The sequence below is a fragment of the Bradyrhizobium sp. 33ap4 genome (assembly GCF_032654765.1).
GTDB lineage: Bacteria > Pseudomonadota > Alphaproteobacteria > Rhizobiales > Xanthobacteraceae > Bradyrhizobium > Bradyrhizobium australafricanum.
This window is the reverse complement of record NZ_JAUMTJ010000041.1, coordinates 1-55,120: the sequence shown is the minus strand read 5'-3', so window position 1 is coordinate 55,120 and position 55,120 is coordinate 1. Positions and strand designations below refer to the sequence as shown.

Sequence of the window (55,120 nt, the reverse complement as noted above, 5' to 3'; positions counted from 1 at the left end):
ACATAGAGGATCGTGGCGAGCGCCTGCTTGAGCTGCGAGTCCCGGTCGGTGGTTCGCCGCCGGTTCGCGATATTTCCAGCCAGAGGCTCATAGCGATGGCTGCGTCGCCGCGCGATTGCGGCCTTGGTGTAGTCCTGGGCGCGCTGCACCGTGCGGCAGCGAATGGCTTTTTCCTGCGGTGGAAACGTCCAGTGGACCTTTCGCCTGTCGCCCGCGCCATCAACCTGCACGGCGCCCCATTTCAGGAAAACCGTCGAGCCGGCCCGTCGAATGCACCATGCCTTCGACGTGTATCCGGAAACGTTCGACTGATGGACTCCGATGCGAAGGAATTTTGGCATGAGCGTCCGGCCGATCGAAGGAACGTTTGGCAGCCTACCCAGGGTAAAGCGTAGCCATACATTCCCGCGTTGGCAACGTTGCAGGTTTGCGTTGCAGGTTTGCGGTGCAGGTTTGCGGACTATCGAGAATGCCGGACCGCGATGTCCGCGTCGGGTCCCGCACGCGGACGAAGGATCGTGTGAGGCAGCACCAAGGCTTCGTCAGCTCCGGAGGTCGCGGCCCTGCCCATTCGATGCAGCGTCGGCATCGACCGACAGAATTGCCGCGTCTTGCACGTCCGCTATCGGCTGCTCTGGATCGCGGAATCGAGCCGGGGTCAACCGGCTGCGGTCGACCGTCACGCCGAAGATGTCGAAGCGGTTGTAGTAACCGACCACGTCGTGAAACTGTTTCGGCTCGACGCAGCGATTGAGATCGATCTCCGCGTAGGCGATCCCCTCCTCGTCCTGCAATCCATCGCCGAAGACGCTGCCGGTCGGATCGACGAAGAAGCTCGCCGCACGTGGTGTCTGGTCGATCACGTCGGCGATCGTTCGATCGCGTTCAATGAGGAAGGCGCGCAACGCCTGGTCCATGTAGCCGGCGGTGACGATCCCGAATACCTTGGCTTCGAAGCAATGGGCGCTGGCCCGGATGCGGTTGGCGGCCACGTTGTCGAAATTGCCGCCGCCTGCCGGGCGCCGGGTGGGCCACATCGGCGGCCAGCTCGAAATGTGCACCTGCTCGCCCTGCGCCATCAGCGCGAAGCGGGCCAATGGATTGGTATTCTCGCCGCAAATTAACCCGCCGATCCGGCCCTGCCGCGTCTCCGCGACTTTAAGGCCCGCACCATCCCCGGACGACCACACCAGCTTCTCATAGAAGGTCGGAACCAGCTTGCGGTGATGGATGAGAATTTCTCCGGTCTCGCCGATCAGCAGGTTCGAGTTCCACAGCCCCCCGACGCTGACGGCCGAGCGCTCGCTGATGCCGATCGAGACCGTGACGCCGAGGGCGCGTGCCTCGGCGCAGAGCCGCGCCACTTCCGGTCCGTCCGCCAGCACGGATTGCTCCGCCATGCGCACGAACAGATCGTGGTTGTCGATTGGAGGCCACAGCGCAGCCCAGACCGGAAAGGCGGGAATATAGGTTTCGGGAAACGCGATCAGCTCGGCGCCGGCCCCGGCCGCCTCGCGAATGATGGCGATCGCCTTTTCGGTGGTCGCCCAGCTGTCGAGGAAGACGGGCGCGGCGTGGACGGCAGCAGCCTTGAAACGAGGAAGCATGTCGAAAATCCCGGCTAGGACTAGGGGAGCGAAGCGGTATCATCCCTGGCTTGCCGGCGTGCATGGGAATTGTCGCAAGGTCGGTTGCGAAGGATCGGAACCGCCACGCGCTGGAACGGGAATTGCTTTGCTGACAAGGGCCGCAATTTCAACGGCCGCAACCTGGAGGCCGGTGATGTTCGACACGATCAACTGGGACGATCTGCGGGTGTTTCTCTGCGCCGCCCGCGCCGGGAATTTGAGCCAAACGGCAAAGCGGCTGCGGCTCGACCATTCCACCGTCAGCCGGCGCATCGCCCAGATGGAAGCTTCGCTCGGGGTTGCGGTGTTCGAACGCCACCGCGCCGGGCTCAAGCTCAACGAAGTCGGCGAGCGACTGTTGCGCCATGCCGAGCGGGTCGAGAGCGCGGTGATCGCGATCCGCGAGGAGGCCAGCGCCAGCGACACCCAGGAGCTCGTCGGGACCGTGCGGCTCGCCACCATGGAGGGGATCGCCTCGCTTTATCTGGCGCAACGCTTTGCCAAGCTGCGACGCACCGCGCCACAGCTCACCGTCGAACTCGTCACGTCCGCCCAGACGGTCTACGTTCATAAGCGCGAGGCCGATCTGTTCGTGTCCTTCTTCCGGCCGCCCGGTCCGGGCCTGATCTCGGAGCGCATCGGCAAGTTTCGGCTCGGGCTATTCGCGAGCCAGGACTATCTCGACCACCACGGGATGCCCGCAAGCCTGCGCGACCTGCAGGATCATTGGTTCGTGTCCTATATCGAGGACCTGATCCAGGTCGACTCGGTGCGCTGGCTCGCCGATGTCATCGAAGAGCCGAAAATCGCCTTCCACTCCAACAGCATGATCGCGCAGATGAACGCCGCGGCGGGCGGCCTCGGCATCGTGATGCTGCCGAGCTTTGCCACAAGGGACCGGCCCGACCTGATACCGGTGCTGCCCGCTCTCGCCGGCACCGTTCGCGAGGTCTGGCTCAACGTCCACAGCGACCTGCAATTCGCCCCGCGCATCCGCGCCGTCCGCGCCTTCCTGAAAAATACCCTGAAGCAGGATCCCGACGTGCAGGTCACGCTGGCCGATGTCGTGCCGCAGCCGCGCACAGCAGATTGCAAAAATCCATAATTCCCTTCCGTCAGCCCCCGGCTGAAGCTCGTCCGATTGGCGCAAGCAGAGCGCGCTGAAGTTTTGAGGGGCCGAAATGAACGTGGTTATTCCCGGCAATGCCGATCCGGCGCCGAACGGCGGCGCATTGGCCAAGAAGCAGGCCGAGAAGCTGGCCAAGAAGCGGCTGACAGTCGCGCTCGTTCTGAGCGTTGCGATGATCGTGATCTATTTCGGCTTCATGGGGCTTTTCGCGTTCGACAAGCCGCTGCTCGGCACCATTCTGATGCCCGGCCTGTCGCTTTGCATTGTGCTCGGCCCGCTCGTCATCATCTCTTCCTTCGTGCTCTGCCTGGTCTACGTGCTGTGGGCGAACCGGGTGTTCGACGCAGGCGTTCGCGAGCTTCGCTAAGGGGACAGGCAAATGGGCAGCAGCACGCTTTCGATCGGGTTCTTCTTCGCCTTCATGGCGTTGACGCTGGCGATCACCTATTGGGCTGCGCGGCGCACGCGCACCACCGAGCACTTCTTTGCCGCCGGCGGCCAGGTCACGCCGTGGCAGAACGGCTGGGCACTCGCGGGAGACTTCCTGAGCGCCGCGGCCCTGCTCGGGATTGCCGGCATCGTCACCTCGAACGGCTTCGACGGCATGATCTATTCGATCGGGTGGCTGGTCGGCTGGCCGATCATTCTGTTCCTGATCGTCGAACCATTGCGCAATGTCGGCCGTTTCACCTTCGCCGACGTCGTGGCTTATCGCCTGCGCCAGCGCCCGGTGCGCCTCGCCGGCGCCATCGGTACACTTGCCGTGATCCTGTTCTACCTGATCGCCCAGATGGTCGCGACGGGATCGCTGATCAAGCTGCTGTTCGGCCTGCCCTACACCTGGTCGGTCGTCGTCGTCGGCAGCGTCATGCTGGTCTATGTGCTGTTCGGCGGCATGTTGGCGACGACCTGGGTGCAGGTGGTCAAGGCTGTGCTGCTGATGGGCGGCGGCATCCTGCTCGCCCTCCTCGTGTTGACCCATTTCGACATGAACCCGCTGAAGCTGTTCGCCGCGGCGTCCGAGAAATACGGCACCAAGGTGCTGCAGCCGGGATCGAAGGTGGTCTCGGGTCAATGGGATGCCATCTCGCTCGGGCTCGGACTGATGTTCGGAACCGCCGCGATGCCGCATGTGCTGATGCGGGCCTACACGGTGAAGGATTCCAAAGCCGCACGGCTGTCGATCCTCTATGCCACCGGCCTGATCGGCGTCTTTCATCTCATGGTCTTCATCATCGGCTTCGGCGCCATGGTGCTGGTCGGCGCCGAGGCGGTGGCCAAGGCCGGCGGCGGCGGCAACATGGCAGCGCCCCTGCTCGCACTCACCGTCGGCGGCAACGCGTTCTTCGGCTTCATCTGCGCGGTCGCGTTCGCGACCATGCTTGCCGTCGTCGCGGGGCTGACGCTGTCGGGCGTCGCCACGCTCTGCCACGACGTCTGGACCAATGTGATCAGGAGCGGCACCGCTTCGGAAGCCGAGCAGCTCAAGGTCGCGCGGGTCGCGACGGTTCTGATTTCCATCCTCGCCATCGGCCTGGGCATCGCGTTCGAAGGCCAGAACGTCGCGTTCATGGCGGGACTTGCGTTCTCGATCGCCTGCGCCGCCAACTTCCCTTCGCTCGTGCTCGCCATCACCTGGCGCCGCTTCACGACGCCTGCTGCTGTGGCGAGCATCCTCGTCGGCACACTGAGCTCGCTGGTGCTGATCTATCTGTCCCCGACCATCCAGGTCGACATTCTCGGCAAGCCGCTCGCCGCGGTCGAGCATCAATGGTGGTTCGTGTCGCTGCGCAATCCCGCGATCATCAGCATGCCGCTATCCTTTGCGGTCGCGATCCTGCTGTCGCTGATGACACGGGAGAAGAACGCAAACCTCGCCTTCGACGAGATGCAGCGGCGCATCCTGCTCGGACCGGTAGAGCCGAACACCAGCGAGCCGCGCCAGGCGAAGAATGCGGCATGAACCGGGTCAACCGATCGACGTTGCGATCAGCCCGTTGCGAACCCCGTCACCCGATGCGCATATGTGACTCACAGATCGCGCAACACATTCAGTGTCGTCCCGGCGAAAGGGGACCCATAACCACCGACGGTCATTGCTTCACGATGCTGGAACGACGAGTCCTGTCCCCAACTTCCGCCGCGGAGTATGGGTCCCGGCTTTCGCCGGGACGACATTTTATGGTCGAGACAGGCTCGCAAATATGTCGCGAGAAGATCACTTCCCCTTCGCAGCCTTCTCCTTCAGCTTCGCCGTGCGGTAGCGCGCGGCGCCGCCTTCGCGGATGGACTGCTCGCTGCGCTCGAGCGCCATCGCATCGTCGGGAACATCCTTGGTGATCACGGAGCCCGAACCGATATAGGCGCCCTTGCCGATCGTGACCGGCGCGACCAGCGACGTATTGGTGCCGATGAAGGCGCCCTCGCCGATCAGCGTCTTGTGCTTGAGGAAGCCGTCATAGTTGCAGGTGATGGTGCCAGCGCCGAGGTTGGAATTGGCACCGACATGGGCGTCGCCGACATAGGAGAGATGGTTGACCTTGACGCCGGCCTCCAGCCTCGAACCCTTCGTCTCGACGAAATTGCCGATCTTCACGCCATCGCCGAGCGAGGTGCCGGGCCGCAGCCGCGCGTAGGGTCCGAGTTCCACCTTCTTGCCGATCGTAGCTTGCGTGATGTGCGAGAAGGAATGGATCACGGCGCCGTCGTCGATCGAAACGCCGGGTCCGATCACCACGAACGGCTCGATCGTGACGTCCTTGCCGAATTTGGTGTCAGCGGCGAGATAGACCGTCTCCGGCGCGATCAGGGTCACGCCGGCCTCGAGCGCCTGGTTGCGCAGCCGCGCCTGCATCACGGCCTCGGCCTCGGCGAGCTGCGCCTTGGTGTTGATGCCGCGCACTTCGTCTTCGCTGGTCTCGATCACGACGGCCTCCAGTCCGAGTTCCCTGACAATGCCGACGGCATCGGTCAGATAATATTCGCCCTTGGCATTGGCATTGCCGATCTTCTCGATGATCGCGAGCGCCTTCCTGCCGTCGAACGCCATCACGCCGGCATTGCACAGCGTGATCTTGCGCTCTTCGGCACTTGCATCGGCCTGCTCGCGGATCGCGACCAGCTTGCCGTTCTCGACCACCAGGCGGCCGTAGCCGGTCGGGTCGGCGGCATGGAAGCCGAGCACCGCAAGGGCCGCGCCGTCGCGCAGCGGTGCGCGCATACGGGCGAAGGTCTCGGCCGAGATCAGCGGCGTGTCGCCGAATGCGATCAACAGGTCGTCGGCGCTGCGGGCGATCGCCTCGCGCGCCGCCAGCACCGCATGCGCGGTGCCGAGCCGCTCGCGCTGCACGAAGGTCTGTGCGTCGGGCCGCACCCGACGCACCTCGTTGGCGACCGCCTCGTGGTGCGGGCCGATCACGACCGCCAGCTGCGACCCCTCGCCGGAGGCCGCGACGTTGAGCACATGCGCCAGCAGCGGCTGCCCGGCCACGGGGTGCAGCACCTTCGGCAGCGACGAGCGCATCCGCGTGCCCTCACCGGCCGCAAGCACCACTGTCAGGCTCGTTCGCGCAGTCATTCGCAATCCTCGATGTCGCGCGCAGTTCGCTGCGCAAAGCTGTCTTCGAGGCCGTCTTTAATTGTTTTCCCCGGCAGAAGAAACCGATTCGCCTCCGTGGCGCTCCGGATTCAAGTTCCCGGTCCATTTCCTGTTAATCTTTACCTCGTGATTCGGCGGGCCTCGAGGAGGGCCAAGCGGGCTTTGGCCAAAGATCGCGACAATCTGGCGGCGGAATTCGACACCGAGAGCACCACCGGCTTTTTGGCCGAGGAGGATGCTCTGGATCGCCGCATGCTGTGGCGGCTCGGCTCGTGGGGCGTTGCCGCGGTCGGCGCCGTCACCGTCGCGGTGATGGCCAACCAGTCGGCGTTGACGCTGCGGCGCGACCAGGTTGCCGCAGCGGACCTCGCGCGACAGGCCCAGCAGTTGCAGACGCTGGCGAAGGAGAGCCACAACGAGACGCGCCGGCTGGCGTCTGCGATCGATACGCTCAACGGCGACCGCGACCGGCTGTATTCGCGCGTCACCACGCTGGAGCAGGGTCTCGACTCCGTGACCGGCGCGATCGCCAAGCAGCCGCCGGCACCATCGCCCTTGGCAGCGCCCGGTACCTCGCCCGCAACCGCCAGTTCGTCGCCCGCCGCCTCCGCGCCAACCGTTGCCGCCGTCGCAACGATGCCGACGGTCGCATTGGACAAGCCGGCGGCGATCGACAAGCTGCCCACAGCCGGCGACAGCAAGGCGACTGGGCCGATCGAGAAGCCGGTTGCGGCGGCCGAAAAGCCGGCAACGGCCGACAAGAAACCGGCGTCCGCGCCCGCCAAGCCGCAGGCCGCCGCGGAGAAGCCGCCAGCCCCCGACAATTCGCCGCCGAATTCCGCCACGGCCGCATCGATCGCAAGTCCAATGAGCGCCGCCGCGGCCGGCGCCGAGGATGCACCCGCTGCGCCGGCGCCGGTCGCAGACAAGTCGCTTGCCGACAAGCCGGTCCTGGCATCGCTCGATCCCGCAGCGAACAAGGCAACCGAAACGGTCAGGCCGCCGACCGCCAGCGATGTCACCGCCGCACCGATCCCTCCGCTGGTGATCACAGCGGATCCGGACGCCGAGGACGATGCGCCGCAGGCACAGATCCACCGCACCGAGTTCGGCGTCGATCTCGGCACGGCCAATTCGGTCAATGGACTGCGCGCGCTGTGGCGCGGCCTGTTGAAGTCGAAGGCCAACGCGCCGCTGGCGGCGCTGCGGCCGATCATCGTGATCAAGGAGAACAGCAACGGGCTCGGCATGCAGTTGCGCCTGGTGGCCGGACCGCTGAACGACGCCGGCACCGCAGCCAGGATCTGCGCGGGCCTCAACCTGGTGCAGCGGACCTGCGAGACGGCGATCTATGACGGCCAGCGACTGGCCCTCATCGAGCCGGCCGCCGGAGCCAAGCCGGCGCCGTCGCATCGCCGGGCCGTGCCGAAGCGCGCCGTCGCGCCGCAGCAGCAGCAGCAGCAGCAGCAGCAGCCGGTCGCCGAGGACAAGAAGCCGGAGCCGACCACGATCTCCTCGATATTCCGGCGGAACAGCCAATAATCATGTGAGCCAAGGGATTGTGGCCGGATTTTCAACCGATTTCGATGCTCCGACCGAACTTGTCCCGCAACCCGATCCCGACCATAGTGCCGCGATGACAAAACCTCCGTTCCGCCTCTCCCCCTATCAGGTCCAGTTCCTGATGGTCGTGGGCTTCGTCACCGTCGGCTACGCGCTCTACGTGCGCTATCTGGCAATCGAGTTCTCTCCCGTTGCGCTGGCCTGCGACGCCGGCGCGCAGACCATGCTCTGCAAGGCTCGCGCGCTGTCGACCGTACTGTTCAAGAACTCGGTGTTCGGGATCACCGCGCTGGTAATCGCGGTGCTCAACCTGACGCGGCCGTCGATCGTGCTGCTCACCGTCGGCTTGATCGCTGCGGGGCTCGGGATCGTGCTCTACAATGTCGTGCTGTCGGGGCTCGCGATCGGGCTGTTCATCCTGGGTTTTGCGCGGCCCGCGCCCGCCACAGCGTAGCGGCGAGCAAGAGGTACATCACGCAGGTCCAGTCCGACTGCCAGTTGATCGTGCCCTCGTTGTAGATCGTGTAGCCGGCGGCGATCACCAGCAGGCCGGCGAATACGGATTCCGCGAGCGGCCGGATGCCTTCCTTCGGACGGTTCAGCATGGTCAGGAGCGCGAATGGCACCACCGCCATGGTCAGCGAGGCATACGGGAAATCGCGGTAGCGCGGATCGAAGGTAAAGCCGAGCGCGGTTTCGGCAGCAATCACCGTGGTGATGATCAGCACAATCGCCAGCGCCGCGCCGATCACGCCCTTGCCGCGATAGTCGCGCGGCCCGACCAGCTCCAGGAAGGTCGGCAGCGACCGCCCGGCGATCAGCGCGTGCGCCGTCAGCAGCGGCGCGGCAATGCCCGCTGCGAGCAGCACGCCCCAATGCAGCCAGCCGCCGACGCCGTAGCTCTCGTAATACATCTTATCGCCGGCAATCCCGAGCAGCGCCCCCGCCGTCGTCGCCGAAATGGCGACCGCGATCCAGGCCGACGGCCGCGGCGTCCAGGGCCGGCGGCGCAGCGTCAGCCAGGCCGCGAGGAATGTGGCGACGGACAGCGCCATGCCGCCCGCCATCTGCAGCTTCCAGTCCGGATAGTTCGTGATAGCAACGCCGGGCGGATATTTCACCTGCCGCTTGACCGAATCGAACAGGCCCCAATTGCCGCCGACGGTGCCCTCGAGCTTGCGCTTCCAGGGCTGGTCGTAGGCCTCGATCAGGTTGACCCGAAAGCCCTCGCGCTTGGCGAGGTCGAGGATCTCGGACACCACCCGCGCCTGGTTGGTGCGCGACGGCAATGCGCCCTCCCGCATCCGCCCCTGGCTCGGCCAGCCGGTCTCGCCGATCAGGATCTCCTTGCCCGGGAATGTCACCGCCATCCGCTTGCGGATATCGTCGACATGCGCCGCGGCGTACTTCGCCTTGACCGGGATGTCCTCCCAATACGGCAGGATGTGAATGGTGACGAAATCGACCGCGTCATAAATCTCGCGGTTCTTCACCCAGTATTCCCAGACGTCGGCATAGGTGACGGGAAGATTGCCCGCCGCCGCCTTCACTGCGCGGATGTTGCCGGCAAGATCGGTGGCGGTCATCTCGCCGCGCAGCAGCACCTCGTTGCCGACGATCAGCGAGGTGACGACGCCGGGATACTCCTTGGCGAGCCGCACCGCGATCGCGATCTGCTGCAAATTCTTGAAGCGGTTGCTGCTGAGCCAGATGCCTTGCATCACCTTCAGCCCGACCTTGGCCGCAACGCCGGGGACCTGGTCGAGGCCGTTCTCGATCGAATAGGTGCGCACGCAGTCGGTGACCTTGGCGAGATCGGTCAGATCCTGCTCGATCTGCTCGACTGGAATCTGCGTGGTGGGATCCAGCGGCGTCTGCGCGCCGCGGAACGGCGTATAGGACACGCATTGCAGCTTTGCAGCGGGATCGATCGGCGCGCGCACGAGCGTAATCGGCGTGGCGAGCCACCACCACACGGATGCAATCACGGCGAGCGAGATCAGGAGATGCGCCAGCGGCGTACGAAGCGAAATCGGTTCCATCCTCCGGGGGACCGTCGAATTAGCCGGTCACAGCCAATCTGCCAAGAGCGGGATTAGGTCAATACCATGGTTGTCCTGCGACAGTTTTGCGCTGGGTCGATAAAGTTGTGAGTTTGCTGGACAAAATACCAAATTCCAGTCATCAGATTTCGCCAGAGTCTCCGCCGCACTGGAGACCTATTTGGACGGCATCACGCGAGCCGTTAGGATGATCCCGCGGGGGCAGGAACATTATCGGGGAATACATGCGTCGACGGCTGCTTGAGTTGAAGAACACTACTTTGCGCCATCTTGCCGTAACGGGCCTTGTCACGGGCCTTGCGCTCCTCATTGGGGCCGGCGGCGCGTTCGCCCAGAGCGGCACGCCGAATCCGCCGGATCAGGCGAAACAGCAGCCTGGACAGCCCGACGCCAACGCAAATGCCGCACGGGAAGCCAACCAGCGCAAGGTCGAGGAGTTCGTCGAGGCCCAGCAGGCCATCAACGGCCCGGCCGGCAACCCGGAATGCGTCTGGCTCGGCCGCCGCGTCGTCCGCCTGATGTGGAACGACGACCTCGATACCGCGTTCCGCCATCTCGACCTCTACGACCGGTTCGGCTGCCCCGGCGGCCACGTCCAGGCGGCGTTCCGCTGCCTGACCCGGTTCGGCGCCCAGATCGACGACAAGGTCCGCGGCAGCCTCGACGGCCGCATCCACGCCTGCTGGATCAATCCGGGCGCGCAGCCCCAGGCCGCGGCCGCCGCCGCTGCTCCCACCCCGGCGCCGGCGACGGCCGGCACCGCCGCACCGGCACCGGCAGCCTCGCCCTCGCCTGCACCGACCCCGTCGGCGTCACCTGCGCCGGCGTCGAAATAGCCATATCCCGCGACCGGGGTCCGGCCGCGATTTTTTCGCGGCTGGAACGGCTTGCGCCCTTAAAACGCCATCGCGGCACACCAGTTGTTAAATCGGATGGCGGAGATATCTTTCCCTCCGCTGTCGTGTTGGTCGAACCCAGGGGACGGGTTCGCTTAGTCCTCAATCTCAGGCCCCGTATGGTTTAACCGCGATGCGCGCCGTCGTCGCCGTCCTGTTGCTTGTCACCGCCGCCCACGCCGCCCTGTGGGGTCTCTTCCAGGAGAAGCAGTCGGCGCCCGATTTCCGTGGCACGCTGCCGAGCCTGTCCTACGCTCCGTTCGAGTCAGGCCACACCGTCGCAGACGTTGCCGCCGACACCGAGAAGGTGCGCACCGACCTGCGAAAACTGTCCACGCTCACCAAAGCGGTCCGCCTCTATTCGTCGACGGAAGGCAACGAGCTGGTGCCGCCGGTCGCCGCCGAGTTCGGCATGAAGGTCACGGTTGGCGCGTGGATCGACAAGGACGCCAACCGCAACAACCGTGAGATCGAAGCCGCGATCAACCTGGCCAAGCGCAACAGCAACGTCATCGGCATTGTAGTCGGCAACGAAACCGTGTTCCGCGGCGAGCAGGTGCCGCTGGAAAACCTCGGCTCGGTTCCGGAGATCGGTGTGCCGCCCGAGGAGTCCGAGAGGATTCTTCGCGAGGAAGCGCAGCGTCTTCACGACGCGGAAATGCAGCCGGATGAAAACGGCAGCAGCGGCTTGAGCAAGCGCGCTGAAGCGATCAAGTGGGCAGTCGCCGAAAACAACGTGCACCGGCTGATCAAGGTGATCCAGCGGGTCAAGAAGTCGGTCAACGTCCCCGTCACGACCGGTGAAATCTGGAACATCTGGCGCGACCATCCGCAGCTCGCCAACTCGTCTGACTTCGTCGCCGCGCACGTGCTGCCCTACTGGGAAAACTTCACCGACAAGCAGGCGGTGGACCAGGCGGTCGACCGCTACAATTTGTTGCGCGACTCCTTCCCCGGCAAACGCATCCTGATTGCCGAATTCGGCTGGCCGAGCCAGGGCTACAATCTGCGCAGCGCCGTGCCCGGCCCGTTCCAGCAGGCCACCGTGCTGCGCAACTTCGTCACCCGCGCCGAAGCCATCGGCATGGACTACAACATCGTCGAGGCGATCGATCAGCCCTGGAAGTTCTTCGAAGGCGGCGTCGGACCCTACTGGGGCATCCTCAATGCCGACCGCGAGCCAAAGTTCGCCTGGACCGGTCCGGTCACCGATCCGAACTACTGGAAGATCGCGCTGGTCGCCGTCCTGGTCGGCCTGTTCATGTCGCTGCCGATCCTGCGGCTGGACCAGCCGACCGTGATGCAGGCGCTGCTCTTGTCGGCGGCCGCCAACGGCGTCGGCGCCTGGGTCGCGACCGTGTTCTCGTACTGGACGACGCACTATTTCGTCTGGGGCTCGGCCTTCGCGCTCAGCCTCGGCCTGGTGCTGCTGGTTCCGCTGGTCCTGATCGCGATGGCGCGGATCGAGGAGATCGCGGCGGTGGCGTTCGGCCGCGGCCCGCGCCGGCTGATCGGCAAGAGCGCGCCGCTCGCGCCCGCCACGATCGGCGAGAACGTCAAGTTTCCGAAGGTCTCGATCCACATCCCGGCCTATTTCGAGCCGGTCGAGATGCTGAAGCAGACGCTTGATGCGGTGTCGCGGCTCGACTATCCGAACTTCGAGTGCGTCTGCATCATCAACAACACGCCCGATCCCGACTTCTGGCGGCCGATCCAGGATCACTGCCGGCTGCTCGGCGAGCGCTTCAAGTTCATCAATGCCGAGAAGGTGCAGGGCTTCAAGGCCGGTGCGCTGCGCATCGCGATGGACCGCACCGCGGCGGATGCCGAGATCATCGGCATCATCGATGCCGACTACGTCGTGCATCCGGACTGGCTGAAGGATCTCGTGCCGGCATTCGCCGATCCGCGCGTCGGCCTCGTGCAGGCGCCGCAGGAGCATCGCGACGGCGATCGCTCGCTGATGCACTACATCATGAACGGCGAATATGCCGGGTTCTTCGACATCGGCATGGTCCAGCGCAACGAGTTCAACGCCATCATCGTGCACGGCACGATGTGCCTGATCCGCCGCGCTGCGATGGACAAGGCCGGCGGCTGGTCCTCTGACACGATCTGCGAGGACACCGATCTCGGCCTCTCGATCCAGCAGCAGGGCTGGCTCACGCACTACACCAATGTGCGTTACGGCGAAGGCCTGCTGCCCGACACCTACGAGGCCTTCAAGAAGCAGCGCCATCGCTGGGCCTATGGCGGCTTCCAGATCGTCAAGAAGCACTGGCGGCGCTTCCTGCCCGGCGCCAGCCGGCTGACGCCCGATCAGCGCCGCGAGTTCTCGCTGGGCTGGCTCAACTGGCTCGGCGCCGAAAGCCTCGGCGTCGTGGTTGCGATCCTCAACCTGATCTGGGTGCCGATCGTCGCCTTCGCCGACATCGCGATCCCCGACAAGATTCTGACGCTGCCGATCATCGCCTCCTTCATCGTCTCGCTGGTGCATTTCGTCGCGCTCTACCGGCTGCGCGTGAACATCAAGGCAGGCCAGATGTTAGGGGCCATGATCGCGGCGATGAGCGTGCAGTGGACGGTGTCGCGCGCGGTGGCGCAGGGCCTGATCACCGAGCATCTTGCGTTCGCCCGCACCTCCAAGGGCGGCCTGTCGCGGATGTCGATCGAGTTCCAGGCGTTCTGGGAAGCCGTGATCGGCGTGTTGCTGCTGATCGGCGCCGTCGTGCTTGTCGTCACCAACGGCTACAAGCAGGTGCGCGAGATCTACATCTTCGCCGGCGTCCTGGTGCTGCAGAGCCTGCCATTCCTGGCGGCGGTCTCCATCGCGATCCTGGAAAATTCGCGGATCAACGAGTTCGCATTCTGGCGCAACAGCGCGATCCGCACCGCGGAACTGATCGGGTTGCGCCCGGTCAGCCTGCCCTCGGTCGCCGCCCCGTCGCAGCCGGTCGGCTCGGAAATCCGCCGCGACAACTAGCGCCGGATTTGGCCTACTTCAAGAAACGGCCCTAACCGCAGGCGCCGGAACGGCAAATCCGGCGCGCCGGTGCACAATTGACCGCCCGTCGGCTATTGACCCGATGGGCCCTGCCCCCTACACAGCGCGGGCTGGAGCACGATCCGGAGCGGTTCACCGCTGGCGTCCGGATCTAATGTTCAGGTGAGTGAGCGCGTAGCTCAGGCGGTAGAGCACGTGACTTTTAATCATGGGGTCGAGGGTTCGAGTCCCTCCGCGCTCACCAAACAAATTCTGTCCAGCAAGGAGACATGGGTAACAGGTCGTACCTAAGACATGGATGACAGCCTCGTGCCGAACGGGTTGTCGAGGGGTTGCAGGGTTTTCTGCTCCAGGTCGAAGTATCCCAAATCATAGTGCATGAAGCTGACGAGCCAAATGCCGTCGTCGACCTCCTTGATGTGTTGGCCGGCCAGCACGGTGGCGATGTTGATCCGCTTTCGGTGCAGGCAAAGCCGCCCGACGCTTGATGGAGCACGCGAGAGCATTCGAGGCGATCCAGGCGGCCCACGCGAGCGGAACGTTCGCGCGGATGCTCCAGCCTGGGAAAGACCTGCTCGCCTGGGCGGTCCCATACATCCGGAGTACCTCATCTAGTGGGCTAAGGCCACGAGACCTTGGCGTTTCGCACGCGCCAATATCCATCGGGAATTTGCACTTCCTTCCTGGGGCTAGGCCGGCGCTACCCGCATGCATTTCAAGCGGACGGCGTCGGGTGTTCTCGCCATGCGGATGATTGACCAGGTGCCGAAAGAAGCTTGGGATAGCATCTGCCCGGCTCCTCCAAGGTCGGGCGCCCATTCCAAGGCGAAGCACCCGAGGACGATCTCAAATGGAAACGGCCACGCTTCTATCGGTTCTCCGCGACCGGAACGTCAGAGTATGGGTCGAAGGGGACCGCCTGAAGTGCAGCGCCCCCGCTGGCGCGCTTGACGCAGAGTTGCGCGCGACACTGGCCGACCGAAAGCAAGAACTGCTCGCCTGGTTTCGGCAGGCGGAGACGCTGAAGAGCGGTCCGGCCGACTCCCCGCCGATCGAGCGCGAGGACGGGACAAGAGCGCTCCTGCCGACAATTTCCAGGGAAGTTCCGTTGCCGATAATCCCGGCACGGCGTGAACGCATGAGCCGTTTCGTCAAGGAGCTCCGAAGTTGCGGTTACGACCTCGCAAGCTGTGCCGAACGTCTTGAGGTCCTTCCTCGCCTCGGCGTCAATTTCTGGCAAAGAATGCGAATGTCCTGGACTCCTCGGAAGAGCGATCCGATCGACAATCTCATTACGCTCTTCATCGATGGCCAGCAGGTGAGCGCAGACGTTATCGCGAAGCAGATTTCGTCGTTCTTTGTCGATGCGGCGCTCGAAATGAGATTGGCTGAAAAAAACGGCGACGTGTTGCAGTCGAACTTCTGTTTGTTTCCATGCTATGGGAAATACCTGATCACCGATCAGGCAGAGAAGAATACCGCAATCAACCAAGTCATGTGGTTGTGGGGAGAGAGCTTTATGCTCGGCGGCTTTGTGAAGAGGATTCCCCGCAGGCGCGCCATTGATCTCGGAACAGGCTCCGGAGTGCACGCTATTCTGGCAAGCGACCATTCTGCGACAGTAGTGGGCGCAGACGTCAGTCCACGCGCCATCGCATTCTCCAACTTCAATGCAGCGCTAAACGAAAAGAGCAACATCGATTTTGTTGCAAGCGATCTCTTCGATTCGATCGACGGGACATGTGATCTGCTGGTATGTAATCCTCCTTACGCACCGGACACGGCCGCCAAGGCGAGCGATAATTTTTGGAGCGGTGGAATAGAAGGCACTGAGCTTCTGCGGAGGGTCGTCGAGGCTCTTCCCACGAGGTTGGATGCGGACGGAACAGCCTACATCAATGCTCTGTTTCCGAATCCTCCAGGAACGAAAATCAGGGATCATTTCGATGCTTGGCTTGAAGGCAATCTCACGGAGTGGGATGTGCTGGATCACACCTGGCCTGTGCCGGGATATCAAGATTTGTTCTCCGAGCAGCCATTCCAAGGTGATATGAGCGCGTGGCGCTTTGGCGTGGTGAGTATGCGTCGATCGCGGATTGGCCGGGGTTGGTGGAAGGAAGTCGCAGGCAATGGCCTGTTTTTTCGAGAGGACGGAAGTTGCAGCGTAATCGCTGATCACGATGCCTACGGGCCACCTGCTGGAATATCGTAGGACACGCGGAACACAGCATCACTCCCGGCAGACGTCCGCCATGGCCTCCTCGTCCAGAAGACAGGCGACAAAGCGACGGCGCTCTTCCATCACCGAACTTGCTTTCCACGGCATCACACCTCCCGCAGAACGGAAGCGGAAAGTGTAACCCATGTGTCCGGTACGGACTGTCGCCCATGTCTCGGGCCGCTCATACATTTGAGCAAGCAGTCAGCCTGCCAAACATTCGCGAAATTTCCGTGCGGCAGTGACATCGCTCTCGTGGTGTTTGGAAGCCGGCCCGGGCCCTGGCGCCGGCTCTTCTTAGTTTTTGTGTGAACCAAGCCACAGTTGTTTGCTGCGATCTTTAGTAGGTTTTCGGTGCTGGGGATTTCAGGGCCCAGAGGCTGGAAGAACAGGGCGTCGCCGGGACAAACCATTTCGGGCCCGGCGGCGTAATTTTTCGGGACGGTCAGAACTGCAATCCCAATGCTCGGACCAGACGCATTCGGACGCCAACGGCTCGTTGCTCTCCCTGTCGCAGTCATCACGTTCGGCGTCGCTTGCGTCGAGCCTGCCTGCGGTTCTCCGGACCGGTCGGAGGCGCGTGTATTCCGGCATGAGCCTTGCTCTTTAGGTGGCGCAGGAAATTTCAGTGTCCCGGTTCAGGAACAAGCTGTCGCCGGATGTGTCTTTTGGAGACGAGCAGCTGGATTCATTGGGAGGTATCGTTGAGATACGCAGCGCCCCTACAGTCAAGGTTTGTCGTTCGGAGAGGAAGCACCGACTGGATGGTTTATGATCGAGAGCTCAAGGGACCAGCGCAGTTGAAGAAAGACGGCCACTTCGCCGAGAAGCTGACGAAGGAACAGGCCGAACACATAAAGCAGGCCTTGACGGACGCCCTTGAGCCCGAGCCGTAGGCAGAGCTGGATCGAATACCCCGATCGGTGGCGACACAAACCGCGAACAGATGACATCTGTGTTACCTCGTAAGGTATATGAACAGAGTTGGGCAAAGCGAACGAGGCGCGGCGAAATGGCGGCGCATCGGTGGAGCAATTAGGCCCTTGCGGAATTCGGCTTTGGCCACGGGACGTTCTGAGCGGGCCAGCGTCGCCGTTGGGAGGGAACGATCGGGGAACAGCTCAAGGCACAACGAAAACCGCCCCCCTCACAAAGTTTACCCCCGCGCCGAGGGAGAGCGCGACGCATGACGGCGCAAGCGCGCCGTTCAGCGCACAATTCGGAGCGAACATTCGGAACGCTGCTGGAGTTCGGCCGTCAAGATAACGGCAGTTCGCCCTGACCGCCTGTCCAGTCGATGATATCGAGCTGCATCCCTCGCTTCAGCATCTCGGCCTCGAGGCTGCCGGCATGCCGTTTCCACTCGGGCGTCGCGCGGACGCGGAATTTTGGCTCTTCGCCGGCTGCCTCGAATTCGTCGTCGGCTCTGAGCGCACCGCGGACGGCTTCGTACATCATCTTCAGGCTGGCGTCGGTGAAGGCGCCGTAGTCCATCGGTCGTCTCCCTTGGCACTGTGGGACGCAAAAAGCCGCCACGTAGTCACTCGTGGCGGCCTTCTGCTAGCGGCCCATCCAGACGGCCTGGGACGACGTTGCGTGAGTCGGGTTAATGAAACGTTGTTCGTGCGGCGCACACTCAGATAGCGATGCGGTCGAAGTCGATGGCTATCCTGCTGTTCGGGAAAGTCCTCGTCGCCTCCGCCAGAATGTCCTCGTCCGGATAGCGGCCGGAGATGTGCGTGAGGACGAGTTGCTTGACCCCGCTCCGCGCTGCGAGCGCGGCGGCTTCGCTGGCCGTCAAATGCCCGTAGTCGCGCGCGATGGCCGCGTCGCGCTCGAGAAACGTCGCTTCGATCACCAGCACGTCGGCGTCCCTGACGTGTTCAGCCAGCCCCTCGGTTGTTTCAGCATCACCGACAATGACGAGCTTCTTTCGCCCCTGGGCCGGGCCAAGCACCTGCTCCGGATCGATGGTGCGACCATCGTCCAGCTTCGCCTGCCGCCCCTCCGCCAGCTCCCGGCGAACCGGCCCATCAGGCACGCGCAGCGCCAGAAGCCGGTCCGGGAGGAGATGCCGGCGTATCGCGCTCTGAAACGAGAAAGCGAAGCTGTCCGTATCCCGGTGGCGGACCGGAAAGCAATCGATGGTGAATTCGCCGGCGTCGAGGACTTGCCCCTCGCTCAACGGCACCAGATCAAGCGGGATCGGCGCTCTGCCCTCGCCCCACAGGCCTGACAGCATCCGGACGACGACATCGAGCGTGCCTGGCCCGGCATGAATCGTCATCGCATCCGAACTTTGCCGCAACCGGAGGGTCGAAAACAGCCCGGGGATGCCGAGCACATGATCGAAATGCCCGTGGGTCAGCAGCAGGTGATCAAGCCGTCGAAAGCCGGCGCCGCTCCGCAGCAGCTGGCGCTGCGTCCCCTCGCCGCAATCGACCAGAATACGACTGCCGGCTGCCTCGACGAGAACGCCCGGGTGATTGCGCTCGGGAGACGGCACGCTTGCCGACGTTCCCAGAAAAGTCAGCGAGAACATCGCAGCACCTCGCCTTCCGACTGCCGACGGCGCCACGCCGCCGAGATCGCGCAATCTGATGGCAGCGTCGCCCGATGTGTTCAAGCATCTTGATGCCGACGACGGTGGACCGAAAGGTCCTGAAGCCGGCGGCTTTAGGCGCAGACCGCATCCGCGCCATCGGGATCGGTCGTCGTGACCGGCGCCCTCGTCACGCCCTCAACCGGTCACAGCCTCAAGCATCGAAACAGCTGCGCGAGTGCGGTGTTGGCGGATTGCGCGCGCCGTTCGACGATTTCAGCCGCAGCGGCGTAGTTGCGCGCCAGGATCTGGAGCGCGCGGCGAGCATCGGGCAGCGTGGATTGCTCCGCCATCTCCAGGCACTGATGCTCGAAATATCTGAGCTCCTCAAGTTCGGTCATTGGCGAATCGTCCGATCGGGTCCTTACATTTTCGAACTCAGTGCGCCAACGCCCTAGTGAAAGTTTGGCAAGTTTGTTGCGGGGGCCGGTCAATCTGATCGCAGTGTTTCTGGACGCATGATTTGATAATCACCGCTCCGTGACCGATGCGAGGGTGAGCAGCGCGGATCGACAAGCGCGTGCAATCGTCTCACAATGCGGCGGGCTCGCTTGGGCGAGCCTCGGAACACACGCGGTTGGTGCGGTATCGAACCGATGAGCAAACGCGATTGGGCTTTCGTGGCGGCCTGTGTGGCAGGCGCGCTGCTGTTTGGCGTCTGGAGTTTCCAGATGGGTATCGCGTTCCATCGATCCCAGCACGCCGCGACGGACCTCTCCAGTTCGCACCGGCGGAGCCAGGACGGCGCGTCCGCGCACAGCCCGGCCCGGCCGAAGGCGGATGATGGCGATCAGGCCGGGCAGCCGCGATAGACGCCACGATCGCGTTCGTCACCGCCACATCGCGTCGGACTAGGCCCAAGCCAAGCCTGCCATGCCGGCGGCGCCATCGTCATCTGTCTTCGCATGCATCAGCCGCGTGCGGCGCGGACCGTCCTTGGCGCGACGGTGACGAATGCCAAACCTGTGCAGTGCCATCGGCACATGCTGCATCACGCCGCGGACGAGACCGATAGCCTGTCTGACGACCGCCACAACCGTCGCAACCCGGGTAAAGAAGCCGATCAGGAAGATCATCGAGAAGATGTCGATATAGGCCAGCACATCGCCGACCAGCATCAGCTCGGGAGGAAGCGGAATCCGGTGCCAATAGGCGCCGATCACGATCGCAACCGGGATCAGCGCGATCAGCTTCCGCAACGTCAGCCGATCGAGCAAGGCGGCGAGCTCAACGACCAGGATCTGCCACAGCCAATCGCCAAGCGCGGCCGGCTTGTCGATCGTCCAAGTTTGCCACAAACGCTGCCACATCGCCGCTCCGCCTCCCCTTGCGCGCAATACCGGCGCGCTACGGCTTCGACGACGCCTCGCTGCCGCTGCCCTCGTCTGCGGCGCCCTGCGCATCAGCCGGGTCGGCCGATGGAAAGATGCGCTCATAATTCGCACGCGCCTCGCGGATCAGACGCGCACGCTCGCGTTCGGACTTCGAGATGAACCTGATGATCTCGCCCATATTCGCTCCAAGGCAGAAAAAATGATCCGACCGTCAGCTATGCAACCATCGTGCCCGACGGTCGCTTGGCCCGACCTCCTTGCACCGCTCAGCGGAACGCCCGCGGCGCCAACCGCTGCTGGCTGAAGGCAACGCGCGGATTGATGCCGCAATAGGCATCGCGGCCCGATGCGGATGCCTGGCACTGCTGATAGGTCTGGTAGCCGCAATAGCCGGGATATCCCTCCTGCCGGCCCTGGATGCACCAGGGATACTCATAGGGATCGGCCGCAGCAGGCGACGCGGAACCGACAATCCAGCTCGTTCCGAGCGCCGCGAACGCCAGAATTGCCCAATTCGTCCTGCGCATGATCGTGTTTCCTTGCTCCATCGGCTCCCAGCCGCTCATCTAGGTACGCCGGCAGGATCTGCGAGGTTTCCGGCCACCGCCTCAAGAAGCTGTGACGATGGTTCAAAACCCAGTCGCGGCATCGAGAGGACGGCCGACCGGTCATCGGCCCGCGCGGCCTCCAGACCCGCCGGCCCGCTGCCCGCTGCCCGCCGGCCATCCCAGCGCACGTAGTTAACCGGCGCCTAATCGCAGATGCCCGGTTGAAATGTACGACTTAAGCGCGCTGCAAGACGGCTGCCCTAGTCTCCCGCGCGGCTCAATGGACGACGACACCCGGAGAGGGCTCGTCGCACGGGGGATAATCATGCGCAGCACGCTCATTGCTTCAATGATCCTGTCACTTGCGGCCGGAGCGGCCGTTGCCGGACCACGAATGTCGGGGGCGTCCGAGGCGGCACCAAGCAGCGTCGAGAAATATCGCGGCTACGTCTTCGATCTCTCCGAGAACGCCGACCGCAAGGACGTCACCAGCATCGCCGACATGGTCCGCCGCCAGCTCGACGTCGTGGAAACCGCGGGCTTCAGCCCGAAGGTGTTGCAGTTCTTCCATCGCGTGCCGATCGTTGCGAGCGAGATGGCGTGTCTCGACGAAGGCGCGGCAGCGGCCTGCTATGGCTTGACGCCGCCGGAATGGGACCGCGGCACGACCCGCGACGTCACCATCTGGGATCACGACAAGCAGCAATGGACCAATTCGGATCCGCTCGCGCTTGCGCTCGATTCCGGCATCGGCATCATCAGGATGCGTCCGAACATGATGCGTTACGCGAAGGAGCCGGTGCTGCTGCACGAATTCCTTCACGCCTATCACGCGCGGCTGATGCCGAACGGCTTTGAGAACAAGGGCATCAAGGGCTTCCTCAGCCAGGCCAAATCGAAGGAGCTGTTCGCCAAGGAGGCCTATGCGCTGAAGAACCAGCAGGAGTTCTTCGCGGTGACGGCGAGCATCTTCCTGGCCGGCAAGGATTCCGAGCACGAACCCTATACGCGCGCCACGCTGAAGGAGAAGATGCCGGACTACTACAAGTTCCTCGTCGGCCTGTTCGGCGCCGATCCCGAGGAAACCGGCGTCACGCCGGTCGCATCGGCCAACTGAGCCCGGTATCCCACAAAAAAACGAGGCCCGGTGTGCCTAGGAGACCGGGCCTCGTTTCTGATGTCCCCCGCCTCGTGGCGGATCAGGTCTTGTCGTTACGCGACCTTGTCCGCGCGATCCATCCCGGATGATTACGGGGTCGGGCGCGCGCCGGCCTCACTTGCTGTAGCTGTAGAACCCCTGCCCGGTCTTGCGGCCGAGATGGCCGGCGTCGACCATCTCCTTCAGCAGCGGCGCCGGCCGGTACTTGGGGTCGTTGAAGCCGGTGTAGAACACCTCCATCACCGACAGCATCGTGTCGAGCCCGATCAGATCGGCGAGCGCGAGCGGGCCGATCGGATGATTGCAGCCGAGCTTCATGCCGGCATCGATCTCCTCGGCGGTGGCAATGCCTTCCTGCAGCGCGAAGATCGCCTCGTTGATCATCGGGCACAGGATGCGGTTCACCGCAAAGCCGGGGCTGTTCTTCGCCGTGATCGCCACCTTGCCGACTCGCTTGGCGAACGCTTCGGCCTTGGCGACAGTGTCGTCCGAGGTCTGCAGGCCCCGGATCAATTCGAGCAGCGCCATCACCGGCACCGGATTGAAGAAATGCATCCCGATGAAGCGGTCGGGACGATCGGTCGAGGCTGCAAGGCGGGTGATCGAGATCGACGAGGTGTTGGTTGCGACCAGCGCGCTCGGCTTCAGCCCCGCACAGAGATCCTTCAGGATCTTGATCTTCAACTCCTCGTTCTCGGTCGCGGCTTCGATCACGAGATCGCAGGCGGCGAGCTTGGTCTTGTCGGTGGTCGCATTGATGCGCCCGAGCGTCGCGTCGCGATCGGCCGCGGTCATCTTCTCCTTGGCGACCAGCCGATCGAGACTGCTCCCGACCGTCTTCAGGCCGCGCTGGACCGCCGCGTCGGAAATATCCACCATGGTCACGCCGAGGCCTGCCGCCGCGCAGATCTGCGCGATGCCGTTGCCCATGGTCCCGGCGCCGATAATGCCAACCGTCTCAATCATTGCGTTCGTCCCTCGTCGCTTGCGCGGCCGCGCGGCCGCATCGTCAAAAACGGCGGACCGGAGGGGTCCGCGGATGGCGCATGAATAGCAGTCCGGCCGCACGGCCGATACAGCGGAAGCCGGTAATCCGGTGGGGTCTATTCCGGGCGCGGCGGCACAGGCCGACGTGGCGGAACGGCTGGCCGCGGCGGCAATTGGGTGCGCGGTGGTTCGGCCGCGCGCGACGGTTCGAGCACGCGATTAAGTCGGACGATCCACCAGGCCAGCTGCCCGTAGCTGCGGCGCAGCGCCGATCCAAATCCCTCGTCGATGTCCTGGTCACGATCCATACCCCTATCATTAACGTGCATCCTTGAAGGAACGGTGAGCGCCATCACGTGCCGCGCCGGCAATCGTTAGGAACCTGGCAACTATTTCGCGCAAGCCTCGGTTGACGGCGTGAGCGCCGGTAATCTCCCGGATTGCGTGCGGGAGACCTTGCGCCGCAGCATCGCCATGCCGGTGCGACTCGCATTTTGTTGATCGAATTTTCCGCGGCGCGCCGCGACACAAGGACATTAGACGACGAGGGCTACGCCCATGCTTTCTGAAAAATTCTTTTTGGTGCTCGAGACATTGCTCAACGGCCAGACCCATTCTGACGGAGGCCCCCCCGTGGTGAGCACCGCGCCCCACATCCCGGTCGAGCTTCCGCGCGAAGGATCGCGACGTTTGCCTCCGCCAGTTGGCCCGTCGTGACGCACGAAGCCATTTGGCCGGAGTGGCCCCTCCGCTCGTGATCCAGCTCATAGTTGGTGAAGCCGAGCCACGCTACACCGCTCCCGCAACGACGTGGTGCCGCCGTGGACGACAAGACCGACAGCAAGATCGATTTCGGAAGCGTCGCCGTCGCAATCTGCGTCGCCGCCTACATCGCGATCATGCTGGCCTATCTCGCCCAATACGATCTCGGCCTGACCGCCGCGCAGACGCGTCATCTCTCGATGCTCGCAGCGCTGTTCCTCGCGCTGCCGGTCGCGCTGGATTTGCTGCGCACCGGGCCCAGCGACGCTCGCTGACGCGGACACGAACACGCCTGCAGCCTTCGATCTCCCCTGCCGCAAACGCGCCTGCGCAACATTGCGCTAGGTGAAGCGACGCGAATCAGCGTTACTTTGCAACTGATCGCTTCGTGGGATTTGGCGGCATGACCCAGCCCGACGTGTTTGATCAGAAGGTTCTGGATCAGAACATTCGCGAACTGCAGGAATGGCTGCGCAAGGCCTGGCAGCAACTCGCGGACCCCTCGCTCACCGCCTTCTCCCGCCGCGAATTGCGCAACCAGATGAAGCAATGCAACGCCGACTTGCGCGTGCAACTGCAAGCCGCCTCCAAACGAATGCTGATGCAGCCCGCCTCATCGGGCAGGAGGTTCGCCAAGCCGGCGCTGCGGATCCTCGCCTAGGCATGATGCCAGCGCGCCAAAATGCCGCAATCTCCTGCTGCATGCTGGCCATACGCACCCTCTGCTTGTGCAGGGACGTCCGACAAGGCACAGCAAAACCGCTCCGGTATGCCTATATTGGGTCGTGTAGCGGCCGACGCCGCCAATGTTTAGGGACTCCCGTGTTATATCTGGAACTTGCGATCGTGGCGGTCTTGATCGTCGTCAACGGTCTGTTGTCGATGTCGGAGCTCGCGATCGTTTCCTCGCGTCCGGGGCGTCTCGCGGCGCTGGTCGAACGAGGCGTCAGCGGTTCGCGCCGCGCCCTTGCACTGGCCTCCGATCCCGGCAAGTTCCTCTCTACGGTGCAGATCGGCATCACGCTGATCGGCGTGCTGTCGGGCGCCTTCTCGGGCGCAACGCTCGGCCAGCGTTTGACGCAATGGCTGCTTGAGCTCGGCGTGTCCCCAAGTGTCGCCGACGCGGTCGGCGTCGGCCTCGTCGTCGGCGTGATCACCTATGCCTCGCTGATCGTCGGCGAGCTGGTGCCGAAGCAAAGTCGGAGGCCAAGCGGTCTTAGGAAGACAACTATAACACTCAACTCCTTGGCTCACAGAACGACATGGCTACGATCCGACTTCGCTGCCGCTGGTGTGGCTGCTCGACCGTTCCGGCAAGTTGCTGCTGTGGGTGCTCGGCCATCGCGAGGATGCACAGGACCGCGTCAGCGAGGACGAGATCAAGACGCTGGTGGTGGAGGCCGAGAACGCCGGTGTGCTCGAGCCCGGCGAAAAGGAGATGATCGCCGGCGTGATGCGGCTCGGCGATCTGCCGGTCGGCGCCGTGATGACGCCGCGCCACGAGGTCAGCCTGATCGACCTCGCCGCCCCCGCGGCCGAGATCCTGGCGACGCTGCAAAAGAGCAGTCACTCGCGCTGCGTGGTGTTCGACGGCAACCGCGATCACGCGCTCGGCATCGTGCAGGCCAAGGACGTGCTCGATGTCTACCTCGCGGGCCAGACGCCCGACATCCGCGCGCTGACGCGCGATGCACCGATCATTCCGGAGACCGTCGACGCCCGCGACGTGGTCGCGATCCTGCGCGACTCCAGAGTGCATATCGGCCTCGTCCACGACGAGTACGGCACCTTCCAGGGTGTCGTCACCAGCGCCGACATCCTCGAGGCCATCGTCGGTGCCTTCCACACCGAGGAAGGACCGGCCGAGCCTGCCTATGTCCGGCGCGCCGACGGCTCCTATCTGATCTCCGGTTGGATGCCGGCGCTGGAATTCAGCGAGCTGCTCGGCATCACGCTGCCATCGCCGCGGCCCTACCAGACCGCGGCCGGCTTCCTGCTGCATGAATTCGGCGCGATCCCCGATGTCGGCGCGAAAACCGCCGCGCAGGGCTGGGAATTCGAGATCGTCGACCTCGACGGCCGGCGCATCGACAAGGTTTTGGCCAGCAAGCAGCCGGCGGCCTGACATTTGCCACCCGGCCGTCCTGTTGATAAGGGGCAAGACAGCGAAACAGGCCGCCGCGGTGTGCTATCGGCATAGCGGCGGCCCGAGCAATCCCCGAGTAAACCCCACGGAATAGATCCCCATGCGCATTACCCTTGTCGGTTCCCGCCATTTCGGCGTGACGACCCTGAACATGCTGCGCGAACACCACGTCACGCTGGTCAGGGTGGTCGTCCATGACGGCGAGGACCGGCTGGCGGCAGCGGCCAGGGCGGCCGGCATCGAAGTCGTTGTCCAGGCTGATCCCAAGCTGGTGACGGCCGCCGAGATCGCGCCGGACACCGACCTGATCGTGACCGCCCACAGCCATGCCCGGGTCAGCAGGGAGGCGCTTGCCGCGTCCCGGCTCGGCGGCATCGGATACCACCCGTCGCTGCTGCCGCGCCACCGTGGCATCGCCGCGGTGGAGTGGACCATCAAGGAAGGCGATCCGATCGCCGGCGGCAGCATCTATCACCTCGCCGACCGCATGGACGCCGGCGCGATCGCCGCGCAGGACTGGGTGTTCGTCAAGAAAGGCGAGACCGCCCGCGAGCTGTGGGAGCGCGCGCTGGCGCCGCTCGGTTTGCGTCTGCTCGCCCAGGTCATTGACTATGGCAAGGTCAACGGCTCGTTGCCGGCCAAGGTCCAGGATGAGCAGTTTGCTACCAAGGCGCCGAATTTGAGCCCCGGCAAACACTAACCCGAGCAGAGTATATGAATACCTCGTTCGAAAAGCCATGCTCGGATTTTCCGTTCCTGATCCGGAACCGAATTCACCATGATGTGTTTGAGTTCACAGGAACATTTGGGGACTCCCGCGACGCAGCAAATTTTGAACACATTGTGACAGGATAAGCCGCGCCATCACACGAAATTACAGGGATTTGATTCATGCGTTCGATCCGCATTCGCGACCTGATTTTGGTCACTTCGGTCGCTTCGGCTGCTGCCCTCACCGCTGCTCCCGTGTCCGCTCAGCAGCCTTATGACGGGCTTTGGAACGTCACCGTCGTCACCAAGACCGGCAGCTGCGAACCGTCGCAGAGCTCGACCGTGACCGTCGCTGAAGGAAAGATCTCGGCACAGGGCGCGGCGATCTCCGGCACCGTCGGCAGCGGGGGACTTGTGCGAGTCTCGATCAATGGTGCATATGCGAACGGACAACTCAGTGGCAACTCCGGATCGGGGAAGTGGAATGGGGCATCAGCTGGCGTACCATGCAGCGGCCGATGGGAAGCATCCCGTCAGTAAGATCACCAGCCTATCAAGTTTCTTTGCCATCGCGCGGCGGCCAGCATTTGCAGCCGCCGCGTTTTTCGTGACCGCACTCGCAAGTACCACGGGCCATGCCCAGTCCGGCCCGTTCGCCGGCATGGCGGGCACCTGGTCGGGCGCCGGCTCGGTCACGCTGGACGACGGCTCCAGCGAGCGCATCCGCTGCCGGGCGACGTATCACGTCGGCGGGCCCCGGATGACCATGAGCCTCACCTGCGCCAGCGACGCTTACAAGTTCAACCTAGCGGCCGATGTGCAGGCCGAAGGCAGCGTGGTCAGCGGCAATTGGAGCGAGTCCAGCCGCAATGTCAGCGGCTCGTTGCAGGGTCGCGGCGGCGGCGGCAACTTCCAGGTCGTTGCCAGCGCTCCCGGCTTCAACGCCGATATCTCGATGCGCACCACCGGCAACAAGCAGGCCGTTACCATCAGGGCTGACAGCCAGTTCCGCGGCGCCAGCATCACGCTGTCGAAGTAATCGATCCGAACTCCAACCTGGAAAGCCCTCGAGTCATCCCCGAGGGCTTTTTGTTTACGCCCCAGCGGTGCTATGCCGCAGGCACGAATGCGGTGACCTCGATCTCGACCTTGGCGCGCTGATCGACCAGCCCGTCGATATAGAGCAAGGTGGACGGCGGGAAATTGTGCCCGAGCGTCTCCTTCCACGCCGCGCCGATACCGGCGCCCGCGGCCTCATATTCGCTGCGGCTGGTCAGGTACCAGGTCAGGCGGACGATGTGCTCGGGGCCAGCACCGGCCTCATTCAACAGCTTGATGATGCGCTTCAACGCGGTGCCGACCTGGGCGGCCATCTCGGGGGCGTAGTCGCCCTTCTCGTCGCCGCCGGTCTGCCCCGCCAGCACGATCCACTTGCCGGGCGCGTCGAACGCGACACCGTGCGAGAAGCCGCGGGGTTTCGACCATTCGGCCGGTTGCAAGACGCGCATGAGCAGATCCTCCTTTTTGGCGTTCGTCATTCCGGGATGGCTCGCAGAGCCAGACCCGGAATCTCGAGATCCCGGGTTCGCCCGTTTCACGTGCGCCCCGGGATGACAGCGTAGTCGATGCTGCTTAGCAGAGATCGCGTGGGTGACGCATCACCGCGCAGACGGAATTGCGCGTTGCAAATTCATGGCAGCTCGCCGATACCGGGCACCCCTCCTCCGCCGTTCCCCGTCATGGATCGCACGCCCTCAAAGACCCGCGCAGCATTGTGGATGTCCGGCTGGCTCGCGCTGATGCTGATCGTGGCGGTGGCCGGCCGCGAGGCGACGCGCGAGGTCAACGTCTTCCAGCTGATGGCCGTGCGCGGCGTGCTCGGCTTCGCGATGCTCTATCCGCTGATCCACATGAATGGCGGGTTTGCGATCGTGAAGACGGCACGGGTGCACGTCCATATCGTGCGCAACCTGATCCATTTCTGCGCGCAGCTCGGCTGGTTCTTTGCGCTGACATTGATCCCGATCGGCCAGGTGGTCGCGATCGAGTTCACGATGCCGATCTGGACCGCGATCCTTGCGGCGAGCTTTCTCGGCGAGCGGATGACGCTGTGGAAGATCGTCGCGATGGTGCTTGGGCTGGTCGGCGTGTTCGTGATCGTGCGGCCGGCGGCCGGCGCGATCAATCCGGGCCAGCTGATCGCGCTCGCCGCGGCGGTCGGCTTCGGCATCTCGGTCGCCGTGGTCAAGTCGCTGACGCGGACCGAGCAGACGCTGACGATCATGTTCTGGATGCTGGTGGTGCAATCGCTCGCGAGCATCGGGCCTGCGCTCTATGTCTGGACCTGGCCGCCGCTCTCGACCTGGGGCTGGCTCGCCGTGATCGCGTTCTGCGGCACGTTCTCGCACTATTGCATGGCACGCGCCCTGCTCCACGCCGACGCGACTGTCGTGATCCCGATGGATTTCGTCCGCGTGCCGCTGACGGCGATCGCCGGTTGGCTGATCTATGCCGAAAGGCTCGATGTTTACACGGTGCTCGGCGCGGCCATGATCCTGGCCGGCAACCTCATGAACCTGAAACCGACCGCAAGGAAGCCGGCGCGCGCGAGGTGACGCTCGCGCCGCAGCCAGCGCGGCCGCGCCCGCCAGCCAAAGCCCGGGGATCGTCCCGGGCCTCCCGGTTTCGAAAGGTGTTACTTTCCGGCGGCCTTGCGCAGCGCCGCGTTGATGCGGTCCTGCCAGCCGGGGCCGCCCTCCTGGAAATACTCCAGCACGTCCTGATCGATCCGCAGCGTGACCTGCTCGCGGACGCCGGGGACAGCGACGGTCTTTGGCACCGCGTCCGCGACCTTGGTGGTGGCGCGCTTGAACGCCGCCTCGGCTTCGCTGCGCGCATCGTTCAGGGTTCGCGGTCGCCTCGGCTGGTCAGCCATATGCTGGATTCCTGTGTGTCAGATTCCTTCAAACAGTACCGTAGAGAGATAGCGCTCCGAGAATGACGGCACAATCGCCAGAATGGTTTTGCCGGCCGCTTCCGGCCGCTTGCCGATCTGCAAGGCGGCAGCGATCGCGGCACCCGACGAGATACCGCCGGGGATGCCTTCGTTGCGCGCCAGCTCGCGCGCGGTCTCGATCGCGGTCGCACTGTTGACCTTGACGATCTCGTCGATCACGGAGCGGTCGAGGATGTCAGGGATGAAGCCCGCGCCGATGCCCTGGATCTTGTGCGGCGTATGCTGGCCACCCGACAGCACCGGGCTCTCTTCCGGCTCCACCGCGACGACACGCAATGATGGCTTGCGCGGCTTCAGCACCTGGCCAACGCCCGTGATGGTGCCGCCGGTGCCAACGCCGGCAACGAAGTAATCGATGTTGCCGCCGGTGTCGTTCCAGATCTCCTCGGCGGTGGTGCGGCGATGGATCTCGGGATTGGCGAGGTTCTTGAATTGCTGCGGCATGACAGCGTTGGGCGTCGTGCGCACCAATTCCTCCGCGGTCGCGATCGAGCCCTTCATGCCCTGCGCGGCCGGGGTCAGCACAATCTCCGCGCCGAAAAAGGCCAGCATCCGCCGCCGCTCGATCGACATCGATTCCGGCATGACGAGCTTGAGCCGATAGCCGCGCGAGGCCGCGACATAGGCAAGCGCAATCCCGGTGTTGCCCGAGGTCGGCTCGATCAGCACGGTGTCGGCGTTGATGATGCCGGCCTTCTCCATCGCCACGATCATCGCCGCGCCGATGCGGTCTTTCACGCTGGCTGCCGGATTGAAGTATTCCAGCTTGGCGAGGATCGTCGCGTTGACGCCAGCCGCCTGCGGCAATCTGCGCAGCCGCACGATCGGCGTAGAGCCGATCGCATCGACGATGGAGTCAAAGACGCGGCCGCGTCCGGGTTGCACTGCACTCGTTGTCGACGGCGCGTCCATCAAGCGGCTCCTGTAGCGGATGTGCTGGGAATATGCGGTCTTGTCTCATTAGAAGCAGCGCACCATGGCACGCAAGTGAGAAACCGCCGCAGCGCGAATTCGTTGCATCGCAAAATAGAACCTGCGCAAATAACGTAAAACCTACGCATTTGTGTTGCGACAAGGTCAAACAAATGGGTTTATATACTTTCGTCAGGTGCAGCTCAGAACGCAAAGGAGGTCACATGCCAGCTCTCGCTGAAGTTCTGTCGACCACAGCGTCCAGGCCCGATCCGCGCGGCTGCGATTTGCCGACCTGTCCGGTGTGTGCGGACTCCATGGTGGCGGCGGAAGCCTCCGCGTACCTGTTCGACAATTTGATCAGCTATCTCTGGACCTGCGACAACTGCGGTTACGGGTTCGTTACCAAACACGCGGTGAAACCGATCGTGTGCAACTGATCACACAGCTCATCTTGGAGCGATGTCACCGCGCGCCCAACCGGCGCGCGTTTTCGTTCTGAAGTCCTCGAACGTGCCGTTCGCCACCGCATCGCGGATGCCCTGCATCAGCTGCTGGTAGTAGGCGACGTTGATTTCGGACAGCAGCATTGCCCCAAGTGTTTCGCCTGATCGAACCAGGTGATGCAGATAGGCACGCGAATAGCCGCTCGCCGCCGGCCACGGGCTCTCTTCATCGAGCGGGCGCGGATCGTCGACGTGCCGGGCGTTGCGCAAATTGATCTGCCCGAAGCGGGTGAACGCCATGCCGTGGCGTCCGTTCCGTGTCGGCATCACACAGTCGAACATGTCGACGCCGCGCGCTACCGCCTCGAGGATGTCCTCCGGCGTGCCGACGCCCATCAGATAACGCGGCCGATCGACCGGGAGCGCCGGCGCGGTCTCCTCGATCATCGCCAGCATCACCGCCTGCGGCTCGCCGACCGCGAGCCCTCCGATCGCGCAACCGTGAAAGCCGATGTCGGTCAGCCCGCGCGCGCTGGCGTGCCGCAGATCCGGCACGTCGCCGCCCTGCACGATGCCGAACAGCATGTAGCCGTCAGGCGCCGCCTCAAACGCGCGCTTGGAGCGTTCAGCCCAGCGCAGCGACAACTGCATCGCGCGCTCGATGTCGGCGCGCTCCGCCGGCAGCCGGACGCATTCGTCCATCTGCATGGCGATATCGGACCCGAGCAGCCGCTGCACCTCAATCGAGCGCTCCGGCGACAGCTCGACCTTGGTGCCGTCGATATGCGAGCGGAAGGTCACGGCCTTCTCGGTCACCTTACGCAGCTCCGACAGCGACATCACCTGGAAGCCGCCGGAATCCGTCAACATCGGGCCGCCCCAGCCGGTGAAGCGCTGCAGGCCGCCAAGCCCGGCAATGCGCTCGGCGCCCGGGCGCAGCATCAGGTGATAGGTGTTGCCGAGCACGATATCGGCGCCCGCATCGCGCACCTCGCGCCAATGCATGCCCTTCATCGCGCCCGCGGTGCCGACCGGCATGAAGGCGGGCGTCCGCACGAGGCCGTGCGGCGTGGTCAGGCGCCCGGTGCGGGCGGCGCCGTCGGTCGCCAGCAGCTCGAAATGATTGGGAAGAGTCATGCGGCTGCTTATTGCGTGTCGCCGGTGCCCGATCAACCCGTCGGATAGCGGCCCTCGCGCGACTTCGTGAACACGGACAACCGGCCGGACGCTTGCCTTGCATCATCAGCCCCGTTAAACAAAACGAAACAGTATCGTTTTATGACGACAATCTGGCAACCGGCTTCCCGCAGCGACGTCGATCCGAGAACGTGACTGGCAGAGATGGTCTTACCCCCTAGCATCCAGCGCGCCGGCGCCGGCCTTTGGATGACGGCCGCCCGCGCGATCCGGCAAGCGATCCTGCTGTGCGGCCTCGCCTTGGCGCTTTCGGCCTGCAGCTCGCTGCCGCGGATGCCCTACACGGCCGCCGACGCCGCCAATTCGCGGGTGCTCGACCTCAACGGGCTGCGCCGCTATGCCGACGAGCCGGCGTCAAAATTCAAGCTCGAGAAGAGCGACCTCGCCCCGATCAAGACCTACCTCGCCCTCTCCGGCGGCGGTGCCGACGGCGCCTATGGCGTGGGCGTCCTCAACGGCTGGACCGCGGCCGGCAACCGTCCGGCCTTTTCAGTCGTCTCCGGCGTCAGCACCGGCGGGCTGATTGCGCCCTTTGCCTTCCTTGGCCCGCGCTACGACGACACGCTGAAGGAGGTCAACACCTCGGGCATCGCGGAAAGCCTGCTGCAGGATCCGAGCCTGATGCGGGTGCTGTTCGGCTCCGGGCTGTTCGGCAACAAGCGGCTGCGCGAACTGGTGGCGCGTTACGTCGGTCCGGAGATCCTGAGCGAGGTGGCGCGCGAAAACGCCAAGGGCCGAAAGCTCCTGATCGTCACCACCGATCTCGACACCCAGCGCACGGTGATCTGGGACATGGGGCGAATCGCCGCTGTCGGAACGCCCGAGGCGCTGCAGCTGTTTCGCGACGTGATGGCCGCGTCCGCCAGCATCCCGCTGGTGTTTCCGCCGATCATGATCGACGCCGAAGGCCAGGGCCGCCGGTTCCAGGAGATGCATGTCGACGGCGGCGTGACCGCGCCGGTGCTGACATTGCCGGATGCGCTGCTGTTCCGCGAGCGCGGCTGGCCCGCCAACAGCCGCATGAACATCTACATCCTCGTCAACAAGAAGCTCGAGGGCAACTTCGAGCTGGTCTCGAACTCGACGATCGAGGTCGCCTCCCGCAGCATTTCCGCGATCACGCAGGCGCAGACACGCTCCGTGATCCTCTCGACCTATGACTTCGCCCGGCGCAACCGGCTGGGTTTCCATCTGTCCTACATCGAGCGCGGCTATCCGGCGCCGGAAACGCAGGGCTTCGACACCGCCTATATGCGCGCGCTGTACCAGTACGGATACGACAAGGCCGCCGCCGGGCAGGCCTGGACTGCGACGCCCCCTTAAGCGGCCTGCTCCCGGTACCGCCGAATGGACGAATCCGCACGGCGCGGGTTATAGACCGGACAGACCCGTCCGATGCACAACGAGATGAATGGGCAAATGGGATTGACGGCAACCAAGGCCAAGGTGGCCAAGCGCGGCGTGATCAAGTCACGCGGCGGCCGGCCGACGCGGGACGCTGCGATCGAGCGCGACCAGCGGCTGATCGAGGTCGCCACCCGCCTGTTCCTCGAGCGCGGCTTCGATGCGACGTCGATCGACGCGGTGGCCGAGGCCGCCCGCGTCAGCAAGCCCACCGTCTACGGTCAGTATGGCGACAAGCGCGGCCTGTTCGCCGCGGTGCTCCGCCGCGAGATCGCCCGCTGGCTTGCCCCGCTCGCCGCCGCGGCAGCCGAAGCGCAGGCCGGCGGCAACTGCGACGGTTCGGTCGAGGAACGGCTGACCGAGCTCGGACGCCAGCTATTGGTGCTGAATTGCAGCGCCGACTCCATCGCTTTCAGCCGGATCCTGACCGCGCAGGCAATCAATTTCCCCGAGGTCGCCAAGCTTGCCGTCGACGAGGGCTGGTCGAAACCGGTGTCCACCACGGCGGATTTCTTCGACCATCTGGTCGATAAAGGCGTTCTCGATCTCGAGGACACCACAATCGCCGCCGAGACATTTCTCAACATGGTGGTCGGCCACACCCACCGGATGGCAACATTCGGAATTCCGATCGACATGAAGACCGCCGAGACCCGGATGGAAGTCTCGATCCGGCTGTTTCTCGCCGGCGCCGTCGGGCCGCAGGACCGGCTTCGCGATGCGGCCAAAGAGGCGATCAAGGAAGCGACGAAGGCGCGCCGCCGCCCGGCCCGCTGACAGTTTTAGGATCGTTGCATCGCCTCACACGTTGTCGTGATGAGCCTTGAAGGAAACAGAACGAAACCGTATTGTTTAGTTGCAATGAGACGCGAAACCCAAGTTCAGCCCCCCAACGGTTTCGTGTCGCCGATCGTCAGGACGGAGCTGCCGCCATCGCTCCGTCTGAACGTTCGGCGGCCGACCTCTGACTAACAAAGGTCGGCCGCACTTTCTCTGCCCGGGCGGCGGTTCAACGCGACGGATGCGACCATGACGACGGGACGATTACACGCACTGCGGCATTGGGCATTCGGCACGCGGCTGCTGGCAACCGCGCTCATTGCCCTGCCCTTCGCGACGCCGGCGCACGCGATCACGAGCTCAACGGCTGCAGCGCTTACCCCGCAGGATAACGACACCGCGCTCGATGCGCACACGGTTCGCCGCGAGCTCGACAGCTTCCAGGCGGCCCAGATCTCGCTGCGCAAGGCGATGGCGATTGCGGAGGCGCTGCATTCCGGTTCGATAACCGCCGACATCAGCTTCGACGGCGCGTCGGAGCCTGCGGTCTACCGGGTCAAGACCATGCAGCAGGACCGCATCTGGCGGCACGCCATTGACGCGGCGACCGGCGAAGTGGTGGGTGGCGAGGCCGCCGCGCCGCTGAAGTCGCTCGGCACCGAAGACCGTGACAACCTCGCCGTGCTGAGGGCGCTCCGGCATCGCCTCGCCGACGCCGTGCGGGTGGCCGAGCGCACGACCTCCGGAAAGGCGATCAGTGGTGGCCTGATGCGCGAACGCGGCAAGCTCAATTTCGTTATCGTCGTGCTCGCCGGCAGCGACCTGAAAGAGGTGATCCTCGAACCGCCCGGCGCGCGCAGGCCCTGAGGCCGGCGCGGCACTCGCCAAGTTTTCTCTCGCCAAGTTTTCGCCCAAAAGCCGTTGACGGACGCCGATCTGTCCCGCATAAGTCCGCTCCATGATCACCGCGACCAAACGCACCAGCAAAACCACCAAGCCCTCCGGGGCCTCGGGAGGCGTGCGCGCGTAGTCGGTCGAACCGCATCATCTCTACCCGAAGCCCCGCCTGATGAAGGTCCGGGGCTTTTTTGTTGCCTGAAATACAACTCGAATGGAGGACAAAGTGAGTAACGATCCCGTCGTCGCGATTGTCGGCGTCACCGGTGCCGTCGGCGCCGAATTCATCGCCACCATGGACAAGCGCGGCTTCCGCGTCGGCAAGCTGAAGGCGCTGGCGAGCGCCCGCTCGGCCGGCAAGACCATCAGCTTCCGCGGCAAGCCGATCGTGATCGAGGAACTGACCGAGCGCGCCTTCGAGGGCGTCGACATCGCGCTGTTCTCGGCCGGCAGCGGCATCTCCAGGAAGTTCGCGCCGCTTGCGGTGAAGTCCGGCGCCGTCGTGGTCGACAATTCCTCGGCGTTCCGGATGGATCCGAACGTGCCGCTGGTGATCCCCGAGATCAACGCCAACCGCATCCGCGACCACAAGGGCATCATCGCCAACCCGAACTGCGCCGCCATCACCGCGCTGGTGCCGCTGTGGCCGATCCACCAGAAGAACCGCATCAAGCGCGTGATCATCTCGACCTACCAGGCCGCGAGCGGCGCCGGCGCAGCTGCGATGGAGGAGCTCGTCGAGTCCACCCGCGCCAATCTTAACGGACAGGTCTACACCCCGAAGGTGATGCCGCACCCCTACGCCTTCAACCTGTTCAACCACAACACGGCGATCGATCCGGAGACCGGCTACAACGACGAGGAGACCAAGGTCATCAAGGAGACCCACAAGATCTTCGAGGACGAGAAGATCGCGGTCGGCGTTACCTGCGTGCGGGTGCCTGTGCTGCGCGCGCATTGCGAGTCGATCACCTTCGAATGCGAAAAGCCGATCACCGAGGACCAGGTGCGCGCGATGATGGCGCAGGCGCCGGGCGTCAAGGTCGTCGACGATCGCGCCAAGAACTACTTCCCGATGCCGATCGACGCCTCCGGCCAGGACGACGTGCTGGTCGGCCGCATCCGCAAGGATCTCAGCGACCCCAGCGGTCACTCGATCTCGATGTTCGTCGCGGCCGATCAGCTGCTCAAGGGCGCCGCCCTCAACGCGGTGCAGATCGCCGAGCTGCTGCCCGAACGCGCGATGGCGTGAATGCAAGAACCGTCATCCCCGCGCAATGGCGCAGCCATTGTCGCTGGAGGAGCCCGCGCGGCGGGCGTCTCGAAGGATGCATCGGCCCCAGTCGGGCCGTCGCCCTTCGAGGGCCGCTGAAGAAGCGGCCGCCTCAGGGTGACGGTGAAGCAACCGTGCTTGCGGAGCTAGCCTCGCGCGCGAAACAGCAAACACGCATCGCCATACGAATAGAACCGGTAGCCGTCCCTGATCGCATGCGCGTAGGCGCCCTGCATCGTCTCGAGGCCGGAGAAGGCCGAGACCAGCATGAACAGCGTCGAGCGCGGCAGATGGAAGTTGGTCAGCAAAATATCGACCGCGCGGAAGCGGTAGCCCGGCGTGATGAAGATCGAGGTTTCCGCCGCAAACGGCTCGATGGTGCCGTCGGCACTGGCGGCACTTTCCAGCAGGCGCAGCGACGTGGTGCCGATCGCGACGATCCGGCCGCCTTTTGCGCGCGCGGCATTCAAGGCGGAAGCGGTCTCGGCGGTGATGCAGCCCCACTCGGCATGCATCTTGTGCTCCGAGGTCTCCTCGGTCTTCACCGGCAGGAAGGTCCCTGCCCCGACATGCAGCGTCAGGCGGTGCAGCTCGACGCCGCGGCTCTTCAGCGCGGCCTCCAAGGCCCGCGTGAAATGCAGCCCCGCCGTGGGCGCTGCGACCGCGCCCTCATTGGCGGCGAACATGGTCTGGTAGTCGCTGACGTCCCTCTCGTCAGGCGTGCGTTTGGAGGCGATGTAGGGCGGCAGCGGCGTGGCGCCGACATCGGCGATCGCCTGGTCGAGCACCGGACCATGGAACGAGAATGACAGCGTCACCTCGCCCTCCTGCCCCTTGGCCTCGACCTCTGCATCGAGATTGCCGAGCAGGCACACCCTGCCCTCATTGCCGAAGCGGATGGTGTCGCCGGGGCTGAGCTTCTTCGCCGGCTTCACCAGCGCCTGCCAGCGCGAGCCGTCGAGCCGCTTGATCAAGGTCGCCTCGATCTTCGGTTCGGTGTCGCGCCCGATCCGGCGGCCCTTGAGTTGCGCCGCGATCACCTTGGTGTCGTTGACGACGATCTGATCACCCGGCTCCAGCCACTGCGGCAGGTCGGCGATCGCGGCGTCGCGCAGCACGCCGCCCGGATGCACCACCAGCATCCGCGCGGCATCGCGCGGGCTCGCGGGGCGAAGCGCGATGCTTTCCGGGGGCAGTTCGAAGTCGAAGAGGTCGGTGCGCATGGCGGTGACTAATACTTCAGCGCCGTCATTCCGGGGCACGCGAAGCGTGAACCCGGAATCTCGGGATTCCGGGTTCGATGCTGCGCCCGGAATGACGGAGTGTTTGACTTACGCCGCGTCGGCAGCCATGCGCGCCTTGACGATCTTGTCCGGATCCTTCACCGGCTCGCCGCGCTTGATCTTGTCGACGTTCTCCATGCCCTCGGTGACCTTGCCCCAGACGGTGTACTGGCCGTTGAGGAACGAGGCGTCGTCGAAGCAGATGAAGAACTGGCTGTCGCCGGAATCCGGATTGGCGGCGCGGGCCATCGAGGCGGTGCCGCGGACATGCGGCTCCTTGTTGAATTCGGCCTTCAGCTTCTTGCCGGAGCCGCCCATGCCGGTGCCCTGCGGGCAGCCGGTCTGCGCCATGAAGCCGTCGATCACGCGGTGGAATACGATGCCGTCGTAGAAGCCCTCGCGCACCAGCTCCTTGATCCGCGCGACGTGGCCGGGCGCGAGATCCGGGCGCATCTCGATCGTGACCGGGCCCTGCGTGGTTTCGAGGATCAGAGTATTTTCGGTAGCAGCCATGCTCGCTTCTCCTGGCTTCGGGGTGGATACTTCTTATTCCTGAACGGGATCGCGAATGGGCGGCCGGCGACTGCGCCGCCCAGGCTCTCGGTAAATGGCAACGGCGTGCAGCGTTGCAACGTCTCCATCACCGCGATCCGGTATGCAATCCGGTCGTTGTCGGTCGCCTCCTGCGATTCATAGCTGATCCTGGGATGCCCGAGGATCGCGCCCTCGCGGTTGAAGCTGACAATGACGGTGATGTCGATCTGGCCGGCCTTGTCTGCCGGCGGCGGCCGCCAGCAGCGGTGGATGGCAAGAACAACGTCCTTGATCGTATTGAGTTGCTCCGGCTCGGCCTGCACCGGTACGGTCAGCGTCAGGCAAACCAGCGGCGCGGCGAACCAGGCGAGTGGTTTGCAGCGCGCCGCCATGCGGATCACTTGATGTCGGATGCGACCTGCACCTTCACCATCTTGTCGGGATCGGTGACGGCTCCGCCAGGAGAGCCCGCAGACGCCTTCTTCAGCTTGTCGACCACGTCCATGCCCTGTACCACCTCGCCGATCACGGTGTACTGGCCATTCAGGCTCGGCCCGTCGGCGAACATGATGAAGAACTGCGAATTGGCGCTGTCGACGCTGTCGCCGCGCCGGGCCATGCCGACGATGCCGCGCTTGAACGGGACCTGGGAGAATTCCTGCTTCAGGTTCGGATATTTCGAGCCGCCGGTGCCGTTGAAGTTCTGGCCGTCGCCGGTCTGCGCCATGAAGCCGTCCATTACGCGATGGAACGGCACGTTGTTGTAGAAGCCCTCGCGCGCCAGCTGCTTAATGCGCTCGGCATGCTTGGGCGCGATATCGGTGCGCAGCTTGATGACGATGCGGCCCTTGGTGGTGTCGATCACGATCGCATCGGCCTTGTCGAGATTGGCCGGCAGCGGCTGCGCGACCGCGGGCACGACGCAGAGCAGCGCAGCAACGAATGCAAGAATGCGGATCATGGCAACTCCGGAGCTTTAACGTTGGGGTGTGGCAGGCCGCCGGGATCAGCCGGCGAACTTGGCCTTCAGGCTAGCTGCGACTGATGACGGCACGAATGAAGAGAAGTCGCCGCCCATCTGGGCGATTTGGCGCACCAGTGTGGCGGTGATCGGGCGGACCGCAACCGACGCCGGAACGAACACGGTATGCACCTCGGGCGCCATCGCCTCGTTCATGCCGGCAAGCTGCATCTCGTAATCGAGATCGGTGCCGTCGCGCAGGCCGCGAATCATCAGCGTGGCCTTGGCCGCGCGGGCCGCCGCGACCGTGAGATTGTCATAGAACGCGCTCTCGAAGGCGCAGCCTGCCTGCTGGGCGATGGGGCCGAACACCTCATGGACCATGGCCAGCCGTTCCTCGGTGGAAAACAGCGGCCTCTTGCCGGGATGGACGCCAATGGCGACGATCAGGCGGTCGCAAAGGAAGACGGCCTGTTTCACCACGTCCAGATGGCCGTTGGTGACGGGATCGAAGGAGCCAGGATAGATCGCGATACGGGACATGGTCCCTCCTAACCCGCCCGGCTCTCCCCGGCAAGCCGCCTGGGTTCCATTGCTTGCTTTCCAGTCGTCCAGTGAACGAGTCCTGGGATGCCAGCGTCTACGGGGGTGAATGTTTCGTCGGCCGTTGGCGGACGAAACAAAACCGGCCGCGACGAAACCATTTCCCGCGGTGGCGAAGACACCAGGAAACGTGCTGCCGGTAGACATTGGACAACGAAACGACGGGCCCGGGCGGCCCGATCAACTGGGGACCGTCATGATCAAGGCACTTTCCGCCATCGCTGTTGCCGCGTTCATTGCCGCCGCGCTCACCGTGCTGCCGGGCTTTGCGCCGCAGGTCGAAGCCTCCACCCCGCAGCCGCTGGCCAAGAGCGACCGTCTTGACGTCCACCCGGTCGGCAAGGACTGCTCGCAGCAGGCCTGGCCGAATTTCGAGGCCGCGTGCCTGCGCAGCGCCGGCAACAAGACAGTGGTTCGTGAAGCCCGCCTGGTCACCGCCGACCGTACCCCGTAGCCCGTAGTCGAGCGACGTCCCTCGTCAGCCTGGCGTAAGGTCAGGCCGTCACACAAAACCCAATGGTAATTTGCGACGTCCCGTCGCAGACTATCGTCTAAGGCGCCCGGCCGGATGACCCGGCGCGCGCAAGACATCGGGGGATTGCCGTGACGAGTACGCCCGCCATCGTTTCTTCTGGCCACCCCCCGTCCAGTCCGATCCCGGTTGCCGTCACGCTCGGTGCCCTGGGCGTCGTCTATGGCGACATCGGCACCAGCCCCCTCTACGCCCTGAAGGAAGCCGCCAAGGCCGCCACCCATGGCGGTCCGCTCACCGAGAGCGCGGTGCTCGGCGTGGTCTCGCTGATCCTGTGGGCGCTGATTCTGATCATCTCGATCAAATACGCGATGCTGATCCTGCGCGCCGACAACCGCGGCGAAGGCGGCATCGTCGCGCTCTTGGCGCTGCTCTCGGCGCGCAACGCGGCGCCCGGCACCTGGCGCGCCCATCTTCTGGTGGTCGGCCTGATCGGCGCCGCCCTGCTCTATGGCGACGGCGCCATCACCCCGGCCATCTCGGTGCTGTCGGCGATCGAGGGCCTCAAGGTCGACGCGCCCTCGCTGACCCCTGCGGTGGTGCCGATCACCGTCGTGATCCTGATCGGCCTGTTCATGATGCAGAAGCAGGGCACCGGCTTCATCGGGAGGATCTTCGGTCCGGTGATGCTGTTCTGGTTCGCCGTGCTGGCAGCGCTCGGCATTCACGGCATCGTCAAGGCGCCCGGCGTGCTGGTTGCGCTGAGCCCGCTCTATGCATTCGATTTCCTGATCCATCAGGATTTCCACGTCAGCTTCGCCATCCTTGGCGCCGCCTTCCTCGCGGTGACCGGCGGTGAGGCGATGTATGCCGACATGGGGCATTTCGGCCGCTTTCCGATCCGGCTCGCCTGGTTCGCCGTCTGCCTGCCCGCTCTGGTGCTGAACTATTTCGGCCAGGCCGCGCTGTTGATCACCGATCCGACCGCGATCGAAAACCCGTTCTTCCAGCTCTCACCGGACTGGTCGCATTACCCGCTCGTGCTGCTCGCGACCATTGCCACCGTGATTGCCTCGCAGGCCATCATCTCGGGTGTGTTCTCGCTGACCCAGCAATCGATCCAGCTCGGCTTCCTGCCGCGCATGCACATCGAGCACACCACGAGCGATGCGATCGGGCAGATCTACGTGCCGCTGGTGAACTGGATGCTTGCGGCGGGGACACTCGGCGCGGTGCTCGCCTTCGGCACCTCGGACGCGCTCGCCGGCGCCTACGGCATCGCAGTGTCGCTGTTGATGGCGATCACCACGCTGCTTGCAGCGCTGGTCGCGATCCAGTGGGGCTATTCGCCGATCATCGTGATCGCGGTGAACGGCTTCTTCTTCATCATCGACGCGATCTTCTTTGCGGCGAACTCGACCAAGCTGTTCGAAGGCGGCTGGTTCCCGCTGCTGCTCGCCGCTGCGGTGGCCTTCCTGATGCTGACCTGGCGCGGCGGCGTGAAACTGGTCGAGACGGCGCGCAGCAAGCTGCGTCAGCCGGAAGAAGATCTGATCGAGACCGCGGTCAACAAGTGCCACAGCCGGCTGCCGGGCACCGCCATATTCCTCGCCTCCGCCCCTAACGGCGTGCCGCTTGCCTTGACCCAGTTCGTCAAGCACAACCACGTGCTGCACCAGCGCGTGCTGCTGGTCACCGTACAGATCGAGGAATCCCCCCGCATCCCGGACGAGGATCGCGTGGTGGTTCACGACGTCACCCCGGGCATCATCCGCGTCATCCTGCGTTACGGCTTCATGCAATATCCCACCGTTTACGAAGGGCTAAAGCTCGCCTGTCGTCAGGGCAAACTGCCCGGTCTGCGTCTGACCGATGTGACCTACTACATCGGCCGCGAGACCATCATCCCGCGGGAAGACATTCCGGGCATGTGGGTATGGCGGGAATCGCTGTTCGCGTTCCTGCAGCGCAACGCCGAACGGTCGGCGGCGTTCTTCGGCGTGCCGACCGGACAGGTCGTGGAATTCGGGACGGAGATCGAGATCTAGTCCCACAGCCCGGATGCGGACATGTCAGACGATCCGCCTCTTCAGCTGAAGCCGCGGCTGGCGATTTCGATCGATCAGGCTCAGGCGATCATCGATCGGATTGCGCCAGGCGCGCGCGTGGCAGGCATCACCGAGCTACGCGGCGGCGAGATCAGCACGATCCTCCAGATCACGCGGGCTGACGCGCCAAGCTGCATCCTCAAGGTCTACCCCGCCCAGCTGCAATGGAAGATGGCGAAGGAGGTCTATGTCCTCGGTCTTCTGCGCGACGCCGGCATTGCCATTCCCCGCATCCTCATAGCCGACGACAGCCGCGCGCTGATCGACTTCAATTTTGTGCTGATGAGCAAGCTCGACGGCGTCGTGCTCGGCAACCGCGAGGCGGCGCTGACGTATCAGGAGCTGTTTTCGATCTACGCCGCCATGGGCACGGCACTCCGCCGTATCAATGGCATCACGCTCGACAGCTTCGGCTATATCGGCCCGCACGGCGTCTGGACGTCGTACCCGACCAACCGCGCCTACATGTCCGCGCAGTTCGAGCGGAAGCTGACCGAGTTTTGCACGCGCGGCGGGGACGAAACGCTGGCCGCGCGGCTGCGGGCCGGCATCCTGGCGCGCAGCGTCCTGCTCGACGCAACCGACACGCCCCGCCTCTGTCACTATGACTTCCACGCCGGCAACGTGCTGGTGACACCGGAGGGGCAGCCGCGTCTCACCGGCATCGTCGATTTCGAGAATGCCACCGCCGGCGATCCGCTGATGGACGTCGCCAAGGCGCTCTATTACTTCACGCCGAAGGACGCGCCGAAGCGCGACGGATTGCTCGCGGGCCACGGCACGAGCGGCCGGCCGGACTGGGAGGCCACGATCGCGCTCTACCGGCTGGCCTGCACGCTCGAGCTCTGGTGCTGGTTCGCGCAGATCGGCCGGATCGATGCCCTTCCCGCGCTCACGCGCGAACTGGAAAGCGCCGTCTAGGCCACGTTCCCACAAGCGCACCCGGCTAAGGGCTTGTCAGAGCCCGCGGGCTCCCGACGGCCGCCTCGTCGGCGCCCGCGGGCACAATTCATTCGGGCAATCCCGCCTTCCGAAGCCCCTCGATCAACAGCTGCGCGTTTGGGTACCCGCCCCTGGCGATCATTGCGGAAATTGTAAAGGCGGGATCGAGCTGAAGCAGGAGCGCCGCCGCCTCGCGCGCCTCCGCGTCGCGTCCGAGATGAGCGAACGCGGACGCGAGACAACGGTAGGCCAGCGAATAGGAGGCATTCTGGCGCCGGCATTTATTCGCTGCGGCAATGGCCTCGTCAAAGCGGCGAAGCTCGATGAAGGCCATCCCCATCCCAACAAACGTGATGGGTAGCCGCGGGTCTAACGGGCTCAGGCGGATGGCGCGTTCAAAACTCCGGACCGCTTCATCGGGAAGCCCGGCAACTCTGTAGACGCTGCCTCTGGCGGTCCATGCGCGATATGAATTCGGATTAAGAGCGACCGCCCGGTCGGCCAATTCGATCTCACTCTCACAATCGCCGACCATGTACGCCGAGGTGAGGGAAACCCAGGCTAATGTTTCCGCATCACCATCGTCGATGCTCAATGCCAGGCGAAGCAGCCGAACCGCTTCCTTGCGGTCAAATTGAGGATCGACGGCATGCCCCCAAAGGATGTTCTGCATGTGGGCGAGACCTGCCAGAGCGGCGACAAAGCCGAACCTGGGGTCAAGCTCCAATGCACGATGCGCCAGCCTGATCGCCTCGGCCAATCCTTCGCGGGTCATCAGGTAATGCTGCTGCATGGCGCGGAGATAGAAATCATAGGCGGTGAGGTTCTCTGGTCGCCGTGCCGACAGGCCGATTTCGATCTGCAGCAATTTTGGTTGAATGGCCGAGACGACGGCGACGGTCACCTCGTCCTGGAGAGCGAATATGTCCGTCAGGTCACGCTCGAACCTGTCTGCCCAGATGTGCGTTCCGGTAACCGCATCGATCAACTGCCCGGTGATGCGAACCTTCCCCGCGGCCTTGCGCACAGACCCCTCAAGGACATAGCGGACGCCGAGCCTGCGGCCGACCTCCTTGATATCGACCGCCCGGCCCTTGAAGGTAAAACTCGAATTTCGGGCGATCACGAACAGCCATTTGAAGCGCGACAGCGCCGTGATGATTTCCTCGACCATTCCGTCCGCGAAGTATTCCTGCTCGGGGTCGCCGCTCATATTCTCGAACGGCAGCACGGCGATCGACGGCTTGTCAGGGAGCGCCAGAGCTTGCGCGCTGTCGACCGGCGGCTCGATCGGGGCGCTCGCGGGATGGCCCGCGTTTATCCGCAATCGCCACGCGCGCATCGGCTCAGCAATGCTCTTCAGGTTCTGCGAGCCCATGTCCGCGAACACGGCATCGACCTTGCCGCGGATTTGACGTTGCGCATCGTCCGAGATGCAGATTCCGCCGGGCTCCGCGATCCCTTCAAGGCGGGCGGCGATATTGACGCCGTCTCCAAAGATATCGTTTTCATCGACGATGATGTCGCCGACGTGGATGCCAATGCGGAATTCGATCCGCTTGAGTTGCGGCACCGTGGCATTTCGCTCGGCCATTCCGCGCTGGACCTCAATGGCGCAACGCACCGCATCCACGACACTGCCAAACTCGGCGAGCACGCCGTCGCCCGTGTGCTTGACGACCTTGCCACGGTGTTCGCTGATCTTGGGATCAGCGAGTCCACGCAGACACTCCCTCAGCCCGACGTGTGTCCCTTCCTCGTCCAGGCCGGTCAGCCGACTATATCCGGCCACGTCAGCCGCCAGGATAGCTGCAAGCCGCCGCTCAACGCGATGATCGGTCACAACGGCCTCCCGAAATCGGTAGATCCGCCGGACCCCATCAAAGCATAGGGCGTTGCCCTTGGGCTAGGGGCGTACGGCAGGCCCGCCGGATTTCGCGGAGCCTGTCAACGGGCGCGCCTGTTGCGCGCCCGTTGGCTGCATTCGGGCTGGGGTTCTCCGAAACGGCGGCGCTAGCCGCCGTTGCCGTTCTCGCCGTTTTCCTCTTCAGGGATGTGCTCGACCGAGACCACGTGCTCGTCCTCGGCGGTGTCGAACACGATCACGCCCTGGGTCGAGCGGCCGGCGACGCGGATATCGGCCACCGGGCAGCGGATCAGCTGACCCTTGTCGGTGACCAGCATGATCTGGTCGGCGTCCTCGACCGGGAACGACGCCACCAGGTTGCCGTTCCGGTTGTTGACGCTCATCGCGACGATGCCTTTGCCGCCGCGGCCGGTGGTGCGGTACTCGTAGGACGAGGTCCGCTTGCCATAGCCGTTGACGGAGACGGTCAGCACCACCTGCTCGGCCGCCGACAGTTCGGCATAGCGCTCCTGCGACAGCTGGATCGCATTCGCGGTCTCCTCGCCCTCGGCCTCGACCGGCTCCTCGGTCGCGGCCTCGCCGGCCACGGCGCGGCGCATCTTCAAATAGGCCGAGCGCTCGTCCGAGGTGGTCTCGACATGGCGCAGGATCGCCAGCGAGATCAGCTTGTCGGCCTCGGGCAGCGCAATGCCGCGCACGCCCATCGAGGTGCGGCCGGTGAAGACGCGCACTTCGGTGACCGGGAAACGGATGCACTGGCCGCCGGCGGCGGTCAGCAGCACGTCGTCATGCTCGGTGCAGATCTGGACGTCGACGATCGCCTCGCCTTCCCCGAGCTTCATGGCGATGATGCCGGAACGGCGCACGTCGACGAAGTCGGACAGCTTGTTGCGGCGAACGGTGCCTCCGGTCGTCGCGAACATCACGTCGAGATTGGCCCAGGAGGATTCATCCTCCGGCAGCGGCATGATCGTCGTGATGCGTTCGCCCTGCTCCAGCGGCAAAATGTTGATCAGCGCCTTGCCGCGCGCGTTTGGCGCGGCCATCGGCAGCCGCCAGACCTTCTCCTTGTAGACCTGGCCGCGCGACGAGAAGAACAGCACCGGCGTGTGCGTGGACGCCACGAACAGGCGCGAGACGAAATCCTCGTCGCGGGTCTGCATCCCGGCGCGGCCCTTGCCGCCGCGGCGCTGCGCCCGGTAGGTCGACAGCGGCACGCGCTTGACGTAGCCCGCATGCGACACGGTGACGACCATGTCCTCGCGCTGGATCAGGTCCTCGTCCTCGACCTCGCCTTCCTGCTCGATGATCACGGTCTTGCGCGGGGTGGCGAACTGCTGCTTCACCTCGGCCAGTTCGGTCTTGACGATGCCCTGCACGCGGGCGCGCGAGCGCAGGATATCGAGATAGTCGGCGATCTCGGCCGCCAGCTTGTCGAGCTCTTCGGAAATCTCGTCGCGGCCCAGCGCGGTCAAGCGCTGCAGGCGAAGGTCGAGGATGGCCCTGGCCTGCTCCATCGATAGCCGCAGCGTGCCGTCCTCGTTGATGCGATGCCGGGGATCGTCGATCAGCGTGATCATCGCCTCGACGTCGCGTGCCGGCCAGTCGCGTGACATCAGCGCCTCGCGCGCGGTGTTCGGATCGGGCGAGGTCCGGATGACGCGGATGATCTCATCGATGTTGGCGACCGCGATCGCAAGGCCGACCAGGATGTGGGCGCGGTCGCGCGCCTTGCCGAGCAGGAACTTGGTCCGCCGGGTCACCACCTGCTCGCGGAACGCGACGAAAATGGTGAGCAGGTCCTTCAGATTCATCGTCTGCGGACGGCCGGAATCCAGCGCCAGCATGTTAGCCGGGAAATTGGTCTGCAGCGGTGTGAATCGGTAGAGCTGGTTCAGCACCACGTCGGGCACCGCTTCGCGCTTCAGCTCGATGACGACGCGATAGCCGTCACGATCGGACTCGTCGCGCAGGTCCCCGATGCCCTCGATCTTCTTCTCTTTGACGAGATCGGCGATACGCTCGACCATCGTCGCCTTGTTCACCTGATAGGGAATCTCGGTGATGATGATCGCTTCACGGTCCTTGCGGATGGTGTCGATCGTCACCTTGCCGCGCATCACAATCGAGCCGCGGCCGAGATGGTAGGCGCTACGAATGCCCTGGCGGCCGAGGATGACGCCGCCGGTCGGGAAGTCCGGTCCGGGAATGATGTCGATCAGTTCGTCGATCGTGAGCGCCGGATTGTCGATCAGCGCCACGCAGGCATCGACGACCTCACCGAGATTGTGCGGCGGGATATTGGTCGCCATGCCGACGGCGATGCCGCCGGCGCCATTGACCAGAAGGTTCGGGAACCGGGCCGGCAGAACCGACGGCTCTTTCTCGGAGTTGTCGTAGTTCGGCTGGAAATCGACCGTTTCCATGTCGATGTCGGCCAGCACGGCGAGCGCCGCCCGGGTCAGCCGCGCTTCGGTATATCGATAGGCGGCCGGCGGATCGCCGTCGACCGAACCGAAATTGCCCTGGCCGTCGATCAGCGGCACGCGCAGTGAGAAATCCTGCGCCATGCGGACCATCGCGTCGTAAATCGACTGGTCGCCATGCGGGTGATATTTACCGATCACGTCGCCGACGACGCGGGCGGATTTGACGTATTTCTTGTCCGGCGTATGTCCCTGCTCATGCATCGAATAGAGGATGCGCCGGTGCACCGGCTTGAGCCCGTCGCGCGCATCGGGCAGCGCACGCGACACGATCACGCTCATCGCGTAATCGAGATAGGACTTCTTCATCTCGTCGAGGATGGAAACGGGACGAATATCTGAGGGTCCCGGCGGCTCGCCGGGCTTGTGGTCGTCGTTATCGGACAAAGGGGAAATCCGGTCGGTTCTACTGGGGAATCATATAGCCCATCGGAGGCCTGATAACCACCCTTGCGCGGCTCCGGCAAGCCGTTTTTCCGTTCGTTTTTTCATGCACTTACGGGGGGAGCGCCAAGGTTCCCACGGCTTGGTCGGGAAGCGCGTGGCGAATGGCGAACAGCAATGGAAAAATCCCCTATTCGCCACCCGCCATTCGCTACTTGTCTCTCCCGTCAGTGGCCGAAGACCACCGCGTGCATGATCCGCCCGGGGATGAAGGTGAACAGTCCGGCGATGAGCAGTGCGCCAAAGAAGATGCCGATCATCGTGAACCTGTGGCGGCGGACATTGTGGCTCCGTGCGGCCGTGACGCCGAGCGCCAGCATGGCGAGCGAGAAGATCGACAGCAGGTGGATCGGGCTCCAGGGACCGACCAGCTGGATCTGATGGATCCAGAACGAGCTTCCGGCGACCACCAGCATCAGGATCACCCAGATCCAGCCCAGGGTCCGGTGCGGCAGCGTGCCCTTGGGGGCGGCGAGCTGGATGGAGCCGAGCACGAAGGCGGCCATCGCGGCAAAGGCGTGGAGCGGGATCGCAGGCGCGGTGTCGAGCAATGGCGCGAGGCTCATGATGGCCGGCCCTCGGGTGAAGCTCGCGGCCAAGCATCAAATGCCGCAGCCAAATGTAAATATCATTTACATCAGGCTGTGTCAAAGTCCAGGGAACCCGCATCCCTTTGCGTCGAACCACCGACGTTCTGACAGAGAGTTACCGGGTTATCCTCATATTCCACACGAGGAAATTGCTGGTGCCGATCGCAACGACCGTTCCGGGAAATGATCTTCACGGAACGGCGCCTGACGGAATCGACGGAAGCGCGACCGCTGCTCAGAACGGGATGTCGTCGTCCATGTCGCTGTTGCGGCTGCTGCCACCACCCGCGGCGACGGCGCGGCGCGGCGCCGAGCTGACCGGTCCGGCCGAACCGAAATCGCTGCCGCCATCATCGGAGAAGCTGCTGCCCCCACCGCCACGCCCGTCGAGCATGGTGAGGTTGGAGTTGAAGCCCTGCAGCACGACTTCGGTCGAGTACTTCTCGACGCCGCTCTGGTCGGTCCATTTGCGGGTCTGCAACTGCCCCTCGATGTACACCTTGGCGCCCTTCTTCAGATACTGCTCGGCGACCTTGCAGAGGCCCTCGTTGAAGATCACGACGCGGTGCCACTCTGTCTTTTCCTTGCGCTCGCCGGTGCCCTTGTCGCGCCAGGTTTCCGAGGTGGCGATGGAAAGGTTTGCGATCGGACGGCCGTCCTGCGTCCGCCGGATTTCCGGATCCTTGCCGAGGTTTCCCACCAGGATCACCTTGTTCACGCTTCCCGCCATCGCATCATCTCCACTCAAAAACCGGGCGTCCGGACATTCGGCCGCCACTCTCAACCTTCGCCACTTACGTCGCAGGCGTCGTGGATGACCCTATACGCCGGTGCCGGCTCGCCGCCTTTGCCGTCGCGCCGGTTATCCACGATATTCGAGATATAGCATCGGATCCGGCGTCGTTCCAGTTTTGTTCGCCACAACCATCCGTAGAAGCGGCCAGTGCCGTCGGAGCGGCAGTCGATCTCGGTGCAGGCCGACGCTCGGCAGCAAGATTTAGGAGAATAACAAACAAATCAGCAGCTTGCCTTATCGATACTTCTCCCGCGAGTGTTGCATTTGGGAGACTGCGTTTGCGGTTGAATCAGCGTATAGCTCCAACCATGGCGCGGGCGCTCGCGTCTGGGATCGTGCTTCGGGACCGTTTGGAAGCCGATCGGGGTGCTGGGGGATTGATAATGAAGAAGTTTTTGCTCGGTACGGTTGCTCTGATTGCGTTTGCTGCGCCTGCCGCGGCTGCCGATCTCGCTGCGCGCCCGTACACCAAGGCGCCGCCGCCCGTGGTTGCCCCGATCTATGACTGGACCGGCTTCTACATCGGCGCCAACGGCGGCTGGGGCTCGAGCCACAATTGCTGGGACCAACTCCCGGCCGGCATCTTCCTCGCATCAGATGGTTGCCATGATGCAACCGGCGGCGTCGCCGGTGGCCAGATCGGTTATCGCTGGCAGGCTGGCGCCTGGGTGTTCGGCCTCGAAGCGCAGGGCGACTGGGCTGACCTGAAGGGCAGCAACAACAGCGCGATCTTCCCGGGCCTGTTCACCAACCAGTCCAAGATCGACGCGTTCGGCCTGTTCACCGGCCAGATCGGTTACGCCGTCAACAACGTGCTGCTCTACGCCAAGGGCGGCGCGGCGCTGACCGACAACCGCTTCAACACCTACTTCACCCCAACCGGCGTGCTGGTCGGCAGCGCCAGCGACACCCGCTGGGGCGGCACCGTCGGCGCCGGCATCGAAGTCGGCTTCGCGCCGAACTGGACCGCGGGCATCGAATACGACCACCTGTTCATGCAGGACAAGACCTATAACCTGATCGCCCCCAACGGCACGCTGAACAGCACCATCCGCGATCGCCAGGACGTCGACCTCGTTACCGTCCGCGTGAACTACAAGTGGGGTGGTCCGGTCGTCGCGCGCTATTGATCGCGCCAGGCCGATTGATCCAGACGAAAGGCCGGCCTCGCGCCGGCCTTTTTGTTTGCGCGCCTGTTTGTGCGCCGGCTTTTTCGTTGCGTGTGCACGCGCACCTCACCGGGGCCGTTTTCGGTGCGTTGTGGTTTCGCGGATACACACGTTCCGGCATTTCTCTGTAAAGCACCAGCACGTCACGCGACACTGCTGTGACGCTCTCTTCAAGATATCTGAAGGGACAACAAGAAAATGGGACTGGGACTTTGAAAATGAGGACTGTTTTGCTGGCCTCGGCCGGCATGTTTGCACTGAGCGCTTTTGCACCGGCAATGGCCGCCGACATGGCGGCACGCGCGCCTTACGTGAAGGCTCCGCCGCCGGCCGCGATCTACAACTGGACCGGCTTCTACGTCGGTGGCTTCGGCGGCTACGCCAGCGAGAACTCCGGCACCCCGAGCATGGAAGGCGGCTTCGGCGGCGGCACCATCGGCTACAACTGGCAAGCCGGCAACATCGTGTACGGCCTCGAGGTCGACGCCGCAGGCGCTGACATCGACGCATCGGTCTCCGCGCTCGGCGTCACCGCCCGCAGCAAGATCGACTCGCTCGGCACCGTGCGCGGCCGCCTCGGCTTCGCCGTCGACAAGGTGCTGTTCTATGGCACCGGCGGTTACGCCTGGGCCAACAACGAGGTCAGCGTCACCGCGCTCGGCGTGACCGCCTCGCAGAGCAACTTTCACTCCGGCTGGACCGTCGGCGCCGGCGTCGAGGCGTTCATCGCGCCGCAGTGGTCGATCAAGGGCGAATACCTGTATCGCAGCCTCGACAGCGAGAACTATTTCGGCGTGCCGTCCGGTACGCTCGAGCTGCACAGCGCCCAGTTCGGCGTCAACTATCACTTCGGCGGCCCGATCGTCGCCAAGTACTAAGCCTGAGCGAATTGCCTGACCGCCATCGGCGGTCAGATCGCACTGAAAGGCCGGCCTAACGCCGGCCTTTTTGCGTAAGCGCGTTTTCGAGCGAAGTGAATTGCGGTTCGCGTCAAGAAAACGCGTCACAGCAGGAATCCAGAGCTCCCGTTCCGATCCCATCGAAGCGGGAAAAGGCTCTAGCGGAACCGGCGCTGCTGACGGCTGCTGCCATCAGGCAAACTATCCGTTGATGGACGCGACTCAGCACTGGAAATTGTCCACCGTTCTTCCTACGTTCCAGTCTTCACACCCCATCGGCGCAAGGTCCCGGCATCACCGGCGATGCGCGCCCAAAAGGCGCCAAGCATGCGCCCGGAACTGTCGCTATGGATGAAGTGCTCAAGGCGAAGCGCCAACAGAACGCCGGCTCCTCATCGCGCGCCATCACGATCCGTGGCGCGCGCGAACACAATCTGAAGAACATCGACGTCGAGATTCCCCGCGACAAGCTCGTGGTGTTCACCGGCCTGTCCGGCTCCGGCAAATCGTCGCTCGCGTTCGACACCATCTATGCCGAGGGCCAGCGCCGCTACGTCGAATCGCTGTCGGCCTATGCGCGCCAGTTCCTCGAGATGATGCAGAAGCCGGATGTCGACCAGATCGACGGCCTGTCGCCGGCGATCTCGATCGAGCAGAAGACCACGTCGAAGAACCCGCGCTCCACCGTCGGCACCGTCACCGAGATCTACGACTACATGCGCCTGCTCTGGGCGCGCGTCGGCGTGCCCTATTCGCCGGCCACCGGCCTGCCGATCGAGAGCCAGATCGTCTCGCAGATGGTCGACCGCGTGCTGGCGCTGCCGGAAGGCACCCGCCTCTATCTGCTGGCGCCGGTCGTGCGAGGTCGCAAGGGCGAGTACAAGAAGGAGCTCGCCGAGTACCTCAAGAAGGGCTTTCAGCGCGTCAAGATCGACGGCACCTTTTACGAACTGTCCGAGGCGCCGGCGCTCGACAAGAAATTCCCGCACGACATCGACGTCGTGGTCGACCGCATCGTGGTGCGTCCCGACCTCGCCCAGCGCCTCGCGGAAAGCTTTGAGACCGCGCTGAAGCTCGCCGAGGGCCTCGCCGTGATTGAATATGCCGACGCGCCGGCGGCGGCCGCCCAGGACGACAAGAAAGAGGACAAGAAGAAAACCGCCAAAATCCACGACAAGAGCGGGCCCGAGCGCATCCTGTTCTCGGAGAAGTTCGCCTGCCCGGTCTCCGGGTTCACGATCCCCGAGATCGAGCCGCGCCTGTTCTCGTTCAACAACCCCTATGGCGCCTGTCCGGCCTGCGGCGGCCTCGGCGTCGAGCAGCATATCGACGAGGACCTGGTCATCCCCGACAAGGAGCTGACCTTGCGCAAGGGCGCGATCGCGCCCTGGGCGAAATCATCCTCGCCCTACTACATCCAGACCCTGACCGCGCTCGGCAAGCACTACAAGTTCACGCTCGACACCAAGTGGAAGGACCTCACCAAGAAGGTCCAGAACGCGCTGCTGCACGGCTCCGGCGACGACGAGATCAAGTTCTCCTATGAGGACGGCGTCCGCTCCTACGACACCAAGAAGCCGTTCGAGGGCGTCATCACCAACATCAACCGCCGCTACCGCGAGACCGAGAGCGAGTGGGCGCGCGAGGAGCTCGGCAAGTATTTCTCCGACGTGCCCTGCGCCGGCTGCAACGGCCACCGGCTGAAGCCGGAGGCGCTGTGCGTCAAGATCGGCGGCAAGCATATCGGCGAGATCTCCGAGCTCTCGGTGAAGCGCGCCGGCGAATGGTTCGAGACGGTGCCGGAGGCGCTGAACGCGCAGCAGAACGAGATCGCAACGCGGATCCTGAAGGAGATCCGCGAGCGCCTGACCTTCCTGCTCGACGTCGGCCTGAACTACCTGACGCTGTCGCGCTCCTCCGGCACGCTGTCGGGCGGCGAGAGCCAGCGCATCCGCCTCGCCTCGCAGATCGGCTCGGGCCTCACCGGCGTGCTCTACGTGCTGGACGAGCCGTCGATCGGCCTGCACCAGCGCGACAATGCCCGCCTGCTCGACACCCTCAAGAGACTCCGCGACCTCGGCAATACCGTGGTCGTGGTCGAGCATGACGAGGACGCGATCCGCCTCGCCGACTATGTGCTCGATATCGGGCCCGGCGCCGGCATGCATGGCGGCCACATCGTGGCCGAAGGCACGCCCGACCAGATCATGCGCAACCCGAAATCGCTGACCGGCAAGTACCTCACCGGCGAGCTTTCGGTGCCCGTGCCCGACCGGCGGCCGCCGAACCATCGGCGCACCATCAAGGTCGTCAACGCCCGCGGCAATAACCTCAAGAACGTCTCGGCCGAGATCCCGCTCGGCCTGTTCACCTGCGTCACCGGCGTCTCCGGCGGCGGCAAATCGACGCTGCTGATCGACACGCTCTACAAGTCGATCGCGCGCAAGCTGAACAACGCCAGCGAGGGCGCCGCGCCACACGACCGCATCGAGGGCCTCGAGCACATCGACAAGATCATCGACATCGACCAGTCGCCGATCGGCCGCACGCCACGTTCGAACCCCGCGACCTATACCGGCGCGTTCACGCCGATCCGCGAATGGTTCGCCGGTCTGCCCGAGGCGAAGGCGCGCGGCTACGAGCCCGGGCGCTTCTCCTTCAACGTCAAGGGCGGCCGCTGCGAGGCCTGCCAGGGCGACGGCGTCATCAAGATCGAGATGCACTTCCTGCCCGACGTCTACGTCACCTGCGACACCTGCAAGGGCAAGCGCTACAACCGCGAGACCCTCGAGGTGCTGTTCAAGGGCAAGAGCATCGCCGACGTGCTCGACATGACCGTCGAGGAAGCCGCCGAGTTCTTCAAGGCGGTGCCGCGCGTGCGCGAGACGTTCCAGACCCTGCACCGCGTCGGCCTCGACTACATCCATGTCGGCCAGCAGGCGACGACGCTGTCGGGCGGCGAAGCCCAGCGCGTCAAGCTGGCGAAGGAGCTGTCAAAGCGCGCCACCGGCCGCACGCTCTACATCCTGGACGAGCCGACCACCGGCCTGCACTTCCACGATGTCGCAAAACTGCTCGAGGTGCTGCACGAGCTGGTCGCCCAGGGCAACACGGTTGTCGTGATCGAGCACAATCTCGAAGTCATCAAGACCGCCGACTGGGTGATCGACCTCGGCCCCGAAGGCGGCGACGGCGGCGGCGAGATCGTCGCCTGGGGCCCGCCGGAAGACATCGTCAAGGCGCCGCGCAGCTACACCGGCAAGTTTTTAGCCCCGGTGCTGAAGAAGGCGAACAGCAAGCCAAGGAAGAGCTCAGCGAGCGAGGCGGCGGAGTAGTTAGGACATTGCCGGGTCAAATTGTGAAAAAGCACGACTTCTTCAATTTGATGAGTGCAGTGAAGGAGTCGCTCAACAGCGCCTATCTTAGAATAAGAGCCCGAAGTAAGGATGATCCAGGAACGGCAGGCGATCAGGCCGAGGAGGACTGGGCCGAAATCCTGCGCGATTGGCTGCCCGCAACCTACCGAATTGTTACAAAGGGAAGGATATTGTTCGCGGATGGCTCATCCAGTCCGCAGGTGGACATATTAGTTCTCACTCCATCATATCCGCGCGGCCTAGGACCGATCGACATTCATTGCATCCAGATCATTGCGGCAGCGAGATGGATGAAGCCGGTAAAGTTGTCAGATCG

The 55,120-nt window shown here is 64.2% G+C and carries 54 protein-coding genes, 1 tRNA gene and 2 pseudogenes (1 of these 57 cut by a window edge); 31 read left to right on the top strand and 26 right to left on the bottom strand.

Going from position 1 to position 55,120, the window contains the following annotated elements:
• Positions 1–341, bottom strand: partial view of an adenylate/guanylate cyclase domain-containing protein gene (locus Q2M23_RS28415; RefSeq protein ID WP_316397765.1) — the beginning only. The gene continues 454 nt to the left of window position 1, outside the view; the window shows 341 of its 795 coding nt (coding positions 1–341); it begins with the start codon at positions 339–341; its stop codon lies beyond the left edge, outside the window.
• A 201-nt stretch (positions 342–542) separates the two neighbouring features.
• The gene (locus Q2M23_RS28410; RefSeq protein WP_316397764.1) at positions 543–1,607 is read right to left on the bottom strand and encodes a carbon-nitrogen hydrolase family protein; all 1,065 of its coding nucleotides are present in this window, start codon (positions 1,605–1,607) and stop codon (positions 543–545) included.
• 175 nt (positions 1,608–1,782) lie between these two features.
• On the opposite strand from Q2M23_RS28410, the gene Q2M23_RS28405 reads away from it, so the two are divergent.
• From Q2M23_RS28405 to Q2M23_RS28395, 3 genes are all read left to right on the top strand, one after another.
• On the top strand, positions 1,783–2,733 hold the full coding sequence (locus Q2M23_RS28405) for a LysR family transcriptional regulator (protein ID WP_316397763.1): 951 nt from the start codon (positions 1,783–1,785) through the stop codon (positions 2,731–2,733).
• 76 nt (positions 2,734–2,809) lie between these two features.
• Entirely contained in the window at positions 2,810–3,124 is a 315-nt protein-coding gene (locus Q2M23_RS28400; RefSeq protein WP_141341333.1) for a DUF485 domain-containing protein, read from the top strand.
• 12 nt (positions 3,125–3,136) lie between these two features.
• Positions 3,137–4,720, top strand: coding sequence for a cation acetate symporter (locus Q2M23_RS28395; RefSeq protein ID WP_057018474.1), 1,584 nt, complete (start codon positions 3,137–3,139; stop codon positions 4,718–4,720).
• 255 nt (positions 4,721–4,975) lie between these two features.
• Here Q2M23_RS28395 and glmU read toward each other — a convergent pair whose 3' ends face one another.
• The gene (gene glmU, locus Q2M23_RS28390; protein WP_316397762.1) at positions 4,976–6,334 is read right to left on the bottom strand and encodes a bifunctional UDP-N-acetylglucosamine diphosphorylase/glucosamine-1-phosphate N-acetyltransferase GlmU; all 1,359 of its coding nucleotides are present in this window, start codon (positions 6,332–6,334) and stop codon (positions 4,976–4,978) included.
• 183 nt (positions 6,335–6,517) lie between these two features.
• Between glmU and Q2M23_RS28385 the strand changes: the two genes are divergently transcribed.
• Together Q2M23_RS28385 and Q2M23_RS28380 are read left to right on the top strand one after the other, a co-directional pair.
• Entirely contained in the window at positions 6,518–7,897 is a 1,380-nt protein-coding gene (locus Q2M23_RS28385; RefSeq protein ID WP_316397761.1) for a hypothetical protein, read from the top strand.
• Between the two features lie 94 nt (positions 7,898–7,991).
• Complete coding sequence (locus Q2M23_RS28380) at positions 7,992–8,372, top strand: hypothetical protein (protein ID WP_016844836.1); 381 nt, start codon at positions 7,992–7,994, stop codon at positions 8,370–8,372.
• Here Q2M23_RS28380 and Q2M23_RS28375 read toward each other — a convergent pair.
• A complete protein-coding gene (locus Q2M23_RS28375; RefSeq protein ID WP_316397760.1) occupies positions 8,332–9,960 on the bottom strand; it encodes a beta-(1-6) glucans synthase in 1,629 nt (542 codons plus the stop codon). The genes Q2M23_RS28380 and Q2M23_RS28375 overlap by 41 nt on opposite strands.
• A gap of 245 nt (positions 9,961–10,205) precedes the next feature.
• On the opposite strand from Q2M23_RS28375, the gene Q2M23_RS28370 reads away from it, so the two are divergent.
• From Q2M23_RS28370 to Q2M23_RS28360, 3 genes are all read left to right on the top strand, one after another.
• Positions 10,206–10,817: a hypothetical protein gene (locus Q2M23_RS28370; protein WP_057018479.1), complete on the top strand. Its 612-nt coding sequence runs from the start codon at positions 10,206–10,208 to the stop codon at positions 10,815–10,817.
• 193 nt (positions 10,818–11,010) lie between these two features.
• Positions 11,011–13,860 carry a glycosyltransferase gene (locus Q2M23_RS28365; RefSeq protein WP_076828919.1) on the top strand — a complete coding sequence of 950 codons (2,850 nt, stop codon included), beginning with the start codon at positions 11,011–11,013 and terminating at the stop codon, positions 13,858–13,860.
• A gap of 189 nt (positions 13,861–14,049) precedes the next feature.
• Positions 14,050–14,125: transfer RNA gene (locus tag Q2M23_RS28360), tRNA-Lys, on the top strand.
• Between the two features lie 43 nt (positions 14,126–14,168).
• Here the strand turns inward: Q2M23_RS28360 and Q2M23_RS28355 are convergent.
• Positions 14,169–14,369: pseudogene (locus tag Q2M23_RS28355) on the bottom strand (IS481 family transposase); the annotation flags it as partial.
• Between the two features lie 362 nt (positions 14,370–14,731).
• Between Q2M23_RS28355 and Q2M23_RS28350 the strand changes: the two are divergent.
• Both Q2M23_RS28350 and Q2M23_RS28345 read left to right on the top strand, forming a co-directional pair.
• Positions 14,732–16,093 carry a methyltransferase gene (locus Q2M23_RS28350; RefSeq protein ID WP_316397758.1) on the top strand — a complete coding sequence of 454 codons (1,362 nt, stop codon included), beginning with the start codon at positions 14,732–14,734 and terminating at the stop codon, positions 16,091–16,093.
• A 710-nt stretch (positions 16,094–16,803) separates the two neighbouring features.
• A complete protein-coding gene (locus Q2M23_RS28345; protein ID WP_245311602.1) occupies positions 16,804–16,995 on the top strand; it encodes a hypothetical protein in 192 nt (63 codons plus the stop codon).
• A gap of 361 nt (positions 16,996–17,356) precedes the next feature.
• On the opposite strand, the gene Q2M23_RS28340 is transcribed toward Q2M23_RS28345, so the two are convergent.
• The 3 genes from Q2M23_RS28340 to Q2M23_RS28330 form a co-directional block, all read right to left on the bottom strand.
• Positions 17,357–17,593 carry a hypothetical protein gene (locus Q2M23_RS28340; RefSeq protein WP_057018484.1) on the bottom strand — a complete coding sequence of 79 codons (237 nt, stop codon included), beginning with the start codon at positions 17,591–17,593 and terminating at the stop codon, positions 17,357–17,359.
• 142 nt (positions 17,594–17,735) lie between these two features.
• The gene (locus Q2M23_RS28335; RefSeq protein WP_316397757.1) at positions 17,736–18,641 is read right to left on the bottom strand and encodes a ribonuclease Z; all 906 of its coding nucleotides are present in this window, start codon (positions 18,639–18,641) and stop codon (positions 17,736–17,738) included.
• A 206-nt stretch (positions 18,642–18,847) separates the two neighbouring features.
• The gene (locus Q2M23_RS28330; RefSeq protein WP_016846119.1) at positions 18,848–19,042 is read right to left on the bottom strand and encodes a hypothetical protein; all 195 of its coding nucleotides are present in this window, start codon (positions 19,040–19,042) and stop codon (positions 18,848–18,850) included.
• 255 nt (positions 19,043–19,297) lie between these two features.
• Between Q2M23_RS28330 and Q2M23_RS28325 the strand changes: the two genes are divergently transcribed.
• Positions 19,298–19,513, top strand: coding sequence for a hypothetical protein (locus Q2M23_RS28325; RefSeq protein ID WP_316397756.1), 216 nt, complete (start codon positions 19,298–19,300; stop codon positions 19,511–19,513).
• 39 nt (positions 19,514–19,552) lie between these two features.
• Here Q2M23_RS28325 and Q2M23_RS28320 read toward each other — a convergent pair whose 3' ends face one another.
• The 3 genes from Q2M23_RS28320 to Q2M23_RS28310 form a co-directional block, all read right to left on the bottom strand.
• Positions 19,553–20,011 (bottom strand): hypothetical protein, encoded by a 459-nt coding sequence (locus Q2M23_RS28320; RefSeq protein WP_316397755.1) that lies wholly within the window; start codon positions 20,009–20,011, stop codon positions 19,553–19,555.
• 37 nt (positions 20,012–20,048) lie between these two features.
• Positions 20,049–20,213 (bottom strand): hypothetical protein, encoded by a 165-nt coding sequence (locus Q2M23_RS28315; protein ID WP_016846117.1) that lies wholly within the window; start codon positions 20,211–20,213, stop codon positions 20,049–20,051.
• Positions 20,214–20,301: 88 nt separating this feature from the next.
• On the bottom strand, positions 20,302–20,562 hold the full coding sequence (locus Q2M23_RS28310; protein ID WP_057018487.1) for a DUF3551 domain-containing protein: 261 nt from the start codon (positions 20,560–20,562) through the stop codon (positions 20,302–20,304).
• Between the two features lie 346 nt (positions 20,563–20,908).
• Here Q2M23_RS28310 and Q2M23_RS28305 point away from each other — a divergent pair, with 346 nt between their 5' ends.
• Entirely contained in the window at positions 20,909–21,700 is a 792-nt protein-coding gene (locus Q2M23_RS28305; protein WP_253590288.1) for a hypothetical protein, read from the top strand.
• 156 nt (positions 21,701–21,856) lie between these two features.
• On the opposite strand, the gene Q2M23_RS28300 is transcribed toward Q2M23_RS28305, so the two are convergent.
• Both Q2M23_RS28300 and Q2M23_RS28295 read right to left on the bottom strand, forming a co-directional pair.
• Positions 21,857–22,708: a 3-hydroxybutyryl-CoA dehydrogenase gene (locus tag Q2M23_RS28300; protein WP_316397754.1), complete on the bottom strand. Its 852-nt coding sequence runs from the start codon at positions 22,706–22,708 to the stop codon at positions 21,857–21,859.
• 137 nt (positions 22,709–22,845) lie between these two features.
• On the bottom strand, positions 22,846–23,037 hold the full coding sequence (locus Q2M23_RS28295) for a hypothetical protein (protein ID WP_316397753.1): 192 nt from the start codon (positions 23,035–23,037) through the stop codon (positions 22,846–22,848).
• 513 nt (positions 23,038–23,550) lie between these two features.
• Here Q2M23_RS28295 and Q2M23_RS28290 point away from each other — a divergent pair.
• From Q2M23_RS28290 to Q2M23_RS28265, 6 genes and pseudogenes are all read left to right on the top strand, one after another.
• The gene (locus tag Q2M23_RS28290; RefSeq protein WP_225646785.1) at positions 23,551–23,766 is read left to right on the top strand and encodes a hypothetical protein; all 216 of its coding nucleotides are present in this window, start codon (positions 23,551–23,553) and stop codon (positions 23,764–23,766) included.
• 128 nt (positions 23,767–23,894) lie between these two features.
• A complete protein-coding gene (locus Q2M23_RS28285; RefSeq protein ID WP_057018491.1) occupies positions 23,895–24,152 on the top strand; it encodes a hypothetical protein in 258 nt (85 codons plus the stop codon).
• Between the two features lie 161 nt (positions 24,153–24,313).
• A pseudogene (locus tag Q2M23_RS28280) lies at positions 24,314–25,616 on the top strand (hemolysin family protein).
• A gap of 121 nt (positions 25,617–25,737) precedes the next feature.
• The gene (locus tag Q2M23_RS28275) at positions 25,738–26,337 is read left to right on the top strand and encodes a formyltransferase family protein (RefSeq protein ID WP_018271570.1); all 600 of its coding nucleotides are present in this window, start codon (positions 25,738–25,740) and stop codon (positions 26,335–26,337) included.
• Between the two features lie 191 nt (positions 26,338–26,528).
• Positions 26,529–26,888 carry a hypothetical protein gene (locus tag Q2M23_RS28270; protein WP_076828571.1) on the top strand — a complete coding sequence of 120 codons (360 nt, stop codon included), beginning with the start codon at positions 26,529–26,531 and terminating at the stop codon, positions 26,886–26,888.
• Entirely contained in the window at positions 26,833–27,387 is a 555-nt protein-coding gene (locus tag Q2M23_RS28265) for a hypothetical protein (protein ID WP_076828573.1), read from the top strand. The genes Q2M23_RS28270 and Q2M23_RS28265 overlap by 56 nt, the downstream gene beginning before the upstream one ends.
• A gap of 70 nt (positions 27,388–27,457) precedes the next feature.
• Here the strand turns inward: Q2M23_RS28265 and Q2M23_RS28260 are convergent, their stop codons facing one another.
• Entirely contained in the window at positions 27,458–27,856 is a 399-nt protein-coding gene (locus tag Q2M23_RS28260; protein WP_316397752.1) for a RidA family protein, read from the bottom strand.
• Between the two features lie 231 nt (positions 27,857–28,087).
• Between Q2M23_RS28260 and Q2M23_RS28255 the strand changes: the two genes are divergently transcribed.
• Positions 28,088–28,963 carry a DMT family transporter gene (locus Q2M23_RS28255; RefSeq protein WP_057018494.1) on the top strand — a complete coding sequence of 292 codons (876 nt, stop codon included), beginning with the start codon at positions 28,088–28,090 and terminating at the stop codon, positions 28,961–28,963.
• Between the two features lie 80 nt (positions 28,964–29,043).
• On the opposite strand, the gene Q2M23_RS28250 is transcribed toward Q2M23_RS28255, so the two are convergent.
• Together Q2M23_RS28250 and cysK are read right to left on the bottom strand one after the other, a co-directional pair.
• Positions 29,044–29,283: a BrnA antitoxin family protein gene (locus Q2M23_RS28250; protein ID WP_050400483.1), complete on the bottom strand. Its 240-nt coding sequence runs from the start codon at positions 29,281–29,283 to the stop codon at positions 29,044–29,046.
• 18 nt (positions 29,284–29,301) lie between these two features.
• Complete coding sequence (cysK, locus tag Q2M23_RS28245) at positions 29,302–30,276, bottom strand: cysteine synthase A (RefSeq protein WP_316397751.1); 975 nt, start codon at positions 30,274–30,276, stop codon at positions 29,302–29,304.
• A 224-nt stretch (positions 30,277–30,500) separates the two neighbouring features.
• On the opposite strand from cysK, the gene Q2M23_RS28240 reads away from it, so the two are divergent.
• Entirely contained in the window at positions 30,501–30,716 is a 216-nt protein-coding gene (locus tag Q2M23_RS28240) for a hypothetical protein (RefSeq protein ID WP_028332087.1), read from the top strand.
• Positions 30,717–30,725: 9 nt separating this feature from the next.
• Here Q2M23_RS28240 and tgt read toward each other — a convergent pair whose 3' ends face one another.
• Positions 30,726–31,859: a tRNA guanosine(34) transglycosylase Tgt gene (gene tgt / locus Q2M23_RS28235; RefSeq protein WP_316397750.1), complete on the bottom strand. Its 1,134-nt coding sequence runs from the start codon at positions 31,857–31,859 to the stop codon at positions 30,726–30,728.
• A 249-nt stretch (positions 31,860–32,108) separates the two neighbouring features.
• Between tgt and Q2M23_RS28230 the strand changes: the two genes are divergently transcribed.
• The 4 genes from Q2M23_RS28230 (at position 32,109) to Q2M23_RS28215 (ending at position 36,252) form a co-directional block, all read left to right on the top strand.
• Positions 32,109–33,242 (top strand): patatin-like phospholipase family protein, encoded by a 1,134-nt coding sequence (locus tag Q2M23_RS28230; RefSeq protein ID WP_316397777.1) that lies wholly within the window; start codon positions 32,109–32,111, stop codon positions 33,240–33,242.
• A 96-nt stretch (positions 33,243–33,338) separates the two neighbouring features.
• The gene (locus tag Q2M23_RS28225) at positions 33,339–34,100 is read left to right on the top strand and encodes a TetR/AcrR family transcriptional regulator (protein ID WP_316397749.1); all 762 of its coding nucleotides are present in this window, start codon (positions 33,339–33,341) and stop codon (positions 34,098–34,100) included.
• A 252-nt stretch (positions 34,101–34,352) separates the two neighbouring features.
• Positions 34,353–34,970 carry a PepSY domain-containing protein gene (locus tag Q2M23_RS28220; protein WP_316397748.1) on the top strand — a complete coding sequence of 206 codons (618 nt, stop codon included), beginning with the start codon at positions 34,353–34,355 and terminating at the stop codon, positions 34,968–34,970.
• Positions 34,971–35,214: 244 nt separating this feature from the next.
• Positions 35,215–36,252, top strand: a complete 1,038-nt coding sequence (locus Q2M23_RS28215) for an aspartate-semialdehyde dehydrogenase (protein WP_057018500.1) — start codon at positions 35,215–35,217, stop codon at positions 36,250–36,252.
• A 167-nt stretch (positions 36,253–36,419) separates the two neighbouring features.
• On the opposite strand, the gene queA is transcribed toward Q2M23_RS28215, so the two are convergent.
• The 5 genes from queA to coaD form a co-directional block, all read right to left on the bottom strand.
• Complete coding sequence (gene queA / locus Q2M23_RS28210) at positions 36,420–37,496, bottom strand: tRNA preQ1(34) S-adenosylmethionine ribosyltransferase-isomerase QueA (RefSeq protein ID WP_316397747.1); 1,077 nt, start codon at positions 37,494–37,496, stop codon at positions 36,420–36,422.
• A 108-nt stretch (positions 37,497–37,604) separates the two neighbouring features.
• Positions 37,605–38,069 carry a peptidylprolyl isomerase gene (locus Q2M23_RS28205; protein WP_016846097.1) on the bottom strand — a complete coding sequence of 155 codons (465 nt, stop codon included), beginning with the start codon at positions 38,067–38,069 and terminating at the stop codon, positions 37,605–37,607.
• Positions 38,045–38,482, bottom strand: a complete 438-nt coding sequence (locus Q2M23_RS28200; RefSeq protein ID WP_168858294.1) for a hypothetical protein — start codon at positions 38,480–38,482, stop codon at positions 38,045–38,047. Before Q2M23_RS28200 ends, Q2M23_RS28205 begins: the two co-directional genes overlap by 25 nt.
• 5 nt (positions 38,483–38,487) lie before the next feature.
• The gene (locus Q2M23_RS28195; RefSeq protein ID WP_028332096.1) at positions 38,488–39,051 is read right to left on the bottom strand and encodes a peptidylprolyl isomerase; all 564 of its coding nucleotides are present in this window, start codon (positions 39,049–39,051) and stop codon (positions 38,488–38,490) included.
• Between the two features lie 45 nt (positions 39,052–39,096).
• The gene (gene coaD, locus Q2M23_RS28190; protein WP_316397746.1) at positions 39,097–39,594 is read right to left on the bottom strand and encodes a pantetheine-phosphate adenylyltransferase; all 498 of its coding nucleotides are present in this window, start codon (positions 39,592–39,594) and stop codon (positions 39,097–39,099) included.
• Between the two features lie 256 nt (positions 39,595–39,850).
• On the opposite strand from coaD, the gene Q2M23_RS28185 reads away from it, so the two are divergent.
• The 3 genes from Q2M23_RS28185 to Q2M23_RS28175 all read left to right on the top strand — a co-directional run bounded on the left by Q2M23_RS28185 (position 39,851) and on the right by Q2M23_RS28175 (position 43,155).
• The gene (locus tag Q2M23_RS28185; protein ID WP_057018505.1) at positions 39,851–40,108 is read left to right on the top strand and encodes a hypothetical protein; all 258 of its coding nucleotides are present in this window, start codon (positions 39,851–39,853) and stop codon (positions 40,106–40,108) included.
• A gap of 167 nt (positions 40,109–40,275) precedes the next feature.
• Complete coding sequence (locus Q2M23_RS28180; protein WP_410469775.1) at positions 40,276–42,174, top strand: potassium transporter Kup; 1,899 nt, start codon at positions 40,276–40,278, stop codon at positions 42,172–42,174.
• 21 nt (positions 42,175–42,195) lie between these two features.
• Complete coding sequence (locus tag Q2M23_RS28175; protein ID WP_316397745.1) at positions 42,196–43,155, top strand: aminoglycoside phosphotransferase family protein; 960 nt, start codon at positions 42,196–42,198, stop codon at positions 43,153–43,155.
• Positions 43,156–43,243: 88 nt separating this feature from the next.
• Here the strand turns inward: Q2M23_RS28175 and Q2M23_RS28170 are convergent, their stop codons facing one another.
• From Q2M23_RS28170 to Q2M23_RS28155, 4 genes are all read right to left on the bottom strand, one after another.
• Complete coding sequence (locus Q2M23_RS28170) at positions 43,244–45,019, bottom strand: adenylate/guanylate cyclase domain-containing protein (RefSeq protein WP_316397744.1); 1,776 nt, start codon at positions 45,017–45,019, stop codon at positions 43,244–43,246.
• Positions 45,020–45,189: 170 nt separating this feature from the next.
• Positions 45,190–47,916, bottom strand: a complete 2,727-nt coding sequence (gene gyrA, locus Q2M23_RS28165) for a DNA gyrase subunit A (RefSeq protein ID WP_316397743.1) — start codon at positions 47,914–47,916, stop codon at positions 45,190–45,192.
• Positions 47,917–48,140: 224 nt separating this feature from the next.
• A complete protein-coding gene (locus tag Q2M23_RS28160; protein WP_229189812.1) occupies positions 48,141–48,539 on the bottom strand; it encodes a DUF2306 domain-containing protein in 399 nt (132 codons plus the stop codon).
• 259 nt (positions 48,540–48,798) lie between these two features.
• Positions 48,799–49,293, bottom strand: a complete 495-nt coding sequence (locus Q2M23_RS28155; protein ID WP_057018508.1) for a single-stranded DNA-binding protein — start codon at positions 49,291–49,293, stop codon at positions 48,799–48,801.
• Positions 49,294–49,742: 449 nt separating this feature from the next.
• Here Q2M23_RS28155 and Q2M23_RS28150 point away from each other — a divergent pair, with 449 nt between their 5' ends.
• From Q2M23_RS28150 to Q2M23_RS28135, 4 genes are all read left to right on the top strand, one after another.
• A complete protein-coding gene (locus Q2M23_RS28150) occupies positions 49,743–50,489 on the top strand; it encodes an outer membrane protein (RefSeq protein ID WP_076828596.1) in 747 nt (248 codons plus the stop codon).
• Positions 50,490–50,746: 257 nt separating this feature from the next.
• Entirely contained in the window at positions 50,747–51,406 is a 660-nt protein-coding gene (locus Q2M23_RS28145) for an outer membrane protein (protein WP_076828598.1), read from the top strand.
• Between the two features lie 368 nt (positions 51,407–51,774).
• The gene (uvrA, locus tag Q2M23_RS28140; RefSeq protein WP_316397742.1) at positions 51,775–54,762 is read left to right on the top strand and encodes an excinuclease ABC subunit UvrA; all 2,988 of its coding nucleotides are present in this window, start codon (positions 51,775–51,777) and stop codon (positions 54,760–54,762) included.
• 23 nt (positions 54,763–54,785) lie between these two features.
• Positions 54,786–55,120: DUF6602 domain-containing protein (locus Q2M23_RS28135; RefSeq protein ID WP_316397741.1), on the top strand; the 335-nt coding region annotated here is incomplete at its 3' end.

What these genes read in the sequence shown, in the direction of transcription:
- Q2M23_RS28395 (WP_057018474.1), top strand. Translation starts at nt 3,137, where the DNA reads ATGGGCAGCAGCACGCTTTCGATCGGGTTCTTCTTCGCCTTCATGGCG.
- Q2M23_RS28240 (WP_028332087.1), top strand. Translation starts at nt 30,501, where the DNA reads ATGCCAGCTCTCGCTGAAGTTCTGTCGACCACAGCGTCCAGGCCCGAT.
- Q2M23_RS28275 (WP_018271570.1), top strand. Translation starts at nt 25,738, where the DNA reads ATGCGCATTACCCTTGTCGGTTCCCGCCATTTCGGCGTGACGACCCTG.
- Q2M23_RS28375 (WP_316397760.1), bottom strand. Translation starts at nt 9,960, where the DNA reads ATGGAACCGATTTCGCTTCGTACGCCGCTGGCGCATCTCCTGATCTCG.
- Q2M23_RS28295 (WP_316397753.1), bottom strand. Translation starts at nt 23,037, where the DNA reads ATGGATCGTGACCAGGACATCGACGAGGGATTTGGATCGGCGCTGCGC.
- tgt (WP_316397750.1), bottom strand. Translation starts at nt 31,859, where the DNA reads ATGACTCTTCCCAATCATTTCGAGCTGCTGGCGACCGACGGCGCCGCC.
- cysK (WP_316397751.1), bottom strand. Translation starts at nt 30,276, where the DNA reads ATGGACGCGCCGTCGACAACGAGTGCAGTGCAACCCGGACGCGGCCGC.
- Q2M23_RS28155 (WP_057018508.1), bottom strand. Translation starts at nt 49,293, where the DNA reads ATGGCGGGAAGCGTGAACAAGGTGATCCTGGTGGGAAACCTCGGCAAG.
- Q2M23_RS28215 (WP_057018500.1), top strand. Translation starts at nt 35,215, where the DNA reads ATGGAGGACAAAGTGAGTAACGATCCCGTCGTCGCGATTGTCGGCGTC.
- Q2M23_RS28220 (WP_316397748.1), top strand. Translation starts at nt 34,353, where the DNA reads ATGACGACGGGACGATTACACGCACTGCGGCATTGGGCATTCGGCACG.
- Q2M23_RS28410 (WP_316397764.1), bottom strand. Translation starts at nt 1,607, where the DNA reads ATGCTTCCTCGTTTCAAGGCTGCTGCCGTCCACGCCGCGCCCGTCTTC.
- Q2M23_RS28255 (WP_057018494.1), top strand. Translation starts at nt 28,088, where the DNA reads ATGGATCGCACGCCCTCAAAGACCCGCGCAGCATTGTGGATGTCCGGC.
- Q2M23_RS28370 (WP_057018479.1), top strand. Translation starts at nt 10,206, where the DNA reads ATGCGTCGACGGCTGCTTGAGTTGAAGAACACTACTTTGCGCCATCTT.
- Q2M23_RS28310 (WP_057018487.1), bottom strand. Translation starts at nt 20,562, where the DNA reads ATGCGCAGGACGAATTGGGCAATTCTGGCGTTCGCGGCGCTCGGAACG.
- Q2M23_RS28405 (WP_316397763.1), top strand. Translation starts at nt 1,783, where the DNA reads ATGTTCGACACGATCAACTGGGACGATCTGCGGGTGTTTCTCTGCGCC.
- Q2M23_RS28265 (WP_076828573.1), top strand. Translation starts at nt 26,833, where the DNA reads ATGGGGCATCAGCTGGCGTACCATGCAGCGGCCGATGGGAAGCATCCC.
- Q2M23_RS28200 (WP_168858294.1), bottom strand. Translation starts at nt 38,482, where the DNA reads ATGGCGGCGCGCTGCAAACCACTCGCCTGGTTCGCCGCGCCGCTGGTT.
- Q2M23_RS28340 (WP_057018484.1), bottom strand. Translation starts at nt 17,593, where the DNA reads ATGGACTACGGCGCCTTCACCGACGCCAGCCTGAAGATGATGTACGAA.
- queA (WP_316397747.1), bottom strand. Translation starts at nt 37,496, where the DNA reads ATGCGCACCGACCTCTTCGACTTCGAACTGCCCCCGGAAAGCATCGCG.
- Q2M23_RS28205 (WP_016846097.1), bottom strand. Translation starts at nt 38,069, where the DNA reads ATGGCTGCTACCGAAAATACTCTGATCCTCGAAACCACGCAGGGCCCG.
- Q2M23_RS28305 (WP_253590288.1), top strand. Translation starts at nt 20,909, where the DNA reads ATGCGCAGCACGCTCATTGCTTCAATGATCCTGTCACTTGCGGCCGGA.
- Q2M23_RS28150 (WP_076828596.1), top strand. Translation starts at nt 49,743, where the DNA reads ATGAAGAAGTTTTTGCTCGGTACGGTTGCTCTGATTGCGTTTGCTGCG.
- Q2M23_RS28250 (WP_050400483.1), bottom strand. Translation starts at nt 29,283, where the DNA reads ATGGCTGACCAGCCGAGGCGACCGCGAACCCTGAACGATGCGCGCAGC.
- Q2M23_RS28225 (WP_316397749.1), top strand. Translation starts at nt 33,339, where the DNA reads ATGGGATTGACGGCAACCAAGGCCAAGGTGGCCAAGCGCGGCGTGATC.
- Q2M23_RS28315 (WP_016846117.1), bottom strand. Translation starts at nt 20,213, where the DNA reads ATGGGCGAGATCATCAGGTTCATCTCGAAGTCCGAACGCGAGCGTGCG.
- Q2M23_RS28145 (WP_076828598.1), top strand. Translation starts at nt 50,747, where the DNA reads ATGAGGACTGTTTTGCTGGCCTCGGCCGGCATGTTTGCACTGAGCGCT.
- Q2M23_RS28175 (WP_316397745.1), top strand. Translation starts at nt 42,196, where the DNA reads ATGTCAGACGATCCGCCTCTTCAGCTGAAGCCGCGGCTGGCGATTTCG.
- Q2M23_RS28260 (WP_316397752.1), bottom strand. Translation starts at nt 27,856, where the DNA reads ATGCGCGTCTTGCAACCGGCCGAATGGTCGAAACCCCGCGGCTTCTCG.
- coaD (WP_316397746.1), bottom strand. Translation starts at nt 39,594, where the DNA reads ATGTCCCGTATCGCGATCTATCCTGGCTCCTTCGATCCCGTCACCAAC.
- Q2M23_RS28320 (WP_316397755.1), bottom strand. Translation starts at nt 20,011, where the DNA reads ATGTGGCAGCGTTTGTGGCAAACTTGGACGATCGACAAGCCGGCCGCG.
- Q2M23_RS28230 (WP_316397777.1), top strand. Translation starts at nt 32,109, where the DNA reads ATGACGGCCGCCCGCGCGATCCGGCAAGCGATCCTGCTGTGCGGCCTC.
- uvrA (WP_316397742.1), top strand. Translation starts at nt 51,775, where the DNA reads ATGGATGAAGTGCTCAAGGCGAAGCGCCAACAGAACGCCGGCTCCTCA.
- Q2M23_RS28195 (WP_028332096.1), bottom strand. Translation starts at nt 39,051, where the DNA reads ATGATCCGCATTCTTGCATTCGTTGCTGCGCTGCTCTGCGTCGTGCCC.
- Q2M23_RS28160 (WP_229189812.1), bottom strand. Translation starts at nt 48,539, where the DNA reads ATGAGCCTCGCGCCATTGCTCGACACCGCGCCTGCGATCCCGCTCCAC.
- Q2M23_RS28335 (WP_316397757.1), bottom strand. Translation starts at nt 18,641, where the DNA reads ATGTTCTCGCTGACTTTTCTGGGAACGTCGGCAAGCGTGCCGTCTCCC.
- Q2M23_RS28350 (WP_316397758.1), top strand. Translation starts at nt 14,732, where the DNA reads ATGGAAACGGCCACGCTTCTATCGGTTCTCCGCGACCGGAACGTCAGA.
- Q2M23_RS28185 (WP_057018505.1), top strand. Translation starts at nt 39,851, where the DNA reads ATGATCAAGGCACTTTCCGCCATCGCTGTTGCCGCGTTCATTGCCGCC.
- Q2M23_RS28300 (WP_316397754.1), bottom strand. Translation starts at nt 22,708, where the DNA reads ATGATTGAGACGGTTGGCATTATCGGCGCCGGGACCATGGGCAACGGC.
- Q2M23_RS28365 (WP_076828919.1), top strand. Translation starts at nt 11,011, where the DNA reads ATGCGCGCCGTCGTCGCCGTCCTGTTGCTTGTCACCGCCGCCCACGCC.
- Q2M23_RS28380 (WP_016844836.1), top strand. Translation starts at nt 7,992, where the DNA reads ATGACAAAACCTCCGTTCCGCCTCTCCCCCTATCAGGTCCAGTTCCTG.
- glmU (WP_316397762.1), bottom strand. Translation starts at nt 6,334, where the DNA reads ATGACTGCGCGAACGAGCCTGACAGTGGTGCTTGCGGCCGGTGAGGGC.
- Q2M23_RS28330 (WP_016846119.1), bottom strand. Translation starts at nt 19,042, where the DNA reads ATGACCGAACTTGAGGAGCTCAGATATTTCGAGCATCAGTGCCTGGAG.
- Q2M23_RS28270 (WP_076828571.1), top strand. Translation starts at nt 26,529, where the DNA reads ATGCGTTCGATCCGCATTCGCGACCTGATTTTGGTCACTTCGGTCGCT.
- Q2M23_RS28325 (WP_316397756.1), top strand. Translation starts at nt 19,298, where the DNA reads ATGAGCAAACGCGATTGGGCTTTCGTGGCGGCCTGTGTGGCAGGCGCG.
- Q2M23_RS28400 (WP_141341333.1), top strand. Translation starts at nt 2,810, where the DNA reads ATGAACGTGGTTATTCCCGGCAATGCCGATCCGGCGCCGAACGGCGGC.
- Q2M23_RS28285 (WP_057018491.1), top strand. Translation starts at nt 23,895, where the DNA reads ATGACCCAGCCCGACGTGTTTGATCAGAAGGTTCTGGATCAGAACATT.